Genomic DNA, 57,671 nt, shown 5'->3' with positions numbered 1-57,671 from the left:
ACGCGCCGACAGCCGCCGCGTCAGAGGCCCCGTCCGATGACCCTGCCCCGGCCTGCGCCGACACTGACGCCGAGCAGGCGCTCGCCGACGCGCTGCCGCAGATGCCTCCGCCCTTCCCTCCCGACGACGAAAACATGTCCGACGTGCAGTGGGACACCGAGCACGCCGATCTCGAGGGGTACGACCCGTGCGCCGAGCTGTCGTGGATCACGATCTCGGTCGTCGGAGCCACCGGCTCGTCTCCGTCGCAGGTGGCGCTGTTCCATGCCGGCGAGTTCGTGCAGGCCGCGACCGAGAAGAGCTACGGCTTCTGGCCGCAGGTCACGCGGCTGGCGCCCGACTCGCTCGAGGTCGTCTACTTCTGGCCGAAGCCCGGAGAAAGCAACGCCGAGCGCAGCGGAGAGTCGCCCATGCGCTTCACATGGGACGACGAGAGCGGATCCGTGCTCGTCAAGGGCGACCCGCCGAACTACCTCTGAAGACGGACGCGGCGCGGGCGATGACCGCATAGCGTAGAGCGCGTGTTCCGCTCCATCGGCAAGGTGCGCCTCGGCATCGACATCGCGATCGCGATCGTGTTCTTCGCCGTGTCCGCCCGATCCCAGTTCTACTTCACCGACAGCCCGGCGCTCGTCCCGCTGATCGCCGGAATCATGGCCGCGGCGCTCGCGGTCAGGCGGCTCTCGCCCGCGCTCTCGCTCGCGATCGCCTGGCTCGGCGCGATCGTGCAGATGGCGCTCCTCCTGGCCCCGCTGCCGTCGAACCTCGCGGTCCTCGGCGTGCTGTACGTGACGGCGGCATACGGATCCCGCCTCGTGCTGTGGCTGGGTGCGGCGTCGGTCGTCGTCGGTTCGGTCACGGTCGCGGGCTACCTCTTCATCATCGGCATCAGCACGACCAACGGCGGCCTCGCGACGGCGGCGACCGAGGCAAGCGTCACGACCATCGCCGTGCTGCTCGGCTTCGCCCTCGCGTGGACGGCCGGCGCCCTCGTGCGCACGATGTTCCGCGCCCGCGAGATCCAGGACGCGAAGCGAATCGCCGACGCGGTCGCGCAGGCCGAGCAAGAACGGGCGCGCATCGCCCGCGACATGCACGACGTCGTCGCGCACTCCCTCGCGGTCGTCGTCGCGCAGGCGAACGGCGCGCGCTACGCGGGCAGGGCGGATCCGCAGATTGCCCTCGACACGCTCGGCACGATCAGTCAGACGGCCGGATCCGCGCTCGCCGACGTGCGCGTGCTGCTTGCGCAGCTGCGCCACCGCGAGGCCGAGGGGCCGCAGCCGACGATCGCCGACATCGACACGCTGTTCGCGCAGATCCGCCGGGCGGGCATGGATCTCACCGTCGACATCGACCCGGCGCCGCTCGGGGATGTCCCGGCGGCGGTGCAGCTCGCGGTGTACCGGATCCTGCAGGAGGCGCTCACGAACGGGCTCCGCCACGGCGACGGCGAGCCGGTCGCGGTGTCGCTCGCGTGGTTTCCCGGATCCGTGCGGCTGGCCGTGTCGAATCCCGTCGGGGGATCGGCGCGGCAGCCCGTTTCCGACCAGGGACACGGCATCATCGGCATGCGGGAACGCGCGTCGCTGGTGGGCGGATCCCTCGACATCGATCATTCGGCCGATCGCTTCACGGTGCGCGCCGAGATTCCCTGGGAGGCACGATGATCCGCGTCGCACTCGTCGACGATCAGGCGCTGTTCCGCGGTGGCATCCGCATGCTCATCGACTCGCAGCCCGACCTGGAGGTCGCGGGAGAGGCCGGCAACGGGCAGGAGGCGGTCGCGATGGTCGCGCGCACGCAGCCCGACATCGTGCTCATGGACATCCGCATGCCGGTGATGGACGGCATCGCCGCCACCGCCGAGATCCTCCTGATGTCGCAGCCGCCGAAGGTCGTCATGCTCACGACGTTCGACCTCGACGAGGCGGCGGCGCGGGCGATCCGGGGCGGCGCGAGCGGGTTCCTGCTGAAGGACGCCGGCCCCGAGTTCCTGCTCGCGGCGATCCGCGGCGTTCACGCCGGATCGAGCGTGATCGCCGCGAGCCAGACCCGCGACCTGTTCGCCGAGTACGCCCAGTCGAAGGCGCCGCCGGCGGAGTACGAACACCTGACTGCGCGCGAGCGCGAGATCTTCGCCCTCGCCGCGCGCGGGCTCAGCAACGGCGAGATCGCGGCCGGTGAATTCCTCAGCGAGGCGACGGTGAAGACCCACATCAGCCGAATCCTCACGAAACTCGGGCTGCGCGACCGGGTGCAGCTCGTCGTTTTCGCCTACGACCACGGCCTCGCCGGCTGACCGCCCGGTTCTGCTGGAACCTCCAACAGAACCGGGCCCGAACGTCATCCTCGCGGTGTACGCAGATCAACCCGCGGCCCGATGACGCAGGATACGGCCGGAAAATAGCGTCGTAGGTATGGAGATCACCACATCGGACCTGGGCCTCGCCGCCCGCGTCACCCACCTCACCAAGAGCTTCGGCACCGGAGCCGGAACCGTCACCGCGCTCGACGACATCAGCGTCGGAATCCGCCGTGGCGAGTTCACCGCCATCATGGGTCCCTCGGGCTCGGGCAAGTCGACGCTCATGCACATCATGGCCGGGCTCGACGCCCCGACCAGCGGCACGGCCTGGATCGGCGACACCGACATCACGGCCCTGAACGATCGCGACCTCACGCTGCTGCGCCGCCGCAAGGCCGGCTTCATCTTCCAGGCCTTCAACCTCGTGCCGACCCTCGACGTCAAGGCGAACATCCTGCTGCCCTTCGACCTCGATGGGCGAAAGCCCACCACACCTGAGCAGCACCGCATCCAGGATCTCGTCTACGATCTCGGTCTCGAGAAGCGGCTCACCCACCGCCCGCACGAGCTGTCGGGCGGCCAGCAGCAGCGCGTCGCGATCGCGCGCGCCCTCGCCACCGAGCCGGATCTCGTCTTCGCCGACGAACCGACCGGCAACCTCGACTCCCGCACGGGCCGCGAAGTGCTGCGGATCCTGCAGGGCGCGAGCGCGAACGGCCAGAGCATCGCGATGGTCACGCACGACCCGATCGCGGCGAGCTTCGCCGACCGCGTGCTGTTCCTCGGCGACGGCCGGATCGTCGCCGACAAGCCGCGCCAGACGCCCGAGGAGATCTCGGCGCACATGCTGCGCACGGAACAGGAGATGGCGGCATGAGCTTCCTGCGCGAACGCGGCATGGGCGCGAGCATCCTCGTCGCGGCCCTGTCGTCGTCCTTCGGCGTGACCCTGCTCGCGACCACCAAATACCTCGGCTTCCTCGCGGGGGAGACCCTCGGCGAGACCGGCACGGTCACACTGATGGTCGGCATCCTCAGCGTCATCTTCATCGTCATCGCGATGTACGTCGGCGCGATCGTCACGGCCAACACGTTCTCGACGATCGTCGCGGGCCGCACGCGCCAGATCGCGCTCCTGCGGCTCATCGGATCCACCGCGCGCGCCGAGCGACGGAAGGTCGCGGGGCAGGGGCTGGTCGTCGGGCTCATCGGATCCGCGATCGGCCTCGCGATCGGCATCGTCATCGCGCTCGCCGGCACGTCGATCGCGGGCCGGATCCTCGACGCGCCCGCCCCGGACGACACGTTCTCGGCATGGATGGCGCTGCCGTCGATCGCCGTCATCATCACCACGTGGCTCGCGGCGTGGGGCGGATCCCGGCGCGTGCTGAGCGTCACGCCGCTCGCCGCGCTCGGCGGATCCGTCGTGCGATCGCAGGACGAGGCCCGCGGCGGGCGCGCGAAGAACGGGTTCGCGATCGTCATCGGCCTGCTCGGCGTGCTGCTGCTGATCGGCGGCCTGATTCTGGGGCTGCTGACGCCGGCCGCGGTCGTCGTGTCGTTCGTCGGCGGTCTGCTGTCGTTCACCGCGCTGGTGATGGGATCCGCGGCCGTCATGCCGCCCGTGCTGCGGCTCGTGGGGCGGGCGTTCGGCGGATCCGCGACGAGCCGGTTGGCCGCAGAGAACGCGCTGCGGTACCCCGAGCGATCGAGCCGCATGTCGATCGGCGTCGTCGTCGGCGTCACCCTCGTGGTGATGTTCGCCGTCGCGACCGAGACGTTCGAGCAGGTGCTGCTGCAGGGGGTGCCGGCCGAAGAAGCCGACGCGAGCGGGATCAGTGCCTTCCTCGACCTCTTCTCCGGGGTCATGATGGGGCTCGTCGGGTTCTCCGCGATCATCGCTGCGGTCGGGCTCGTGAACCTCTTGACGATCGGCGTCGTGCAGCGCCGCACCGAGCTGGGGCTGCTGCGCGCGCTGGGCCTGTCGAGCGGACAGATCCGCGTGATGGTGCTGCTCGAGGCGGCCCACATCACGATCGCGTCGACGCTGCTCGGCCTGGTGCTCGGCGTCGCCTACGGCTGGATCGGCGCGCAGTCGACGATCGGGTACTACCCGGACGGCGGGCTGCTCGTCGCACCGGCGATTCCGTGGGTGCCGGTGGCCATCGTGATCGGGGCCATGGCGCTGCTCACGCTGGTGGCAGCGGTCACCCCGACGCGCCTCGCCACCCGCATCTCGCCGGTGGAGGCCCTCGCGGCCGCGTAGCCCGATCAGCGCCGCCCCGCCGCCTCGCCGAACGCCCTCCCCAGCGCCTCGCGCACCGCGCGCACCCCGACCGACGCCGCGGACGACTCGCGCGCCGAGGTGAACAGCTCCCGCGTCGGGGATCCGGGCAGGTCGATCAGGCGCACGGGGGTCGCGTCTCCCGAGAGCAGCTGCTCCGGCAGCAGCCCGACCGCGTGCCCCGCCGAGATCAGGCGCACCTGCGCCAGCAGGTCGGCCGCCTCGAAGCGAACGTCGGGCTCGAATCCCGCGGCCCGGCACTGCTGCACCGACCAGGTGCGCACGGCGGTGCCGACCGGCTCCATGATCCAGGCCTCGCCGCGGGCATCGCCCACCGACTGCACGGGCGACTCCGGTGCTGCCGCGAGACGGATCGGGTCGTGTCCGAGCGTCACCCGGTCGAGCCCCGCGCGCAGCTCGCGCGTGTGACCCGGGTACTGCTCGGCGATCACGAGGTCGAACTCGCGCGCCTCCGCCTCGAACAATCCCTCCTCGGGCGGAACGACCGACACCTCGACCCGCATGCCGGGATGCGACTCGGCGAGCATCGTCAGCGCGCGGGGGAGCAGCGCCCGCGCCGAGGTCTGCAGCGCCGCGATGCGCACGGGCGCCGGGGTGCCGACCTCGAGCGACGCGCGGGTGCGCTCCTCGAGGGCGAGCAGTTCCGAGGCGTGCACGGCCAGCCGTTCGCCCTGCGGCGTCAGCCGAACCCGGCGTCCGTCCGCCCGCAGGAGCGGGGCGCCGACCTCCCGCTCGAGCTGCGCGAGCTGCTGCGACACCGTCGACGACGCGTAGTTCAGGGCCTCGGCGACAGCCGAGATCGTGCCGCGCAGCTGCAGTTCGCGCAGCAGCATCAACCGGTGCGAGCTCCAGACGGCGGTCATGATGCGAGCGTAGCGATTATTCGAGAACTTCGAATGAATCCCTTCGAAACTGTGAGCTTTACGCGACAGATTACGAGGAGCACGATGGTGATACGGCAAGGAGGCTCACTATGAACACCGTCAAGGATATCGACATCGCCCTCGCGGATCAGGCGATCGCGCAGGTGCGCACGTGGCTCGAACAGGCGCGCGACGAGAAGGTCGACGCAGCCGGGCGCAACCTCGCCGGCGTGCTCAGCGACCCCAAGGGTCTCGATTTCGCCACCGGATTCGTCGACGGCGTCGTGCGTCCGGAGGATCTCCGCGTCGCCGCCCGCAACTTCCGCGCGGTCGCCCGCGACGTCCCGTCCTTCTTGCCGGCGTACCTGCGCGCGCTGGTCCGTCTCGGCGGATCCGTCGCGGCGCTCGTCCCGCCGATCGTCGTTCCCATCGCGCGCCGCGTGCTGCGCCAGATGGTGCGCCATCTGATCGTCGACGCGAGCGACCGTCGCCTCGGCCCGGCCCTGGCACGCATCGGCGGCCCGGGCACGCGTCTCAACGTCAACCTGCTCGGCGAGGCGATCCTCGGCCAGCGCGAGGCCGACCGCCGCGTCGCCGGCACGATCCGTCTCATCGAGCGCTCAGACGTCGACTACATCTCGATCAAGGTCTCCTCGACCGTCGCCCCGCACAGCCAGTGGGCGCACGACCAGGCGGTGTCGGAGGCGGTCGACGCCCTCGTGCCGGTGTACCGCGCGGCGGTCGCGAACGACACGTTCCTGAACCTCGATATGGAGGAGTACAAGGACCTCGACGTCACGCTCGACGTGTTCCAGCGCATCCTCGACCGCGAGGAGTTCCAGTCGGTCCGCGCGGGCATCGTGCTGCAGGCGTACCTGCCCGACTGCCTCGCGGCGATGGTGCGCCTCCAGGAGTGGGCGGCCGAGCGCGTCGCGTCCGGCGGATCCCCCGTGAAGGTGCGCATCGTCAAGGGCGCGAACCTGCCGATGGAGGAAGTCGACGCCGACACGCACGGCTGGCCGCTCGCGACCTGGCCGTCGAAGCAGCACACCGACGCGGGCTACAAGCAGGTGCTCGAGTACGCGCTGCACCCCGACCGCATCCGGAACGTGCACCTCGGCATCGCGGGCCACAACCTCTTCGACGTCGCCCTCGCGAAGCTGCTCGCCGAGACGCGCGGCATCACCGAGGGCATCGAGTTCGAGATGCTGCTCGGCATGGCGACACAGCAGGCGGCCGTCGTGCGCCGCGACGTCGGCGAGCTGCTGCTGTACACGCCCGTCGTGCACCCGCAGGAGTTCGACGTGGCGATCGCGTACCTGATCCGCCGCCTCGAGGAGGGCGCGAGCCCCGAGAACTTCATGTCGGCCGTGTTCGATCTCGACAGCGACGAGCGCCTGTTCCAGCGCGAGAAGGCGCGGTTCCTCGCGTCGATCGACATGATCCCGGGAGACATCCCCGAGCCGAACCGCACGATGGACCGTCGCGAGAGCCAGCCCCCGTACGAAGAGGGGCCGCGCGGCGCGACCGGATCCGCGTTCCGCAACACCCCCGACACGGATCCGTCCCTCGAAGCGAACCGCGAATGGGCGGCGGGGATCCGCGCGCGCATGCAGCACTCGCGCCTCGGCATCGACACGATCGAGGCCGCCGAGATCGACTCGCCCGAGGCGCTCGATGACGCGATCTCAGGGGCCGTCGACGCGGGCTGGCGCGACCTTCCGCTCGCGGAGCGCGTGGCGATCCTGCACCGCGCGGGCGACATCCTGCAGCGTCGCCGCGGCGATCTCCTCGAGGTGATGGGATCCGAGTGTGGCAAGGTGATCGAGCAGGGCGATCCCGAGGTGAGCGAGGCGATCGACTTCGCGCACTACTACGCGCTGAGCGCCGAGCGGCTCGAGGAGGTCGACGGCGCGAGCTTCACGCCCGCGCGCGTGACGGCCGTGATCCCGCCCTGGAACTTCCCCGCCGCGATCCCCGCGGGCGGTGTGCTCGCCGCGCTCGCCGCGGGATCCTCCGTGATCTTCAAGCCGGCCCGCCAGGCCTCGCGAACGGGCGCCGTCATCGCGGAATCGCTCTGGGAAGCGGGCGTGCCGCGCGAGGCGCTGCGGCTCGTGCGCATCAGCGGCGAGCTCGGATCCCGGCTGCTGTCGGATCCGCGCGTCGAGCGCGCGATCCTCACGGGCGCGTACGAGACGGCCGAGCTGTTCCGCTCGTTCCGCCGCGACCTGCCGCTGCTCGCCGAGACGAGCGGGAAGAACGCGATCATCGTCACGCCGAGCGCCGATTTCGACCTCGCCGCGAAGGACATCGCGTACTCGGCCTTCGGCCACGCCGGCCAGAAGTGCTCGGCGGCGTCGCTGATCGTCGTCGTCGGATCCGTCGCCACGAGCGAGCGCTTCCGCCGTCAGCTGCTCGACGCGATCGACGGCTACGAGGTCGGCTACCCCTGGCAGGAGGGCGCGCAGATCGGACCGGTCATCGCGCCGGCCGAGGGCAAGCTGCTGCGCGGCCTGACGACCCTCGAACAGGGGCAGCGCTGGCTGATCGAGCCGCGGCGCCAGGACGACTCGGGCGCGCTCTGGTCGCCCGGCATCCGCGTGGGCGTCGAGCCCGGCAGCGAGTTCCACCTGACCGAGTACTTCGGCCCCGTCGCCGGCATCATCGAGGCCGCGACGCTCGAGGACGCGATCGAGATCGTGAACGAGGTCGAGTACGGGCTGACGAGCGGGCTGCACTCGCTCGATCCCGACGAGATCCAGACCTGGCTCGGATCCATCCAGGCCGGAAACGCCTACATCAACCGCGTGATCACGGGCGCGATCGTCGAGCGCCAGTCGTTCGGCGGATGGAAGAAGTCGGCCGTCGGCCCCGGCACGAAGGCGGGCGGCCCGAGCTACCTGTACGCGCTCGGCGACTGGGCCGACGCGCCCGGCTCGGCGGGCGAACGCGCAGATGCCGCGTCGCGGCGCGCGGCCAAGGCCGTGGATCCGGAGGACAGGGAGCGCCTCGAGGCGGCCCTCGCGACCGACATCGCGGCGTTCGAGGCCGAGTTCGGCGCGTCGCGCGATGTGCAGGGCCTGTCGCTCGAGCAGAACGTGCTGCGGTACGTGCCGACGGCCGTCACGGTGCGCTTCGAGGGATCCCGCACGGTCGAGCTCGTGCGCGTGATCGCCGCCGGTGCCCGCATCGGAGCGCCCATCGAGGTGTCGAGCCTCGAGCGCCTGCCCGAGCCGGTGCGCGCGTACCTGGCCGACGTCGGTGCGGTGCACCGCGTCGAGGACGCCGAGGCGTGGTCGCGCCGCGCGGCGGGGTTCGTGAGCACGGGCGGGCGGATCCGTCTGGTCGACGCGTCGGCGGATCCGATTCTTGAGGCGACCGATGGGTCCCCGAACGTCGCGCTGTACGCGGCGCCCGTCACGACGGCGGGCCGCGTCGAGATGCTGCCGTTCGTGCGCGAGCAGGCCGTGTCGATCACGGCGCACCGCTTCGGCAACCCGCGCCGCTACGAGGTGCCGGTGGTGACGGGAGGCGCGTCGGACCTCGTCGCGCAGTGATCGAGGCGGTCAGCCCCGACAGTACCTCGAGACGAGGCCGGTGAAGCGGTCGACGTCGGCGGCGGTCGAGTCCCACGAGGTGAGCCAGCGCACCTCGCCGGTCGCGGCGTTCCAGTCGTAGAACGGCACGTGCGCGCGCACCTTGTCGGCGACGCCCTCGGGCAGGATCGCGAACACGCCGTTGACGTCGGTCGCCTGCGTGAACCGCACGCCGGGGAGCCCCTCGACGCCCTTGCGCAGTCGGGCGGCCATGGCGTTGGCCTGGGCCGCGGCGCGGATCCAGAGGTCGTCGTCGAGCAGCGCGAGCAGCTGCGCTGAGACGAAGCGCATCTTGCTCGCGAGCTGCATCGTGTTCTTGCGCAGGAAGTCGATCCCGGTCACGGCGTCGGGGTTGAGGACGACGACGGCCTCCGCGCCGATCGCGCCGATCTTGGTGCCGCCGAAGCTCAGCACGTCGACGCCGCGCAGCATGTCGGCGAGGGGCACATCCAGCGCGGCGGCCGCGTTCGCGATGCGGGCGCCGTCGACGTGCACCGCGAGGCCGAGCTCATGGGCGGCGTCGGTGACCGCGCGGATCTCCTCGACCGAGTACAGCGTGCCGAGCTCGGTCGACTGCGTGATCGAGACCGCCTGCGGCACGATGGTGTGCACTCCGCGGGATCCGGCGTGCGCGCGGACCAGCTCGGGCGTGAGCTTCGCGTCGTCGGTCGGCACCGGGATGATCTTGAACCCGCCGACCTTCTCGGGCGCCCCGCCCTCGTCGGTGTTGACGTGCGCGATCGCGGGGGCGATGACTCCGCCCCACCGGGTCAGCAGGCTCTGCAGGGCGACGACGTTCGCGCCCGTGCCGCCCCAGACCGGATACACCTCGGCCTGTTCGCCCAGCATCTCCCGGAAGCGCGCGCGGAGGGCGGCGGTGTACGGATCCTCGCCGTACGCTGGAGCGTGGCCCCCGTTGGCCGCTGCCAGCGCCGCGAGCACCTCGGGGTGGGTTCCGGCATAGTTGTCCGACGCGAATCCGCGCCACTCGGTGTCATGCAGCTGTTCCACACCCCCAGGCTATGCCCGGGAGGCGGAGTGTGACGGCCGAGGTGCGGCCGGGGGCGAGCAGTCGTAGCCTGGAGGCATGACGGATCCGCGCTCTCAGTCCACGTACCAGGTCCGCCTCGGATGGGGCGAAAACGCCCTCACGGGGCTCGCGAAGGCCGGAATCGTGGTCGTGATCGACGTGCTCGGGTCCTCCGACGAACTCGCAGCCGATGCCGCGGCGCTGCCGCACGGGCCGACCGTCTTCCTCGGCAGCCTGCGCAACGCGTCGGCGACGGCGCAGGCGGTGTACGACGAGCAGATCGCCTGCGGCGGTCGCACCGCGATCAACCTCGTGCTGGCCGGCGACGACGGCGCGTTCGCGGTGGAGGACTACCTCGCGGCCGGCGCCATCGGCGATGGTCTCTCGGCCCGCGGCCTCGACCACTCGGCCCCCGACGTCGCCGTGGCGACGGAGGGTTTCCGCCCGCTGACCCGGGCCCTCAAGCACCTGCTCTCGGCCAGCGCCTCGGGCCTCGCGCTCGCCGAGGAGGGCCGCCGCGACGACATCAAGGCCGCGGCCGCGCTCGACGCCGATCCGGACCCGATCCGCGTCGACACCGCACCCGAGGGCTGAGCCCCGCCGCATAACTACGGCAGGCCGACGCCGCACCCGCGGCAACCGCAGCCGCCGGCGCGGCCCACGCCCCAACGTGCCGTAGTTGTGCGCGCGGCCGCGCCGCCCGCGGCGACCGCAGCCCCCGGATCAGCGCGGCGTCTGTGCGGCGAGCCGGTCGGCGCGGGTGATCTCCCGCCGCCGCCAGGCGAACACGAAGCGCCGGTCGAAGCCGCCCGCGCACTTCACACACGACGAGGGCCGGGACGGGCGCCGGTGGCGGTACACGATGTGCCCGTTCGGGCAGGTGCCGACCCAGGGGGCGAGCTCGTTCGCGGTCTCGAGGTTGTGGGTGGCGTTGCCGACGTAGCCGAGCTCGCGCGCGATGCGCTTCCACGCCGGTCCGTGCCCCGCGGCAGGCCCCGCCAGCGCGTGGGCGACCTCGTGCAGCAGTGTCTGGTGCACGTCGTCGTCGCTGAACCTGGCGGCGAGGTATTTCGACACCGAGATGCGCTGCGCCGTGAAGTTGCACAGCCCGGCACGCCGCTTGGCGTTGTCGAACGCGAACGTCCACGACGGATCGAGATGCATGCGGATGAGCGCGTTCGCCCACACCGTCACCCGCGTCAGATCTGCCATGCCCCCACCGTAGGAGCAACCCCCGACATCAGAACCTCGAGCGTCGTCGCTCGGCCGCCTCGATGTAGGTCATGACCTGCTCGAGCTGTTCGTCGTCGGCGCCGAGCTCCTGCCGCAGGAACAGCTCGCGCTTGAAGTCGGACCGCGCCCCGGAGTAGTCGCCCGCGTCGTAACGGGTCTTGCCGCGGTGCGAGTGCGCGAGCGCGCTGATGCGCTGCCAGCCCTGCCCCTCGGCCTCCTCGATGCACGACGACAGCTCGCCCTCGGCGCGCGAGAACGCCCCGAGCTGCTGGTTGACCGAGGCGTGCAGGATCCGCGCGTGCAGCAGATCCTTGCGGGTGCCCGACATGCGCGCGAGGCGCACGGCGTGCTCGGCGACGCGCTTCGACTCGTCGACGTCGCCGAGAACCTTCAGCAGCCAGACGAGTTCGAGCTGGGCCGGGAAGCTGCGCTGCGGGCGCACCTCCTCGAGCCGTTCTTGCACGCCGGCGCGGTCGACGATCTCCTGCAGGGTGTCCGAGTCGTATCCCTGAATGAAGCCCACGCCGAACCCCTTCCTCCTGGCCGCACAGTGCAGGCTTCCATCCTGCCCGGCCGCGCCTGGGTATCCGGTCCGGCGCGCGGATCACGACCCAAGATCGCGCCCGTCACCGGCGAAGAATCACCGCTCGAACAGTGACAGAGACGGCTTCGGCGATGCGGTCGCGGCCCCGTCGACCGCCGGCAGCGCCCCGCCGATGAACCGATCGACCTCGGCGCCCTCCGCGATCTTCGCGGGGTGCGGCCCGGCGGCCATCAGCCGGGGCAGCCACTCGGTCGGCATCCGCGACCCCGACGCGGCGAACACGAGATTTCCGAACCGCCGGCCCTTGAGCACCTGCACCTCGGCGAGGATCGCGAGGTGCGGCAGTACCGACTTCACCGTCGCGGCCTGCCGTCGGGCGAAGGCGAGCCCGGCCCCGTCGGCGACGTTCACCAGAAGGATCCCCGTGGCAGTCAGCAGCTCCGCCGCCTCGCGATAAAACTCCGCGGTCGTCAGGTGCGCGGGCGTCTGCGCGCCCGAGTACACGTCGCTCACGACGAGGTCGACGGATCCGCGCAGCGCCGGCGGCATGCGTTTCAGCCCCACGCGCGCATCCCCGTTGCGCACGCGGATCGACGCGCCCGCGGGCAGCGGCAGGTGCTCGCGCACCAGGTCGACGAGCGGCTGCTCGAGCTCGACGACCTGCTGGCGGGATCCGGGGCGCGTGGACGCGATGAACCGCGGGATCGTCATGCCGCCGGCCCCGAGGTGCACGGCCGTGATCGGGCCGTCGGGCAGCTGGTCGATCACGGCGCCCATGCGCGCGACGTACTCGAACGCGAGGTGCGTCGGATCCGCGAGGTCGACGTGCGACTGCGGCGTGCCGTCGACGATGACCTCGAACCCGCTCTCGTACTCGGACGGCCGGATCTCCGCGATGCCATGGCTCAGCCGAGCCTGCGGATACTCGACGTCCTTCGCCCTCTGTCGCCCCATGTCCCGCCTCAGCGCGCGTGCAGGTCGCCCGAGACCGACAGGCGCCCGTCGGCGGCGTCGACCGCGAAGTTCGACACCCGGAAGTCGTCGGTGATGCGCGTCGTCGTGCCCGCCAGCTCCTGCAGATCGGGGCGCAGGGGGAGGAGCATCAGGCGCGACAGCAGTGACTTGCTGGTCGCGGCCGCGCGGTGCACCGTGATCTCGCCGTCGGTCGTCACCGACAGGTCGAAGCCGACGCGCGCCGACAGCGGCAGGAAGAACACGCGCACCTTGCCGCCGATGGTCGCGGTGAACCGCCCCGCGGTCGTCTCCGTCACCGAGATCTTGAGCGCCTTCGCCGCGGCAGCCCAGCGCGCCTTGCCCTTCATGACCTCCTCGGACAGCGAGAGGATCACTGCCGCGATGTCCTCCTGCGCCATCGAGAAGCGGAAGGATCCGCGCAGACGCTTCGCGACGTCGTCGCGCAGCATCACCGTGCCGAGCAGGCCGCCGTCGCGGTTCACGACCACCCAGTCGACCGGCACGTTGGTGAGCGCGACGTCCGCGCGCGCTTCGCGCCCGACGAACGTGACCGGATCCGCGCGCAGCCGCAGCTCGGCGATCTCGCCGGGGGTGCGCGTGTGCACCTCGTCGTGATCCGGATCCGGGATCCACTCGCCCTCTTCGCGCGCGAGGCGGTCGCCGTCGATGCGCACCTCCGCGCCGGTCAGGTCGGCGCTGAGCGATTCGATGTGCGCGCGGCCGGTGAAGGGGGCCGAGCTCACTCGGACCCCCGGGGCGCGGTTCCAACGCACCGTGACGCCGAACTGCGCGGCGCGCGCGATCAGTTGCGCGATGCCGGTCTTCAGGGTGGTCCCCGACGGGGGCCACGACTTCGCGCTCGACAGATGCCAGGGCCAAAGATCCATGTTCCCAGCGTATGCGATGCGCGTTTATACCCGAGAGGTTTATGTGAGTCAACTACCCCGGTAGACATCGCGTGTCCCGTGGGATAACGTGAATAGTTGCGCTCATTGGCTCTTCCGTGCCTTCATATGGTGGTCGGACGGATGGCATCGCGCGATCCCCGCATATTGCGGCGCGGATTGCGACAAATGAGTGCGCCTCACCCTGTCGGCAAGGAATCGAGAGGCCCCTCGCGGGTCCACGGAGGTCAATTCCCTTGGCTGCTTCGCGCAACGCATCCACCCCCACCACCACGACTAATAACGGACGCGACGCTCAGCGTCTGTCGTTCGGAAGAGTGAAAGACGCACTGACGGTCCCAGACCTGTTGGCGCTGCAGAAGGACTCATTCGACTGGCTCGTCGGCAACGACGACTGGAAGACGCAGGTCATCGACCGTAAGGCCGGCGGCAGCACTGACGTCTCCGAGCGCAGCGGACTCGAGGAGATCTTCGAGGAGATCTCGCCCATCGAGGACCTCGCCGAGACGATGCAGCTGTCGTTCGCGAACCCGTACCTCGAGCCCGAGAAGTACTCGATCGAAGAGTGCAAGGACCGCGGCAAGACCTACGCGGCCCCGCTCTACGTCGAGGCCGAGTTCATGAACCACCAGACCGGTGAGATCAAGACTCAGACCGTCTTCATGGGCGACTTCCCGCTGCAGACGCGCGAGGGCACGTTCATCATCAACGGCACCGAGCGCGTCGTGGTGTCGCAGCTCGTCCGTTCGCCCGGCGTGTACTTCGACAAGTCGCCGGACAAGACGAGCGATAAGGATGTCGTTTCGGCCCGCGTGATCCCGAGCCGCGGTGCTTGGCTCGAGTTCGAGATCGACAAGCGCGACCAGGTCGGCGTGCGCATCGACCGCAAGCGCAAGCAGTCGGTCACCGTCTTCCTCAAGGCGCTCGGCATGACCAGCGAGCAGATCCTCGAGGAGTTCGCCGGCTACGCGTCGATGGAGGAGACCCTCGCGAAGGACACCGTCCTCACCCAGGAGGATGCGCTCCGCGACATCTACCGCAAGCTCCGCCCGGGCGAGCAGGTCGCTGCCGAGGCCGCGCGCTCGCTCATCGAGAACTTCTACTTCAACTCCAAGCGCTACGACCTCGCCAAGGTCGGCCGCTTCAAGCTGAACCAGAAGCTCGGCCTCGACCGTCCGCTGAGCGACTCGGTCCTGACGACCGAGGACATCGTCGCGACGATCAAGTACATGGTGCGCCTGCACCGCGGCGACGCGACGTTCGAGGGCGTTGCCAAGGGCGGCGAGATCGTCGAGAAGCGCATTGCGACCGACGACATCGACAACTTCGGCAACCGCCGCATCCGCGCCGTCGGTGAGCTCATCCAGAACCAGGTCCGCACGGGCCTGAGCCGCATGGAGCGCGTTGTGCGCGAGCGCATGACGACGCAGGACATCGAAGCGATCACGCCGCAGACCCTGATCAACGTGCGCCCCGTCGTGGCCGCGATCAAGGAGTTCTTCGGCACCAGCCAGCTGTCGCAGTTCATGGATCAGAACAACCCCCTCGCGGGCATCACCCACAAGCGCACGCTGTCGGCGCTCGGCCCGGGTGGCCTGTCGCGCGAGCGTGCGGGCGTCGAGGTCCGCGACGTTCACCCGTCGCACTACGGCCGCATGTGCCCGATCGAGACGCCGGAAGGCCCGAACATCGGCCTGATCGGTCGCCTCGCGACCTACGGCCGGATCAACTCGTTCGGCTTCATCGAGACGCCCTACCGTCGCGTTGTCGACGGCAAGGTCACCGAGCAGATCGACTACCTGTCGGCGTCCGAGGAGTCGGCGTTCAACGTGGCCCCCGCGAACACGCGCCTGAACGACGACGGTACGTTCGTCGACGACCGCGTGCTCGCCCGCGAGCACGGCGACGAGGTCGACCTGATCCCGTCCGACGAGGTCGGCTACATGGACGTCTCGCCGCGCCAGATGGTGTCGGTCGGAACCGCGCTGATCCCGTTCCTCGAGCACGACGACGCGAACCGCGCGCTCATGGGCGCGAACATGCAGCGTCAGGCGGTGCCGCTCCTCGAGCCCGAGGCGCCCATCGTCGGAACCGGCATGGAGAAGTTCGCCGCCATCGACTCGGGCGACTCGATCATCGCCGACAAGCCGGGTGTCGTCACCGACGTCACCGCTGACTACGTCACGCTGCAGCTCGACGAGGGCGGCACGCAGGACTTCTTCCTGCGCAAGTTCGACCGCTCGAACCAGGGCAACACGTACAACCAGCAGACGGCCGTGCGCGTCGGCGACCGCATCGAGGTCGGAGAGGTCATCGCAGATGGCCCGTCGACGTCGAACGGCGAGCTGGCGCTCGGCAAGAACCTGCTCATCGGCTTCATGTCGTGGGAGGGCTACAACTTCGAGGATGCGATCATCCTCAACCAGCGCCTCGTGAAGGAAGACTCGCTCACCTCGATCCACATCGAGGAGTACGAGCTCGACTCGCGCGACACCAAGCTCGGCAAGGAGGAGATCACCCGTGACCTCCCCAACGTCAGCCCGGAGCTGCTGAAGGATCTCGACGAGCGCGGCATCATCCGCATCGGCGCCGAGGTTCGCCCCGGCGACATCCTCGTCGGCAAGGTCACGCCCAAGGGCGAGACCGAGCTGTCGGCCGAGGAGCGCCTTCTCCGCGCGATCTTCAACGAGAAGAGCCGCGAGGTTCGCGACACGTCGCTGAAGGTGCCCCACGGCGAGCAGGGAACCGTCATCGCGGTCAAGGAGTTCGACGCGGAAGAGGGCGACGACGAGCTCGGCTCGGGCGTCAACCGCCGCGTCGTGGTCTACATCGCTCAGAAGCGCAAGATCACCGAGGGCGACAAGCTCGCGGGCCGCCACGGCAACAAGGGCGTCATCGCGCGCATCCTGCCCGAGGAGGACATGCCCTTCCTCGAGGACGGCACGCCGCTCGATGTGGTCCTCAACCCGATGGGTATTCCGGGCCGCATGAACTTCGGTCAGGTTCTCGAGGTGCACCTCGGCTGGATCGCCCAGCAGGGCTGGAAGATCGAGGGCAACCCCGAGTGGGCCGTCGACATTCCCGAGGAGTACCGCGATGTCGAGGCCGGCACGCCGGTCGCGACGCCCGTGTTCGACGGTGCCGAGGAGATCGAGGTCCGCGGACTTCTCGAGTCGACGAAGCCCCGCCGCGACGGCCAGACCCTGGTCGACGGATCCGGCAAGGCGAAGCTCATCGACGGACGCACCGGCGAGCCGTACCCGTACCCGATCGCGGTCGGTTACATGTACATCCTGAAGCTGCACCACCTCGTCGACGACAAGATCCACGCGCGTTCGACGGGTCCGTACTCGATGATCACCCAGCAGCCGCTCGGTGGTAAGGCGCAGTTCGGTGGTCAGCGCTTCGGCGAGATGGAGGTCTGGGCCCTCGAGGCTTACGGCGCTGCATACGCCCTGCAGGAGCTGCTCACGGTCAAGTCCGACGACATCCTGGGCCGCGTCAAGGTCTACGAGTCGATCGTCAAGGGTGAGAACATCCCGGAGCCCGGCATCCCCGAGTCCTTCAAGGTGCTCATGAAGGAGATGCAGTCGCTCTGCCTGAACGTCGAGGTGCTCGGAGCAGACGGCGAAGCCGTCAGCCTCCGCGACACCGACGACGAGGCCTTCCGCGCAGCGGAAGAGCTCGGTATCAACATCTCTTCGCGATTCGAGTCCGCCTCGATCGACGAGATCTGATCCGCCCGGCCGATACACAGATTTTTCACACAGGAGAGTCAATTGCTCGACGCAACAACTTTCGATGAGCTTCGCATCGGTCTGGCCACTGCCGACGACATCCGTCGCTGGTCATTCGGTGAGGTCAAGAAGCCCGAGACGATCAACTACCGCACGCTCAAGCCCGAGAAGGACGGCCTCTTCGGAGAGCAGATCTTCGGCCCGAGCCGCGACTGGGAGTGCGCCTGCGGTAAGTACAAGCGCGTGCGCTTCAAGGGCATCATCTGCGAGCGCTGCGGGGTAGAGGTCACCAAGAGCTCGGTCCGCCGCGACCGCATGGGCCACCTCGAGCTCGCCGCGCCCGTCACGCACATCTGGTACTTCAAGGGCGTTCCTTCGCGCCTCGGGTACCTGCTCGACATGGCGCCGAAGGACCTCGAGAAGGTCATCTACTTCGCTGCCTACATGGTCATCTCGGTCGACGCCGACGCGCGTCACCGCGACCTGCCCACCCACGAGAGCAACCTGCGCCTCGAGATCAAGGCGGTCTCCGACCGTCGTGACGCTCGCGTCGCGGAGCGCCTCCAGAAGCTGGAGGACGAGCTCGCCGCCCTCGAGGCGGAGGGTGCCAAGGCCGACCAGAAGAAGAAGGTCAAGGACGCCGCCGAGAAGGAGATGGCCACGATCCGCAAGCGCGCGGACGAGCAGGTCTCCAAGCTCGAGCGCATGTGGGAGGAGTTCCGCACGCTCGAGGTCGGTCAGCTGAAGCCGGAGGACGACGTCTTCCAGGAGCTCCAGGACCGCTTCGGCCAGTACTTCGACGCCCGCATGGGTGCCGAGGCGCTGCAGGTGCGCCTCGCGGAGTTCGACCTCGAGACCGAGGCCGTTCTGCTCCGCGAGCAGATCTCCGAGGGCAAGGGCCAGCGCAAGATCCGTGCGATCAAGCGCCTCAAGGTCGTCAGCTCGTTCCTCGCGACGGGCATGAGCCCGGCCGCGATGGTGCTCGACGTCGTTCCGGTCATCCCGCCCGAGCTGCGCCCGATGGTGCAGCTCGACGGTGGTCGGTTCGCGACGAGCGACCTGAACGACCTGTACCGCCGCGTGATCAACCGCAACAACCGTCTGCGCCGCCTGCTCGATCTCAGCGCCCCTGAGATCATCGTCAACAACGAGAAGCGCATGCTGCAGGAGGCCGTCGACGCGCTGTTCGACAACGGTCGCCGCGGCCGCCCCGTGACGGGTACCGGCAACCGCGCCCTGAAGTCCCTCAGCGACATGCTGAAGGGCAAGCAGGGTCGTTTCCGCCAGAACCTGCTCGGCAAGCGCGTCGACTACTCGGGCCGTTCGGTCATCGTGGTGGGCCCGCAGCTGAAGCTGCACCAGTGCGGTCTTCCGAAGCAGATGGCGCTCGAGCTGTTCAAGCCGTTCGTCATCAAGCGCCTGATCGACCTCGGTCACTCGCAGAACATCAAGGCCGCCAAGCGCGCGGTCGAGCGCACCCGTCCCGAGGTCTGGGACGTGCTCGATGAGGTCATCCGCGAGCGCCCGGTTCTGCTGAACCGCGCGCCCACGCTGCACCGCCTCGGCATCCAGGCGTTCGAGCCGCAGCTCGTGGAGGGCAAGGCGATCCAGCTGCACCCGCTCGTCTGCGCGGCGTTCAACGCCGACTTCGACGGCGACCAGATGGCCGTGCACCTTCCCCTCTCGGTGGAGGCGCAGGCCGAGGCCCGCACGCTGATGCTCGCCTCGAACAACATCCTGAAGCCGTCGGACGGCCGCCCGGTGACCCTGCCCTCGCAGGACATGATCATCGGTCTGCACCACATCACGACGGTCAACGAGGGTGCGACCGGCGAGGGTCGCGTGTTCGGATCCGTCGAAGAGGCCCAGATGGCCTTCGAGGAGGGCACGCTTCACCTTCAGGCGAAGGCGAGCATCTTCCAGCCGGGCCTCGCGTTCCTCGAGGGCGATGCCCCTGAGGGATACGAGTCGCACGGTCGCGTCGACGCCTCGCTCGGTCAGATGATCTTCAACGGTCAGCTGCCGAAGGGCTACCCGTTCGTGCGCGAGCAGGCCGACAAGGGCAAGCTCTCGCAGATCGTGAACAAGCTGGCCGAGGAGTACCCGAAGGTCGTCACGGCGGAGACGCTGGACAACATCAAGGACGCCGGCTTCTACTGGGCCACGCGCTCGGGTGTCACGGTCGCGCTCAGCGACATCGTCTCGCCGGTGCGCAAGGGCGAGATCATCGCGGACTACGAGAAGAAGGCCGCGAAGATCACCGCTCAGTACGAGAAGGGTCTGACGACCGACTCGGAGCGCCGCCAGGAGCTCACCACGCTGTGGACCGAGGCGACCGACGTTCTCCAGCAGGAGATGAAGGAGTCCTTCCCGAAGGACAACAGCATCTACCGCATGGTCTCGTCGGGTGCCCGCGGTAACTGGCTGCAGATCCGTAACATCGCGGCCATCCGTGGTCTCGTGAACAACCCGAAGGGCGAGATCATCCCCCGCCCGATCCTGTCGTCGTTCCGTGAGGGTCTGACGGTCGCCGAGTACTTCATCGCCACCCACGGTGCGCGTAAGGGTCTCGCCGACACGGCTCTTCGTACCGCCGACTCGGGCTACCTCACGCGTCGTCTCGTGGACGTCTCGCAGGATGTCATCATCCGCGAGGAGGACTGCGGCACGTCGAAGGGCCTGACGTACCCGATCGCGGCACCCGACGCCAACGGCGTGCTCGTTCCGGACAGCAACGTCGAGAACTCGGTGTTCGCCCGCAACCTCGCGGTCGACGTCGTGGCCGAAGACGGCACTGTGCTGGCGCAGCCCGGCCAGGACGTCGGCGACCCGATGATCGAGAAGCTCGTCGCGGGCGGCATCACCGAGATCAAGGTGCGCTCCGTGCTCACCTGTGACTCGGCGGTCGGCGTCTGTGCACGCTGCTACGGCCGTTCGCTGGCGACGGGCAACCTCGTCGACATCGGTGAGGCCGTCGGCATCATCGCCGCGCAGTCCATCGGCGAGCCCGGCACGCAGCTCACGATGCGTACGTTCCACACGGGTGGATCCGCTTCGGCAGACGACATCACGCAGGGTCTGCCCCGCGTGCAGGAGCTGTTCGAGGCGCGCACGCCGAAGGGCGCATCGCCGATCTCGGAGTCGGCCGGTCGTGTCACGATCGAAGACTCCGACAAGGGCAAGAAGGTCATCGTCACGCCCGACAACGGCGACGAGCCGCACGTCTACCCGGTGCTGAAGCGCGCGACGCTTCTCGTCGAGGACGGGCAGCACGTCGAGGTCGGCGAGGCGCTTCAGGTCGGAACGCTCGACCCGAAGGAGATCATGCGCGTGCAGGGCGCCCGCGAGGTGCAGAAGTACCTCGTGGACGGCGTGCAGGGCGTCTACCGCTCGCAGGGTGTGCCGATTCACGACAAGCACATCGAGGTCATCGTGCGGCAGATGCTGCGCAAGGTCACCGTGGTCGACCACGGCGAGACCGACCTCCTGCCGGGCGAAATGGTCGACATGCGTCGCTACCAGGACGTCAACCGTGCAACGGTCGGCGAGGGCAAGCGCCCCGCGTCAGGCCGCCCGGAGCTGATGGGTATCACGAAGGCGTCGCTCGCGACCGAATCGTGGCTCTCGGCCGCGTCCTTCCAGGAGACCACCCGCGTCCTCACGGAGGCGGCGCTCCAGGGCAAGCGCGACCCGCTGATCGGTCTCAAGGAGAACGTCATCATCGGTAAGCTCATCCCGGCCGGTACGGGCCTTGCCAAGTACCGCGACGTCGAGGTGGAGGCCACGGAAGAGGCGAAGGCGGAGCGGTACCCGAACCGCATCTTCGCATCCGACGGTGCGTTCGCAGACGGCGACTACAGCTACGTCGACTTCGACGCGTTCTCGACGGACGACTTCACGCCGGGTACGTATAACTGACCTGATGTGAGCTGACTTCGGCCTCCATGATCTTCGGATCGTGGGGGCCGATTTCGTCATGCGGCGACCCGGAGCGCGGGCCGGTTTCAGAAGATTGATAGCCTCTCCGAGTCGGTTTGATATACAGGGGGAGAGTCGATGAGCGATCAGTCGCGTCCGAATGAGGGCGGACCGGGTCCGAATCCGGGTGAGGATGCGGCTGCGACGCCGCCGATTCCGCCGCAGTATCCCGGTGCGCCGGTGCCGCCGCAGGCGCCCGCCGCCGCTCCGCAGCATCCGTATGCGCCGCAGGGCGCGCCCGTTCCGGGGCAGGGGCAGAACGCGCAGCAGGCGTTCGCGGGCGCGGTCGCAACGGCCCGTGAGAAGGTGCCCGCTCCGTTGGCCGCGAAGGATCCGTGGATCGCGGCGCTCATCACCTCGGGCTTCGCGCTCGCGGGGGCGCTTGCGGCGAGCATCCTGATCACGCTGCTCGGATTGTTCGGCGGCCGGTTGTTCCTCGGCGATCGCGGCGGATCCGAGTTCTTCGAGCTCCTGGCTCCGCACTGGTTCGCGGTCATCGCGCAGCTGCTCGGCGCCGGATTCGGCGGATCGCTGGGGGCGTCGACGTCCGTGGCCGGTGCGGCGTCGTTCAGCGTCTCCGCGCTGTTCATCCCGGTGCTGGTACCGATCGCCGCCCTGGTGTCGCTGCGTCTGTTCGCCCGGCGCGCGGTCCCGCGCACCGACCTGACGGCCGGCCTGCGCCTCGTCGTCGCGGCGGCCGCGGGTGCCGCCTTCGCGCTCGTGGCGGTGATCCTGCAGCTCGTCGCGCCCCTCTCGATCGCGCTGCCGGGGGCACCGGGCAGCTTCACCACTCGGGCGATCTCCTTCTGGAGCATCATCGCCGGGATCGCGCTGGTCGGGGCCGCGGCCTTCTTCGTGCTTTCGCCCGTGCGTACGGCACGCAGCCGCGCCCGCACGGCGCTCGTGCAGGCCCTCGAGCACATCGGCGGGCTGGGCGCGCTCATCGCTCTCGCGCTCATCGCCGTCGTTGCGTTCGATGCGAACGGCGCGGGGGAGATCATCGGACTGGTGCTGCTCGCGCCCGTGCTGCTGCCGTTCCTCGCAGCCGACGGGGGTGCGATCGCATCGCTCGCGACCGTGGGCGCGTCGGTCACGGGCGGGGCGACGAATGAGCTGATCGGCGACTTCAGCGGCCTCGGCGACCTGGCGGAGGACCTGCCCAGCGTCTGGATGTTCTCAGACGTCTTCCCCGTGTGGATCCGCATCGTGCTGCCCCTGGTCGCCGTGCTCGCGCTCGCGATCGTGAGCGTGCGGTGGCGGCTGCGCACCGGTGTGGCGCGCGATGGTGCATCCTGGGCACTGCTTCCTGTCGCGTACGCGGTCGTCGGCGTGCTCGTGACGCTCGCCGGTCGCGTGTCCGTGTCGGCATCGGTGTCGACGTCGGGCGACCTCAGTGCGCTGCTCGAGGGCGGGCTCGGCGGCACCGCACGCGTCGCCTTCGGCCCCGCCGTGTGGACCTTCCTGCTGTTCGCCGTCATCGGCGCCGTGGTCGAGGTGCTCGCACGCTTCGTCGTGCCCGCATTCGTGGCAGCCGTGCCCGGCGGTGTCGTGAGAACGATCGCGGTCGGCGCGACAGTCGGATCCGCCGCCGCGGCGCAGTCTGCCGCCGCAGCGACCGCGCCGGCGTCTTCCGCGTCTCCCGCGGTCGGCGCGTCGTACGCTCCGGCGGATCCGAACGCCGCCGCGGCGGCTCCCGCGCCCGGCACGCCATACGCTCCCGCGGATCCGAACGCGCCCGCTGCGCCGCACGCTCCCACGGAACCGAGCGCGCCGCCTGCCCCATATGCTCCGGTGGCTCCGAACGCCGCCGCGCCGCATGGTCCCGCCGACCACGACGCGCCGACGACGCCGCCCGCCGCGGCACCGGAGCCCGAGGGGATCCCCGCGCGACCGGCGGATCCGTCTGCGCCGGGCGCGCAGGGCCTCGAGGATCCGGCGGCGCTGCCCGCGGGCCACGAGGTCCCGCCCGTGCCCGCGGAACCGGCTCTGCTCGCCGCCCATGGCTCGCCCGCCGCGCCTCCCGCGCCGGCGCAGCCGTACGCGACCGCGCCCGTGGACCCCGTCGTCGCGATGCTCTCCGACGGCGCCCGCGAGCGCACGCCGGTGTCGAGGAAGGCGAAGATCGGTTGGCTCATCGGCGGATCCGCCGTCGTCGTGCTCGTGGCCGCGCTCGTGGTGGGCGTGTTCATCAAGAACCACCTGGCGGCGACGACGTACTCGGCGCAGGCCCGCGCGGAGGAGTACCTGTCGGCCGTCGTCGACGGCGACGCGGGTCGTGCGCTCGAGCTCTGGGCGCCGAACGTCACCTCCGCCGAGCGCGTGCTGCTGGCGTCCGAGATCTACGCCGCGGCGGACGACCGCCCCACCGCATATGAGATCACCGATGTCGACGAGTACGACGGCGTCGTGGATGTTGCGGCGCAGCTGACGGTCGACAGCAAGAACTACGACGTGCTGATGCGGCTGCAGAAGCACGGCACGCAAGCGGTGCTGTTCGACGACTGGCGCATCGAGGAGGGCCCGGGGCAGACGCTCGTCGTGGGCGATGTGTCGCAGGTGACGCGGGTCAACGGCGTCGAGGTCGACCTCAGCGGCTTCGCCGATGCGGAGGGTGCCACGGCCCTGCCCGTGCTGCCCGGCACCTACACCTTCGAGGCGCCGACGTCGGATGACCGCCCGTTCACCTACGGCGACGACATCGCCGTCACAGTGCTGCCGAACGCCGGCGGAAGCGAGGGCGACGACGCGCTGACCTTCGTCCCGACGTGGACCGACGACGCGCAGCAGCAGGCGATCGCGGTGGTGCAGGAGCGCATCGACCTCTGCATGACGAGCGACAAGTTCCAGCCGAGCGACTGCTCCGTCGTGCTCGGATGGCGCGAGCCGTCGTACGCGGTGACGGGCATCAAGCGCTCGTGGACCCAGGAGCCGGAGCTCACCTTCGTCGACGACGAAGACGGGGCCTACGTGCTCGTCGACGGCGGCAGGATGCACATCGATTACCAGCAGCGCTGGGACGAGGACGACGATTGGGAGGACGACGACACCGAGGTGAGCGCGCCGTTCAACTACGGAACGGTCGTTCCCGTATCCGTCGGCGACGACGGCGAGGTCTCGGTGGACCTGTCGGAGTTCTGACCCGCTGCGTGAGATCGCGGCCGGAGCGGATCTGTCCAGGGGGTCGGCCCCGCGAGGGATCCTTGTTACCCTCCTGACTCAACGAGACACAACGGGGGCTCCGATTATGAGCGATCAACCTGGTCCGCACGACGACATTCACGAGCCGGATCCCTCGAACGCCGACGCGCTCGAGGATCCGGCCGGGCCGCAGGCGGACCCATCGTCTCCGCCGCTGCCCGCCGACCCGACCGAGCTGGCCGAGCACGGCGCAACGGTTGTTCCGCCCGCGCCCGCGCCGCCGTACGGGTCGGCGTCCACCGATCCGGCGGTGGCGATGCTCGCGGGCGGACCCCGCCGGCACGACCGGCTGTCGAGGCGGGCGAAGATCGGCTGGATCGTCGCGGGCTGCGCCGTGGTCGTCATCGCGGCGGTCATGGTCGGCGCCGTCGCGATGGACTGGATCTGAGCCGATCGATTCTCGTCAGGTTGAGCGTCCGCGGGCAATCGACTCGATGACGCACGTAGCTGCACCGCGCGCCCAATCGTCGAACACATGCGGACGCAGCACGATCTCGCAGTTCTGTGCGGCACCGAAAGCGTGCCGGGCGAACGCGTCGCGAACACAGCGTTCGTAGAGCCCGTATTCCGTGACGTTCTCGCCGGAAATCACAATCAGTTCTGGGCCAAACAGATTAGCGAGCGTTGCGAGCGCTGACCCGATGACCTCGCCGGCGCGCTCAAACGCCGACCTGGCAATTGGATCTTCGGCGTGGGCCAGACGGAACGCGTCGGCGCTCGTCAGATTCTCATCATCGTGACCGGCACGAATCCGTGAGAGCACTGCGTCAGTACTTGCGACCGCCTCTACACAGCCAGTGCGCCCGCAGCTGCAGAGAGTGTCGTCATCGGCCAAAGGGATGTGCCCGAGTTCCCCGGACACGCCATGCGCGCCTGTCAATATCGTTTCGCCGAACGAGAGGCCACAACCGATGCCAGCGCCGATGGTGACGAGGGCGAAAGACGTTGCATTGCGTCCGGCTCCGAACATCTGCTCAGTGACGGTCAGAGCACGCACGTCGTTCTCGACCTCGGCTGCCAGGCCGGTCGCGTTCTCAATCAGGTCGGCAAGTGCGATGTCATGCCATCTGAGCAGAGGAGAGTCGCGCACGACTCCGCCGATGCGGTCGACATCACCGGACACGGCCACACCCACACCTTCGACCGGCGTTGGGGAGGAGTCACGTAGCTCATCGACGACGGCCGTCACGGCAGCGACGACCTCGGTTACGTTCGAACTCGACAGCGCCCGTTCGGCTCGTGCGACGATGCGCGCATCGAGTCCTGTGAGTACGCCGTAGGTATGATCGGACGTTACTTTCACACCGATCACGTGTGCCCGACCTGCTGCGACGCTCAGTGGGCTGATCGGGCGGCCGACGGCCTGCGCGGCAGCTTCGCCGGCGACGACGAATCCCGCGTCGAGGAGGGGCGTCACCGCCTTCGTTACGGCCGCTTGTGACAGGCCCGTGGCGCGGGCGATGTCAACGCGACCGGTCGGGCCATGGCTGAGGATGCGGCGGAACACGGCGTGCGACGCAGGAGACGTGAGCGGCAGTTGGCGCATGCTCTATCCTTTCAGGCCGCTCGACGCTATGCCTGCGAAGAACTGTCGTTGCAGCAGGATGAAGATGACGATCAGCGGAAGCGAGGCGATGAACGAACCCGCCATGAGAGCCGGATAATCAGTGCCATGGATGCCCTGCAAGTTCGCGAGCCCGACAGGAAGCGTCATCATCTCTGGCGATGCGGTCACGATCAGCGGCCAGAGCAGGTCGTTCCAAGAGTACAAGGACGTCAGCACGACCAGCGCTGCAACTGTAGGTGTGACCATTGGCAGCATCACGCGCCAGAAGATCTGGAACGCGTTCGCCCCATCCAGACGCGCGGCTTCCTCGTACTCCTTCGGTAACGACATGAATGCCTGACGCATGAGAAAGGTGCCGAATGCGGAGAATATGCCGGGGATCGCGATCGCCGGCAAAGTGTCGAGCAGGTGCAACATCTGCATCAGGTCGAACTGAGCGATAAGGAATAGCTGTGGCGGCGCCATCAGCATGACGAGGAACAGGAGAAACAGAACGTTGCGCCCAATGAAGTGGAAGCGTGCGAACCCGTATGCAGCGAGAGTGCAGACGATCACCTGCCCGGCGACGCGTAGCAGGAGGGAGCCCACCGACATGCCGAGCATGTCGGTGAAGGGCACCGTCGCGAAGAATGTGGCGATCCCCTTGAAATCGATCACATCGGGCCAGAACACCGGGGGCACTGCGCGCGATTCCGGGAGAGTCTTGAACGCCGTGATCAGCTGCCAGATGAACGGGAAGACCATCACGAGCGCGCCGAGGCCGAGGATCGTGTGGATGAGCCACTGGGATCGTCCGCTGCGACCCGCCCGGCGTGCCGATCGGTCGAGCCGGCGGGGAGCGCGCGTGGTGACGAGCGCGGTCGTCGAGTCATCCATAGAAGACCGCTTTCCGCTGCAGCTGGAACTGCAGTCCAGTGAGGATCATGATGATCGCGAGCAGGACGACCGCGATCGCGGCGCCGTACCCGCGGTTGAACTGCACGAACGTCTGATCGAAGAAGAAGTAGACCATCGTCTGTGCGGAGGTCGCGGCCTCCGAGCCGCGCTGCAGCATGACGTAGATCAAGTCGAACATCTGGAAGGACGAGATGACCGAGAGTACTGAGACGAAGAAGATGCTCGGCGACAGCAGAGGCAGCGTCACTGCGAAGAACTGGCGTACGGGTCCTGCCCCATCGAGCGAGGATGCCTCGAGAAGCGCAGGAGGGATGCCGGTCAGACCCGCACCGAGAATGATGATCGCCGTGCCGAGATTCATCCAGATGCCCACGACGGCGACCGCGTAGATGGCGATCGATGGGTCGGCGACCCAGCTCGGGCCGTCGATACCGATGACGGAGAGCGCTTGATTCAGCAGGCCGAACTCACCGTTCAGAATGTATCTCCAGACCATGCCAACGGCGACGGGGAGTGTGACGATGGGAAGGAAATAGAGTACGCGATAGACGGCCTTGCCTCGTCGCACATGATGGATGAGGGTTGCCGTGACGATCGCGATAGGGATGCCGATGAGCACGATTCCCGTATAGATGGCGCTGTTGCCCAGCGACGACCAGAACTGCGGGTCCGAGAAGAGCGCGGCGTAGTTGTCGAGCCCCGTGAAGGCGGCGCCGCCGAACGGCTGCGTCTCGGTGAAGCTGAGGAAGATCGTCGTGAGAAGCGGCACGATGTAGAGTCCGACGAGCCCGACGAGGGCTGGAGCGATGAACCCCAGCCCTGGCAGATTGACGCGCGCACGCGCCGCGCGACTCATCATTCTTTGGCGAGTGCGTCGTTCATGGCTGCGGCGAGTTCGTCGGCGACCTCCGAGACGGGCTTCGCGCCGTTCCACGCATCAGGCAGCATCTCGTCCTCGAGCGCGTTCCAGGCGGCCGTGTTCGCGGAGACGGGGTAAACCACGCCGTCGGGAACCTGGTCGATGAAAGCCTGCAGATTGAACTCCGGCATAGCGTCGACCCATGCCTGCTGGGTGCCCTCATATGCGGGGATGACGGCGCCCGTCTCCGCTTGGATCGCCGCGGCTTCCTCGCTGCCGAGGAAGACGAGGAACTTCTCCAGCTCCTCCGTGTGCTCGGAGCCGGCATAACCGACGTTCTGGATCCCGTTGATGACCGTCGCCCGCTCGTCGCCTGCCGGCAGGACAGCGACGTCGATCTTGTCGCGGAGCTCAGCATTGTCGTAGAAGCGCTGGGCGTAGAACGACCCTCCGTAGTACATCGCGACGGATCCGTTCTCGAACTGCGCAACCGCCTCGGTATCGGCGAACTCCTGCAGCGTCGGTGAGTATCCATCGGCGATGAAGTCGGTCCAGAACGCTATTCCGGCCTGGGTCTTCTGGTCGTCGTAGCCGGACGCTTCTCCGTCGATGATGTGGCCGCCGGCTTGCGCCACCGTGTTGTAGAAACCTTCTTGACGATTCAGCGGTGCGGCGATGCCGTACACGCTTTCGTCAGGCGAGGTGAGTTCCTCCGCAGCTTTGCGCACGTCGGCCCAGGTCCAGTCGGACGTCGGATAATCGACACTTTGAGCGTCGAAGAGCTCCTTGTTGTACCAGAGCCCCACAGTGTCGAAATCCTTCGGAAGGCCGTAGAGCTCGTCGTCGTAGGTGAACAAGTCGACGAGCGCCTCCGGATACACGCTCGTGTCGACGCCCGCGTCGGAGATCGCGTCGCTGAGCGGCAACAGCTGGTCGTTTGACGCGTACACCTGGAACTTGTCGCCGAGCATCCAGAACGCGTCGGGTGCGGTGCCGCCCTGGGCAGCGACTTGAAGCTTCGTCCAGAACTCGTTCCATGGGCTGACCTGAAGCTCGACGTGGATGCCTGGGTTGTCGGCTTCGAAAGTGTCGATGAGCTCCTGCATCGTCTCGTCCTGGCTCCACACACCGTAGGTCAGCGTCACGTCACCCCCTCCGGCGTCCGATCCGTTCGAGCATCCGGCGAGCAATCCGACTCCTGCAAGGGCGGCAGTCGCCCCCATCATCCACTTGCGCATATTGCCTCTCCTCATTTTCGCTCCGGCGTCGATGCCGGATCAGGTGTCCAGTCGCAGTGCGAGCCAGTCGACGTGGGCCTCGGGGGCTTTCGACGGCTTGGTTCGAAGAGTGACGACGGTGGTGGAGGACACGTCGATATCGAAGGATGTCGGCGGAGCTCCTCCCGTGGTCTGTTCGCGCCACACGATGATCCCGTCGGCGAGGATCTCGCAGACGGCCGACGCGTCGGGCGTCTCGTCGTCGACGGCAGCGCTGCCGGTGAGGCGCACGGCCCCGGACGTGACGAAGCTCACCGCAGAGTCCTGCGACACGCCGAGGCCGTTGGCGAACGTCTCTCCGCCGACGCTCAACGGCTGGCCGTCTCGGGGATCTGGGCCGCCGTTGGCGAGTCCGCGTTCGACAGGGCCGACCGCGTTGTGCGCCGAGAGGAAGGGGAGCAGGGAGACGTCCTTCGGTATCGAATGCGGAACGGCGATTCGTGCATGGCTCACCGCTGGAACACCGTCGTAACCCGCGCTCTCGAGTGTTACAACGACGAGGTCGCCCGAGGTCGGAGCCGTGTCGGGGCGAAGCTCCCACCCGCCGGAGCAGCGCGCCGCGGACCAGCCGGGCGGCGTACGGACAGCGCCCGCATCCGTGTTGATCCTGACGCTGGCATCAGTCAGGAGAACCAGAGGCGACCCCACGGACGGCGCGGCGACTACTTCTTGCGCGGTGGCGCGGCGCAACGGCGCACCCGCAGCGGCCAAGATGGCGACGAAGCCGCCGCGAGGGGCGAGCTCGATCGTGATGACGTCTGCTTCTCCTGCTCGGATTGTCTCACCCAGAGCGCCATCGGCATCGTGCACGATCCACGCGTCAGTCGGGCCGTGGGCGAGCGCCGCGAGGTCGATGTCCACCGTTCGTGCGGCGGCGTCGGCGCTGATGCCGCCGACGAACCAACGGTCACCATAGCGTCGGGCGATCACCGCGTGCGTGTCGGGGTGGCCGCCGAGCAGACGCGTCTCCTGCCAGGACGCAGGAAGCTCGGCCAGCATCTGCGCGGCAAGTGGTCGGGCCCGGTACTCATCAGGGTCGTCGGCGAAGTGGGTGATGCCGCTCTCGTAGACGACACTGAGCGCGAGTTCATGTCCGTCGCTGGTCTCGCGCTCGGGAGCGCTGAATGTGACGGGGGTGTAGTCCATAGATCCGACGACGTTGCGAGTGAACGGCTGGATCACGTTGTGCGCTGCGGTGAGCGGATGACCGTAGAAGACGTAATACTCAGCACCGCGAATGCCCTCGTAGCTGATGACATGAGGGTGCGTGCGCGCCCAACCGCGCGGAATCACCGATCCGTGGAAGTTGACGGCCAGTCCGACGCGAGCCGTTTCGGCGATGATCGCGTCGTACCAGCGGTACCTGACCTGCGACTCCGACTCCATGAAGTCGACCTTGATCCCGGCAACGCCCCAGGATCGCCAGAGACCGAGTTTCTTGAGGTTCTCTTCGCCGTCGAGATCGTCCCACGAGCTCCACACATGCACCTGGACGCCGCGGACGGACGCATAGGACACCAGCTCAGGCACCCACGCCGCGTCCCAACCACAGTCCACGAGAACGTGTTCCCAACCCTGTTCGGCGGCGAAGTCGGTGAAGCGCTTCTGCACCTCAAGATACGCGCCGGAGAACTGACTCGACCACCACGACCAGGCAGCGCGCCCCGGACGAGGCACGAAGGCATCGTGCGCGCATGCAGGGGCGAGGTCATCGACGAGGTTCGAGGCCACGACCTCCGAAAGCTCGCCGGAGATGACGGCGCGCCACGGCGTGCGGTGGCCGGCATCGACCGTGAGCGGAGAGTCGGCCGCCACGATGCGAAACGCCCTGCCGTCGAACTCAGCGTGTGCGCCCGAATGACGTCCGTCGATGTCGGACTCCGTCAGGAGCAGGAACGAGCGCGGGGCGACCTCGACCAGCAGGGGGAATCCGTAGTCGCCCGGGGCGAGGTCGCGGAGATCGTGGCCCTCCCGCATCGTCTCGTACCAGGTCGAGTACTCGAGGACCCACGCGCGTGAGTCGCGCGCAACATGAACTCGGGTCGCTTCGGCTCCGAGGGCTCCGGCTGTGTCGGGCAGCGCATAGCGGAAAGCGAACCCGTCATCGGAGACTCGGACGATGACGGCCCAGTCGACCTCCGCTGTGCGCAGGGAGACAGTGAGCTCGTCATGGTCCACGCGGTGGGTACCCGCGGCCTTGCCGAACGCGGCGGTGTACTGCTCCTCCACGGTTCGGCTGGTCGAATCGATGACTGTTGCACCGGACCCGAGCTCGATGTTCTCGAAGGTCACACCGAGCGCGATCGTGGCGACCTCCTCGCCGGAGGACACCAGCCGCAGCGCGAGGGCATCGTCGGATGAGGAGATCGAGGCCTGGCGATGGCCGCGAATGATCTGTGCGGCAGGGGCGAGGGACGGATGCCTGTCGATGGGTTGCTCCATTGCGGGTCTGGGGTGCGGCTTGCGTTGCAGGTCGAGGATAAGCAGACTTAGTTCATGACGTCAACTATAAAAATTCACGATGAGCAAAAACGTGGCGGGGCAGCAAGTGCTCCCCTCGACCCCATCCACCTCCGTCGAGCTGGCGTGAGCGTGGTGATCGCGCAAGGCACCTTCGACGTGCCCGACATCGTGCACTGGGGGGCTGCGTTGCGCGACGCCGATGTCGCAGGAATGGTCGCGTCGGCTCGGCCGGCGATCCTGAACAGTTCTGTCGACGTGCCGCGATCGTTTCCGGTCATCGCCAGTCGGGCGTTCGGCTGGTCCGGAACGCCAGCGCTCGACGCGCGCACCGAGGACGGCGCCCGAATCGAATCGCTTCATCTGACTGCGGTGGAGAGCGAGGGTGCCGCAGCGACGCTGCGATTCAGTACCGCGAGCACGGCCGAGGTGGAGGTCGCCTACCGTCTCGACGAAGCGGGCGTGCTGCACGCGAGCTCGAGCGTGCTCAACACCAGCCTCGATCGGGTCATCGATGTCACTGCCGTTCGCGTGCTGCTGCCGATCCCGGCGCGCGCCGCCGAAATAGTGGATCACACGGGGAGGTGGACTCGCGAGTTCCAGCCGCAGCGGGCTTCCATCCGTGACGGATCGTGGGTTCGCACGTCGCGTCGAGGCCGGCCAGGGCACGACACGTCGCTGATCACCATCGTCGGAACACCGGGTTTCGCGTATCGGACCGGCGAGGTCTGGGCGAGCCACATCGCGTGGAGCGGGAACTCCGAGACCATCGTCGAGAGACTCCCCGAGGGTGCAGGTGCGCATAGCTCAGTTCTGGGAGCCGGCGAACTTCTCGACGCCGGAGAAGTGAAGCTTCAGCCCGGTGAGGAGTATCGATCTCCTGGCGTCGTGCTCGCCTGGAGTGACAGCGGCATCGATGGCGTGACCGAACGTTTCCACCGGTCGGTCCGCGCGCGGACGGTGCACCCCACCCGTCCGCGCCCGCTGTTGCTGAATACGTGGGAAGCCGTGTATTTCGACCACGACTTCGACACACTCGCCGAACTCGCGGATGCGGCGGCCGACGTCGGCGTCGAGCGCTTCGTACTCGACGACGGCTGGTTCCGAGGTCGCCGCGGCGACACGGCCGGGCTCGGAGACTGGTTCGTCGACGCGGGGCCATGGCCTGAGGGCCTCCGCCCGCTGTCCGACCGTGTGCACGGTCGCGGCATGCAGTTCGGGTTGTGGGTCGAGCCGGAGATGGTCAACCTCGACTCCGATCTCGCGCGCGCACATCCGGACTGGGTGCTGCGCGAGGCTGGCGAGCTGAAGTGGCGTCACCAGTTCGCGCTCGATTTCTCGCGAGACGACGTGGTCGAGCACATCCTTGAGCGCCTCGATCGTGTGATCATCGAGGCCGCCGTGGACTTCGTGAAGTGGGACCACAATCGCGACCTGCATGCAGCAATGGGAGCAGACGGCGCGCGGCGCATGCACGCGCAGACCCTCGGGCTGTATCGAATGCTCGCCGAGCTGCGTCGACGACATCCGCAGCTCGAGATCGAGACGTGTGCTTCGGGGGGAGGCCGAGCTGACCTCGGAATCCTCGAGCACACCGACCGTGTCTGGGCTTCGGACTGCAACGACCCGACGGAGCGGCAGCGAATTCAACGAGGACTATCGACCCTGCTTCCGCCCGAGCTCGTCGGCACACACATCGGACCGGAGGAGTCGCACACCACGCACCGCCAAGCGGACTTCTCGTTCCGTGCGGCGACCGCGCTGTTCGGGCACGCAGGAATTGAGTGGGATCTGAGTGCGTGCTCGAACGAGGAGTTCGATGCCGTCTCGGCCTGGGCCCGGATGTATCGGGAGCTCCGTGGCGTGTTGCATTCGGGCGTGACGGTGCGAGCCGATCACGTCGATGATGGCACGCTGTTGCATGGAATCGTCACCGACGATCGCCGCGAGGCTGTGTACGCATGGGTGCGTCTCGACACGAGCAGTGCGGCGCATACACCGCGCGTACCCATGCCCGGACTGGACCCGGAGCAAAGCTACCGAGTGCGTGCGCGTGAGGAGGTCGGCCCGGTGAGCCGTCATCAGATCGGCGATCCTTCGTGGCTCGCTGCCGAGGCAGGCTTCGTGTGCTCAGGCGCCGTGCTCGAGCAGGGTCTGCCTCTTCCCCTCCTCAATCCCGGCCAAGCCCTAGTGCTGCACGTGACCGCGGTGGAATGAGCCGCGCGGCACGAAGGGGGCGATCCGTTGCGGATCGCCCCCTTCGCCGTGGCCGCTGGTGTTACTGACGCACGGTCAACGCATCCACCATCACCGCACCGCCCTGCGAGACCGCGGTGATCGTGTTCGCCCCCTCGGCGAGGTCCAGGAAGACCGTCTGTGTGCCGATGGTGCCTCCGGTGGACGGCAGAGGAACAGTGACACGTTCGGCGTCGACGAGCATCTCGACCTCGGTGGCGTTCTCGGCGGAGTAACGCACCTGCACCGTGGTCGATCCGGCGCGTGTCGCTTCGACGCCCGTGAACGAGAGCCGAGACCGTCCGTCCGACATGCTCACTTGCGATCCCGTACAGCCTTCGACCTCGCATGGGGTTATGCGCGTGTTGCCGGTGCGGCGATTCTCCGGGGATTCGGCCTCGTATGTCGTCTCGACGATGACGCGGTCGATGTCGGGCACGTAGTCACCGCCGCCGAACCGGATCGAGTTCGCACCGTCCTCGAGGGCCACGGGAACCTCCACATCGCGAACGATGTCCCAGCCGCTCGGGTTATCGGCGTTGCCCCCGCCCGATCGCGGCGGGTAGACGCTCTGCTCAGGTCCGCCGTTGACGGAGATCGTGAACTCGCGCGGGTCCGCGGACAGATAACCGACGCGAAGGGTGTGCGAGCCGGTCTGCGATGCGGTGATGTTCTGGAACTCGACGGCGGCATCATGTCCGAGGTTTCCGATCTTGGCGCCGCCGGAGCAGCCGGGGCAATCGGCCAGGCTCGCGCTGCCGGTGAGTACGGCGTCCTCCGCCTCGAGCACGCGGTCGCTCGCACCGTTCATCGGGAGAGGCGTTCTGGAGATGTGCACGGCGTATCCGCCGTTCTCGCGAACAGGCATTGTGAGCACAGTCGATGCCGAGACTTCGCGAGTAGTCTCGGCGATCTGACGGTCGCTGTCATCATCAGCGAACACTGTTGCGGTGTACGTGCCTTCCTCGAGGAAATCGAGGGGCACCGTGGATGTGCGAGCGTCGCTCGAGACGGATCCGACGAACCAATCCTCCCCGGAGCGCCGAGCGAGCGTGGCGTGCGCACCGGGGTATCCCTCGACCACGTGGCTCTCGTCCCACACGGTCGGGACTGCACTGAGCAGGTGGCGCCCGATCCATGTTTCGTAGGCGGCGGCAGCGTCAGCGAAGTGCTGCATCGCGGATGCGAACACGACGCTCTGACCGATCTGATGGCCGTGCGTGGTCAGCAGCTCCTTGTTCGAGAAGATGACGGGAGTCATATCCATGCCGCCGACGGGGTTCCGCGTGAACGGGTAGGTCGCGCTGTCGGTTGCGGTCGGCGGCCGCCCGTACTTGTACTGTTCGCTGCCGAGCACCGCTTCGGACGTGATCAGGTTCGGGTACGTCCTGTTCTCTCCGGCGGGTTTCGTGCTGCCGTGGAAGTTCACGAGCACCTCCGCTTCCAGCCCGGCTTTCGAGATGCGGTCGTACAGCGCGATCGTCTCCAGCCGATCGGACTGCATGAAGTCGATCTTCACCCCCGCGACTCCGCGGTCTGCGATCCCACGCATGACGTCATCGACCTGTGCTTGCGAGTAGTAAGTGCCGTTGTCATTCTGGAAGTCGCCCTTGTTCATCCAGATGAAGATTCCCATGTCGCGATCGCGCGCATAGTCGGCCAGGTACTCGACGGATCCATCCGTGTCGTCGTAACAGCAGTCGACCGTCACATATTGCATGCCGAGCCGTTCTGCTTCGTCGAGGTACTCGACCTGCGACTGCTGCATGTCGTCGCCCTCCGACTCCTTCTCCTCGTTCGACCACCATGACCAGAGGGCTTTGCCGGGGCGGATCCAGTCGGTGTTCAGGTCCGCGGCGGGAGCCGGGGCGAGATCCGTGAACAGGCTGGTGTTCGCGATGTCGTCCAACGAGCCGACCGCGATTGCGCGCCATGGCGTCCGGAAATCGTTATCAGCGGGGACCTCGGTCGCGGCGACCGACGTATTGAAGACATCCTCGTCCGGTCCCGGCAGCGCGGTTGTCAGGGTTCGGTCGCCGTTTCCGCGTGCATCCAAGCGAACGGCAGGATAGGTCGGGTCGACAGCGACGGCCGACTCGGAGATCAGCGCCCACGTTGACTCGTCGGCGAGGCCCGCAAGCGTCGGCATGGCGAAGTGGCGTTCTCCCATCTCGTCCGCGCGAACTCGGGGATAGGAGTCTTCGTAGTCGCGTGCCTCCCGATAGTCGCTCGCCCAGACATTCGTGCCGTCCGGGAGCGCGAATTCGGTGTCCTCTCCGGTGATCGTCGTTGCGCCGACGCCCGAGACCTCGTAGCGGAAAGCAACGCCGTCGTCGTGTGCTTGCAGGACGACGTCGAGCTGCGCGCCATCGCGCTCGTAGGTCAGGGTCAGCTCATTTGCCGACGACGAGACGGCCCCGTTGAACTCTTCGACGAGGGTGTATTCCTGGTCGACACGATCGCGCGATTCTGTGATGAACGTCAGACCTGTCGACAGATCGACCGCCGCGGTCTCCAGCCCCATTGCTGAATCCTCGATGACCATTGCGCCGTCTCGTTCGACGGTGTAGCTCACCGACCCGCCGGGTCCGTCGGTGATGAGAATCGACGTGCTGCCGTCCGGAGAGTCCACGCGATGCTCGACATCCTCCGCGGCAGCGGATCCGCTCGAAAGCGTTCCCGTCGCTAGGGCCGCAGCCGTGAGCGTGACCAGTGTGATGCGTTTGCTTGTCACCATGCTGACTCCTTACGTCGCCGCACGGTGCGACGACGCGGCAATCTTGACAGCATTAAGTAACATCGTCAAGAAAGTATTTGCGCATGGCGAACAACGTCGTGACGAGTGCGCGCCTTATCCTGGCGGCATGGCGATCGGAGGACGCAGCAGGATCGCGACCGCGATCGGCACGGTGATCGTGCTCGCCGTCATCGCGCTGCTGGTGTGGGCGGCGCTGCCGTTCTTCCCGGCGGTGGGCGATTGGCTGGACGGGATCTTCTTCGGATTCTTCGACTGGCTGCGCTCCGGCTCCGCTGAATAGGCGCCGTGCCACGCGCGTGGCGCACGTGCGTGACATGCATCCCGCGTTAGTCTGCCGCGGGAGGGGAGATCCCCCGCCGTGAGGAGCGCCCGCGATGAGCGACGAACTGGGTTCGAAGAAGGACACGAACGACACAGTCGGCGAGCACGTCGACGACGCCGAGCAGGCCGCTTCTGCGGACCTCTCGACGGCTGACGAGACCCGTGCAGCGGACTCGCCGGCCTACGACGAAGGATCCGTCGACGCTGAGACTTCTCAGCCAGCGGAAGAGATCACCCGCAGCGGCGCCGCGCCCGACACGACCGAGTTCCGCGCTGCCGGTTCCGAGCCGGATGTCATCGCGCCCGAGAGCGCTGCGACCGATGACACCCCGGCGTTCCGCGCCGCGGCCGTCGAGCACGAAGAGGCGGCTGTCGAGCCCGATGCGGCCGCTTCGGGCGCGGAGGCTCCCGAGTCCCGCGGCACCGCCACGCCGGATGAGCCGACCGAGGAGCCCGACTACGAGGCCCTCGCCGCCGAGCTCGACCGCCTCGAGGCCGACACGGCCTCCGCCGCTCCCGTCGCCCCCGGCGCGCGCGAGCCGGAACCGGCCGACAAGGCGGCGGATCCGTGGTTCGAGCCCGCCAAGACCGAGACGTTCACGGCGTCCGAGCCCGCACGCGCCGAGCCGGCCGTGGTCGAGGAACCGCGCGAGGCGCCGAACGCGCACGCCGCGGCGGCGCCCGGCCCGATCTTCGTGCAGGCTCCTGAGCCGCCCCGTGCCCGCGGCAACCGCGGCGCGGCCGGCCTGATCGGCCTGCTCGCGGCGGTCGTGTTCGGCGTGCTGTACGCCGCGGTCGCGTACCTCTGGCAGATCTTCGTCGCGGCCGTGCCGGCGATGGGCACCGAGGCGGTGCTGGATCCGCTGGCGTTCGCGACCGACGTGCTGCTGCAGCCGTCGTTCTGGGTCACGGTCGTGGCGTTCTGGCTGTCGTTCTGGCTGCTCGGCGTGTTCGTGAACCGCGCCCGCTGGTGGTCGTGGGTGGTGCTCGGCCTGATCGTCGCGCTGCTGACCTACGTCGGCCACATCCTCGGGGCGTTCCTCGCAGCGCCCTTCTGGAACATCACCGCGAGCGAGGGCGCCGACCTGCTGCTCAACGTCGTGTTCACGCCGATGGCGCTCGCGGCGATCATCATCGCCCGCGAGGTGACGATCTGGTTCGGTGCCTGGGTGTCGCGCCGCGGCGCCCGCGTCACGGTGCAGAACCAGGTCGAGCGCGACGAGTACGAGCGGCTGATGTCCGAGGGCCCCAAGGCCCCGTAACCTGCCCCCTCGATACGACGAATGCCCGCTGGAGAGATCCGGCGGGCATTCGTCGATTCCGGGGGAGGATAGGGGCATGGCCTCCTCCGCTCAGGTTCCGACTCCGGCGCTCGTGTCGTTCGCGAGCGTCGCCTATCTCGCGCTCGTCGTGGCCGGGCTCGGGTTCGGCAGCCTCATCATCGACGATGACGTGATCACGACGACGGGCGTGAGCCTCATCGCCGCATATGTCGCGGCGGGCATATCGATCCTTGCGTTCGCCGGCTTCCTGGTCGGCCCGGCGCGGCGCGAGCGCCCGAGCTACTGGTTCGCCGGATCCACGGCGATCGGCACGGCCGCGATCCACGCGCTCACGCTGGGGCTCGCGGCGCTGTTCTCGACGGGGAACCTGGGGATCGTCGGGGGCGTGCTCAGCGAGATCCTCACCGGGTGGGTGTCGCCGATGATCCTCGTCGCGGCGCTCATCTCGTCCTGGGCCGCGCTCGCGGTGCGCCGCACGGCGGCGGGCCGCCCCCGCTGGCCGTGGGAGGACGAGTGACGGGTGTCAGGATCCGAGGTCGCGGGGGTCGAACGGGGCATCGAGCGATGTGGTCAGCTCGCGCAGCATCTGATCGATCTGCGGATCGACGAACGTGGTGATTGCCGTGCGGATCCGCACGCGGTGGTCGCTCAGCAGTCGGCAGATCTCGCGGCCCGCCTCGTTCGCGAACTCGTCCGCCAGTGCGACCTCGCGGCGCAGCGCGACTTTCGCCTCGTCGGTGAGGGGCGGCAGGGGAGGCGTTTCGGCCGCGGCCTGCTCCTCGAAGCCGGAGATCGTGAACAGGAACGGCGCGCCGGGCTCGGGCTCGGGATCGAGCGGCAGCCCATCGAACTCGGGCCCCAGGTGCTCGCGCGGCCGGTAGCTGCGCGCCCGGTTGCGCGCGGCCTGCTGATCGAGCTCGGCCTGCAGCATCGGCAGGTTGTTCGACGTGTACTCGGCGACCAGCTGGTCGACGATCGCCTTGATGCGCGTCGACAGCCCGTGCTGCACCCCGTGCGGCGTGTCGTCGGCGAGTCCCGCGGCGGTCAGCACGGGGGATCCGAAGCAGCGCGGGCACGGTGACCGCCGCCCGCGGTGCGTCGCCGGCTCCCATCGCGGCAGCCAGCGGAGCCAGGCGTCGACCGCCTGCGCGACGCGTGTGCTGAGAGACCGCTCCATACACTCAGAGTAGTGATCCATCAGCGTTTGCGGCGCGCGTGTCGCAAGCGTATGATGGATCAGTCTGCGTGTGTGCCCTCGGCATGCGCGCGAATGGGTCAAGACCTGCGAACAGGTTCACCCCCACGGCATATCCGTCACCAACATCCTGACATTCGTTCGGATGGGCGGATCCACGTGAAAAATCACGACTTGCTGTCACCGTGCAGCAATGAAACTAGGAGAGACGTGCCAACTATTCAGCAGTTGGTTCGCAAGGGCCGCCAGTCGAAGAAGAAGTCTTCGAACTCGCCGGCACTGAAGGCGAACCCGCAGCAGGCCGGTGTCTGCACCCGCGTGTACACCACCACGCCCAAGAAGCCGAACTCGGCGATGCGCAAGGTCGCTCGTGTGAAGCTCCGCAACGGCAACGAGGTCACGGCCTACATCCCCGGTGAGGGCCACAACCTCCAGGAGCACTCGCTGGTGCTCGTCCGCGGCGGTCGTGTGAAGGACCTCCCGGGTGTGCGTTACCGCATCGTCCGCGGCGCCCTCGACACGCAGGCCGTCAAGAACCGCAAGCAGGCGCGCAGCGTCTACGGCGCGAAGAAGGGTTGAGTTAGATGCCTCGTAAGGGTCCCGCCCCCAAGCGTCCCGTCGTCAACGACCCGGTATACGGCGCTCCGATCGTCACGCAGCTCGTGAACAAGATTCTTGTTCACGGCAAGAAGGCGCTCGCAGAGAACATCGTGTACGGCGCCCTCTCGGGTGTCGACGCGAAGACCGACGGCGACGCCGTGGCCACGCTGAAGAAGGCGCTCGACAACGTGCGCCCGACGCTCGAGGTCCGCAGCCGCCGCGTCGGTGGCTCGACGTACCAGGTGCCGGTCGAGGTCAAGCCTCACCGCGCCAACACGCTCGCCCTTCGCTGGCTCGTGAGCTACGCCAAGGGTCGCCGCGAGAAGACGATGACCGAGCGTCTCATGAACGAGATCCTCGACGCGTCGAACGGTCTGGGCGCCGCTGTGAAGCGTCGCGAGGACACGCACAAGATGGCCGAGTCGAACCGGGCCTTCGCGCACTACCGCTGGTAAGTCACAGCGCCTTACGTCGGCCCCGGATCGCTCGTCCGGGCGCATCTGGGGCCGACGTTCCCGTTTCATCCCTTTTCTCACGTAAGGAACCCGAAGTGGCACAAGACGTGCTCACCGACCTCAAGAAGGTCCGCAACATCGGCATCATGGCCCACATTGATGCCGGTAAGACCACGACGACCGAGCGCATCCTGTTCTACACGGGCGTCAACCACAAGATCGGCGAAACGCACGACGGTGGCGCGACGACGGACTGGATGGAGCAGGAGCAGGAGCGTGGCATCACGATCACCTCCGCTGCCGTGACCAGTTTCTGGGGCGGCACCCAGGTCAACATCATCGACACCCCCGGCCACGTCGACTTCACGGTCGAGGTCGAGCGCTCGCTTCGCGTGCTCGACGGCGCGGTCGCCGTCTTCGACGGCAAGGAGGGCGTCGAGCCCCAGTCGGAGACCGTCTGGCGCCAGGCCGACAAGTACAACGTTCCGCGGATCTGCTTCGTCAACAAGATGGACAAGCTGGGCGCCGACTTCTACTACACGGTCGACACGATCATCAACCGCCTCAAGGCGAAGCCGATCGTCATGCAGCTTCCGATCGGTTCGGAGCACGAGTTCGTCGGCGTCGTCGACCTCATCACCATGAAGTCGCAGGTCTGGCCCGGCGACTCCAAGGGTGACGTCACGATGGGCGCGACCTACGAGACCGGCGAGATCCCCGCCGACCTTCAGGAGAAGGCCGAGGAGTACCGCGAGAAGCTCGTCGAGGCGGCCGCTGAGGCCGACGACGCACTGCTCGAGAAGTACTTCGCGGGCGAGGCGCTGACCAACGACGAGATCAAGTCCGGCATCCGCAAGCTCACGGTCAACGGCGACGCCTTCCCCGTGTTCTGCGGTTCGGCGTTCAAGAACCGCGGTGTGCAGCCGATGCTCGACGCGGTCGTGGACTACCTCCCGTCGCCGCTCGACGTGCCCGCCATCGAGGCGCACGACCCGAAGGACGAGTCGATCGTCATCGAGCGTCACGCCGACGCCGAGGAGCCCTTCACGGCCCTCGCGTTCAAGGTCGTCACGCACCCGTTCTTCGGTCGCCTGACCTACATCCGCGTGTACTCGGGTCACCTCGACTCGGGCTCGCAGATCGTCAACTCGACCAAGGGCAAGAAGGAGCGCATCGGGAAGATCTTCCAGATGCACGCCAACAAGGAGCAGCCGGTCGACTCGGTCACCGCTGGCCACATCTACGCGGTCATCGGCCTCAAGGACACCACGACGGGCGACACGCTGTCCGACCCGGGCAAGCAGGTCGTTCTCGAGTCGATGACGTTCCCCGAGCCTGTCATCGAGGTTGCGATCGAGCCGAAGACGAAGGCCGACCAGGAGAAGCTGGGTCTCGCGATCCAGAAGCTCGCTGAGGAGGACCCGACCTTCCGCGTCGAGAACAACGCCGAGACCGGTCAGACGATCGTCAAGGGCATGGGCGAGCTCCACCTCGACATCCTCGTCGACCGCATGAAGCGCGAGTTCAAGGTTGAGGCGAACGTCGGCAAGCCGCAGGTCGCCTACCGCGAGACGATCCGTCGCGCGGTCGAGCGCCACGACTTCACCCACAAGAAGCAGACGGGTGGATCGGGTCAGTTCGCGAAGATCCAGTTCAAGCTCGAGCCGCTCGAGGTCGAGGGCGACAAGATCTACGAGTTCGTCAACGCCGTCACCGGTGGTCGCATCCCGCGCGAGTACATCCCGTCGGTCGACGCCGGTTTCCAGGACGCGATGAACGTCGGCGTGCTCGCCGGCTACCCGATGGTGGGCGTGAAGGCGACCCTCACAGACGGTGCCTCGCACGACGTCGACTCCTCGGAGATGGCGTTCAAGATCGCCGGTTCGATGGGCTTCAAGGAGGCCATCCAGAAGGCGGGCCCCGTGCTGCTCGAGCCGCTCATGAGCGTCGAGGTGCGTACGCCCGAGGAGTACATGGGCGACGTCATCGGCGACCTGAACTCGCGTCGTGGCCAGGTGCAGTCGATGGAGGATGCTCAGGGCGTCAAGGTCGTCCAGGCTCTCGTGCCGCTGTCGAGCATGTTCGGTTACATCGGTGACCTGCGGTCGAAGACCTCGGGACGCGCCGTGTACTCGATGACGTTCAACAGCTACGCTGAGGTGCCCAAGGCGGTCGCTGACGAGATCATCCAGAAGGGCAAGGGCGAGTAACACTCGCCAGCCCCGATGGCTCTCGGATGGGGTCGGTGAGACTCCGGCCCCATCCACCACGTACAACTTCACACAGACTTGTCTCTATTAGACTGAAACAAACCCCGGAGTGAACCGGTCGCAATCCAGCGCCCGTATCCCTCCACGAACGTCCTGAGGAGGACCCAGTGGCTAAGGCCAAGTTCGAGCGCAACAAGCCGCACGTCAACATCGGTACCATCGGTCACGTTGACCACGGTAAGACGACCCTGACCGCCGCCATCTCCAAGGTGCTCGCGGAAAAGTACCCGTCTGACGTGAACGTCATGCGCGACTTCAACACGATCGACTCGGCTCCGGAGGAGCGCGATCGCGGTATCACGATCAACGTGTCGCACGTCGAGTACGAGACGCCCAAGCGTCACTACGCTCACGTCGACGCCCCTGGTCACGCTGACTACGTCAAGAACATGATCACCGGTGCCGCCCAGATGGACGGCGCGATCCTCGTGGTCGCCGCGACCGACGGTCCCATGGCGCAGACGCGCGAGCACGTGCTGCTCGCCAAGCAGGTCGGCGTGCCGTACCTGCTCGTCGCGCTCAACAAGTGCGACATGGTCGACGACGAGGAGATCCTGGAGCTCGTCGAGCTCGAGGTTCGCGAGCTGCTGTCGTCGCAGGGCTTCGACGGTGACAACGCTCCCGTCGTGCAGGTGTCCGGCTACCAGGCGCTCCAGGGCGACGAGAAGTGGACGCAGCGCATCGTCGAGCTCATGGAGGCCGTCGACGAGTCGATCCCGGAGCCCGTCCGCGACCGCGACAAGCCCTTCCTGATGCCCGTTGAGGACGTCTTCACGATCACCGGTCGTGGCACGGTCGTTACGGGTCGCGCCGAGCGCGGCACCCTCGCGATCAACTCCGAGGTCGAGATCGTCGGCATCCGCGACACCCAGAAGACCACGGTCACGGGTATCGAGATGTTCCACAAGCAGCTCGACGAGGCATGGGCCGGCGAGAACTGTGGCCTCCTGCTTCGCGGTCTGAAGCGTGAGGACGTCGAGCGCGGCCAGGTCGTCGTGAAGCCGGGTTCGGTTACGCCGCACACCAACTTCGAGGGCACCGCCTACATCCTCTCGAAGGACGAGGGTGGCCGTCACAACCCGTTCTACACGAACTACCGCCCGCAGTTCTACTTCCGTACCACGGACGTGACCGGCGTCATCTCGCTGCCCGAGGGCACCGAGATGGTCATGCCCGGTGACACCACGGACATGACGGTGGAGCTCATCCAGCCCATCGCCATGGAAGACGGACTCGGCTTCGCGATCCGTGAGGGTGGCCGCACGGTCGGCGCCGGCACGGTGACCAAGGTCATCAAGTAAGACCTTCGGTCTCGCTGAACAAGCGGGGTGGATCCTTCGGGAACCACCCCGCTTTTTCGTCCCCTCACAGGCGCATGCGACTACCCTCGCCATATGACGTACGCCGACGATCGCAAGCCAGCCCGCAGCCGCCTGCGCGTGGGCCTCGCCACCGTGCTGTTCATCATCTACCTCGCGTTCGTGATGTGGGTGACGCTTTCGCCGACGCTCGATGGGATCGGCGTCAACTCGATCGCGGAGCGCGTGCTCAACGGGCTGCACCGCATCGGTGTGCCCGACAGTTTCGGATACATGGAGCTCGAGTTCGTCGCCAACATCGGCATGTTCATCCCGCTCGGGTTCCTGCTGGGGCTCGCGCTGCCGGGGTGGGGATGGTGGCTCGCGCTGCTGATCCTGCCCGCTTACTCAGGCCTGATCGAGTGGACGCAGGGCGAGTTCCTCGGCGACCGCGTGAGCGACATCCGCGACGTCGTGTCGAACTCGATCGGCGCCTGGATCGGAACGATCATCGCCGCGTTCATCCGCGCGATGGTGCACGCGCGCGACCGCCGCGTGCTCGCGCGGGCGCGCTGGGACGATGAGCACCGCGGATCCCGTGCCCGGCGACGCGACCCCGACCCTACGGCCGTGATCGACAACTACAGCGCGCAGAACGGCACTCCCACGGCCCCCACCCGCACTTTCCCGTACTGAGCCCCCTGAACCTGCCGCCGACTGCTCTGAAACCGGCCGGCGGTTGGAACCTCTTGGGGAAGGTCGAGGGGGCCCGGCGACCTACTCGCCGCAGGCGGCGACGGTGCCCGTTGTCGCGTTGACCATCGGGGTCGACCAGAGCGCGGCCGGGCCGAAATCGCCGTCTCCCGAGAACGTCGCGTTGACGGTCGCGAGCTCGGTTGGCGCGAGGTATGTCCAGACAAACGCCACGGGGCGACCGAGGTCGTCGATATCCTGACTCTTGATCTCGACCTCGCGGCCCTCCACTGTGACCTCATCGAGTGTTGTGCCGGGAGGACCATAGACGTACACGGCTGTGCGGAACCGCGACGATCCCCACCCAGGGGTGCCGCTCTTGACGTAGTCGGGCAGCGCATCCGCGACGCCCTGGTCGATGTCGAGGTGCAACGTCGTCGCGACGTCGAATGAGGTGCTGCCGTCGGTGCACGTCTGCGTCACGTCGATGTTCGAGCGCATGTAGTAGTCGATCTTCGACGCCGACTCGTCGCGGAAGTACACGCCGACCGTGCTCGTCTCTTCGTTGTCGGTCGGCAGGATGCCCGAGACGCGCTCGTCGGCGATGAAGTCCTGCGTCTCATCGTCGAAGCTGTGGAACAGGATCGACCCCTGGTCAATGCCGCGGCCTAGCGAGGAGACCATGCCCATCATGTTGAAGTCGGCCGTCGCGATCTTGTCGAAGACCTGCGCCGCGACGCCGGCGAAGAACGCATCGACGAGTTCGGGCGCTTCGTAGGAGTTCCATCGCGCGTATACTTCGCTCAGCAGGAGCTGCACGGCGTTATCGCTCGTCAGAGTGTCGACGGTTCCATCGGGAGATGTGATGGTGATGGGCCCGGTTGCGTCGAGAATGTAACTGAGTGCAATCGGGTCCAAGGCCACGACGCCGTCGATCTGCTGGTCGCCGATGTCGCGGTTCCAGAACGCCTTGTTGAGCGACGCCATCGTCGGGAAATCCGGCCGGCTGGGCGTCGTGTTGACGTGGTCGACGAGGAAGCTCGAGTAGAGGTCGAGCGCGCTCTGCGGCACCTCGACGTCGACGGGGCCGCCTTCCTCGTTGAACTCCCCGGATCCGGCCTGCGCCGTGATCTCGAGGTTGCCGTTGTCGACGTGCACGAGGGTCTGCGACGCGGCGGAGCCGGCGAGGCCGACCGACTCGGCGTTGTTCATGAACACGAGCAGGTAGTTCTTCTCGCCCTCGGCGCCGAGCAGGCCCGGCGCGACGCCGATCGCGGGAGCTGCCGACTGCATGATGCCGTTGACCAGGTCGACGCCGGAGCGCACAGGGCCGATGAGCGAGCCCGACTGCGCAACACCATCGAGGCCCTCCGCGAGCTTCTCGACGCGCGGCTGCGCATCTTCGAGCACGGGCAGGATCTTCTGCAGAACGGATTCATCTCCGCCGCTGTCCATCGCATCGAATGCGGGCACCGCGAGGTCGTTGACGGCGACGTCGAGCGATTCGGACGCGAGGCGTACGCCCTTGAGGTTCGCGCCCGCCCACGGGATGATCTCGGCGACGCGCCACACAGGATCCCACCGGACGCTCGCTGCGGATCCGGCGTAGTCGCCGAGCACGGGCATCGCTCCGCGAAGACTGTCGGGCTCTTCCTGCACGTGGGTGACGATGCGCTGGGCGGCCTCGAGGTCGCCCTTGACCATCAGTGCGCGGATGCCGAGCCACAGACCGCACAGCACGAGCACAATGATCGCGATGACGATCGTGCGCTTGGTGTGCCGCTTGGTCCAGCGCTTCTTCGGCTGATCTCCATCCGAACCGCTGCCGCTGTGCGACGCCGGCGGACCCTGCGGGGGCACGGCCGGCCCGGAAGCCTGCGCCGGAACGCCCATCGCGGGCGTGGGGGCGTCGTCGGCGATGGGCAGCGCCGTGGTCGGCGCGTCATCCTGGCCGTCGCCTGACGAGCGCAGCTCTCGGATCTGCTTGCGCGTGAGGCCCGCCGTGGGATCGTTTTCGTTCATCACTTACTTTTCCTCGATGAAGACGGGGGATGCGCCCACCGCGACCTCGACCTTTCCGTCCTTGGGCTCGACGGTCATCGTCGGACCCCACATGCTGGTCACGACCACGGGGCCGGAGGCCTCGATGCTCGCCGTGCGGTCTCCGTCGTACGACCACGCGGCGGTGACCGCGTCGTTACCTTCGCCGAAGACCGAGGTCTGCACGCCGTCGCCGGCGTCGGCGTGGCCTGTTGCCTCGCGTCCGCCGATCTCGTTGATCAGCAGCGCCTGCGCGAACGCGGCGGGGCGCGGCGGCTGAGCGGCCACGCCGTCGCGGCGCTGCTCGAACATGCCGAAGTTGCCCTCGTGGTTGTTCGGATCGGTGCTGTCGTTGATGAGGTCGTACCAGAAGTACTTCTCGGCGCCCGAGGCGAACGCGGTCAGCTCGGCGCGCGCCAGGCGCTCGCCCTGCACCGTGAGCGAGACCTGCTGGCCGAGCTCGGCGCCCGTCGTCCATCCGAACTCGGTGATCCAGATCGGCAGCTTCGAGCCGGCGATCGACTGCATGTCGTCGTTCGACTCGCTGATGACGCCCGCGAGGCTCTCGGGAGTGTCGTAGATCCACTTGTTGTACGGGTGGAAGCTCATGGCGTCGGCGTTCTCGATGACGCCCGTGGCCCAGAGGCCGCGGAACCAGTCGCCGTCGTAGTTCGCCGTGGATCCGGCGACGATCGGGATCTCGGGGTCGACCTCGGCGACGTACTTCTCGGTCGCCTTCACCAGCGGCGGGTAGCACTCGGGGGCGGAACCGCAGGATCCGGTCTGGAACCGGTCGTGGTTGAACTCGTTGAACACCTCGAGGCCCGCGACGTCGAAGTTCTTCGCGATCTCGGCGGCGTAGCGGCCGAACGCGTCGACGGCCTCGGGGGAGGCGGGGGTGTTTCCGCCGTCGTACAGCGGGTTGCCGTAGTTCACGATGCCGAGCAGGTCGATGCCGTGCGAGGAGAACTTGCCGAACTCTTCAGTGTAGTGCGACGAGAACGAGTACTGACCGGGGGAGGTCTCGTTCTGATCCCACAGCACGTCGTTGCGGGCGAGGCCGATGCCGGTCGCGCGGATCGCATCAGCGGCATCGGTGTACCAGCTCTGGTCGGCGTGCGTGGCGACGCCGAACCGCTGGTCGGCCGTGATGTTCGTGCCGTCGTAGTCGACGACACCGAACGGTGTGGTCACCTGGCGGCCACCGGCATCGGTGACCGAGAACGTGTAGAAGCCCTGCGTAACGTCGTCGAGTGAGATACGGGCGAAGCCGCTCTCGACGGCCTCGGTGCCGCTCGCGACCTCGTCGCCCGAGGGCGAGGTGACCGACCACGACGCGTCGCCGTCGTCGAGCGAGACGGCCATGGCCGCGCCCGTCTCGCGCAGGAGGAGGTCGCTGTTGAGGATGCCCCAATCGCCCGAGATGTCTTCGAACGAGGAGTTCGGCACGATGTTGTCGCCGCCTGACGCGGGACGGATCTCGAGGTCGTCGATGCCGAGCGCCGTCACCTTGTCGGACAGGCGCACGGCGAGCGTCGCCGTCTCGGATCCCTCGGGCGCCGTGAATTCGCCCTCGACCTCGGTCCACGCCGCATTGACCTCACCGAGCGGGATCTCGGTGTCGCCGACCGTGATCGACGCCGCGACCTCGTGCGGGCTGTGCGTGCCCTGGCGCACGTGTGCCGTGACGACATACTCTTCGCCGGCGGTGACCGGCACGTCGGCGCTCAGCGCCGCGACCGGCTCCTTGATGCGCGGCGCGTCGATGTACGCCGAGGTGCGACCCGTCACGGCCTCGCCGATCTGGGGCGAGACATCGGCGACCGTCTGCGTGCCGGCGCCGGTCCAGCCGTTGAGCACGGCCTGCATCACGGTCGAGTTCGGCATCTCCGCGGGCTCGGGCGTCGGCGTCGGTGTGGGGGTCGGCGTCGGAGTCGGCGTGGGGGTGGGCGTCGGCGTCTGCGTCTGCGCGACCGGCTCGGGCTCATTGCCGCCCGACACGACGGCGTAGGCGATCACACCGGCGGACAGCACGACGACGAGCACACCGGCGATGGTCAGGGTCACATTGCGGGTACGTCGGGCCATGGCCATATTGAAGAATCCTCCCGTGGCGAACGAGGTTCATCCTCCCACGAACCCCCGACATTCCGCCGAACGCGCGCGGGTGCGCGAGACACCAGCGGCAGATGACGCGGCGAATAGGATGGGTCCCATGCCCGACACCGACACCGACCAGGTCACGATCGACGCCGTCGTGCCGGTCTACGGCGGGTGGCAGCACGTCGAGCCGTGCCTGAAGGCGCTCGCCTCGCAGACCTACCCTGTGAATGTCATCGTCATCGACGACTGCGGCCCCGATGACACCGCGGATCGTGTGGCCGCGGCCTTCCCCGAGCTCACCCTGCTGCGAAACGAGACCAACCGCGGGTTCGCGGCGACGTGCAATCGCGGCATTCGCGAGGGATCCGCCGACGTCGTCGTGCTCGTCAACAGCGACGTCATCGCCGAGGCGACCCTCATGGCCGATATCGCGGCCGCGTTCGAGGCCGCGCCCGCGGACGTGGCGAGCGTCTGCCCGCTGCTCACGACGCCCGCCGGGCTGGTCGATTCGCAGGGGATCACCGCGGATCCCACCTGCGCGGGCTTCGTGCGCTTCCACGGCGCACCGCTTTCGCGGCAGAACCCCGCGGATCCGATCGTCCTCGGCCCGTACGGCGCCGTCGCCGCGTATCGTCGGCGCGCGCTCGACGAGGTCGGCCTGCTCGACGAGGGCATCTTCATGTACGGCGAGGAGCTCGATCTCGCGCTGCGCTTGCGCGCGGGCGGTTACGGCACGCTCGCGCTCGATCAGCCGGGCGGCGTGCACATCGGCGGCGCGTCGGCGGGCGAGGGCACGCCCCGGCAGATCCGGCTTGCGGGCTTCGGCCGCGGCTACCTGCTGCGCGCGTGGGGCGTTCTCGGCACGCGGCACGGCGCGATGGCGCTGGCGATCGAGGCGATCGTGGTGCTGCGGCGGCTGATCCTGAAGCGCGACGCGTCGGCGCTCGTGGGGCGCATCCAGGGGTGGCGCGCGGCGAAGGGCGTCGAGCGTCCGCAGATCCCTGCCGAAGGCATCGACCGGTCGATCGGGTTCCGCCAGTCGATCGGCATGCGCTCGGCCGGTTACTGGTCGAGCTGATGTCGCTCACCCGTCGCCTGCTCAGCTTCTCGACGATTCCGGCGTTCTCGGCGCTGATCCCGTTTCTCGTGCTGCCGGTGCTGGCGCGGGCCGCGGGCGTCGACGCCTGGGTGGCGATCGCGGTCGGGCAGTCAGTCGGCGGATTCCTTGCGCTCGCCGTTGCCCTCGGTCTGAACGTGCAGGGGCCGACTCTGGTCGCGCTCGCACCGGCCGAGAAGCGCGCGGAGCTGTTCGCCCGAGGCACCCGTGCGCGGATCCTGATCCTGCTGCCGGCGCTCGTGATCGGCGCGGTGGCGGCGTGGCTGCTCGCGCCGGACGGATCCGAGATCGACGCGGCGCTCATGGCGGTCGCGATCACGCTCGGCGGGCTGACGTCGAGTTGGTACCTGATCGGGCTCGGCACGCCGCTGCCGCTGATCGGGTTCGAGCTGCTGCCGCGCGCGGTCGCGACGGGCCTCGGCGGCATCGCGGTGGTGCTGGGCGGATCCGCGCTCGTCTGGACGTATCCCGTGCTGCTGATCGTTGCGATCCTCGGGGGCGTTGTCGGATACGCCCGCCGCGTCGTGCCGCTGGGGGCTCTGCTCACCGGATGGCGGGACGCGATGCGCTTCGGCCGGCGGCAGCTGTCTGCGGCGGGCACCGAGGTCGTGAGCGGTGCCTACACTGCGCTCGCGGTGTCGATCGTGACGCTCGGCGCGTCGACGGCGCAGGCGGGCGTGTATGTGTCGGGCGACAAGCTGTGGCGCATGGGGCAGACCGTTGTCGGGGCGCAGGGCAACGCGCTGCAGGGGTGGGTGGTCGAGGACGACCGGGCCCATTTCGGGGCCAGGGTGCGCCGGGCGCTCGTGCTGCACGCGGGGCTCGGGATCCTCGGATTCGCCGGGTTCGCGCTGCTCGGGCCGTGGCTGACGACGGCGCTGTTCGGGGTCGGCATCGATCGCATGACGGCGCTGCTGTTCGGAGTCGCGACGTTCTGCCTATCGATGTCGACGGCGACGGGCCGCCACGTGCTGATCGCGTGGGGGCTGCCGCGGCGGGTGTTCGCGAGCGTCGTGGTGGGGGCCGTGGTGGGCGTGCCGACGTCGCTGCTGCTCGCGGGCCAGCTCGGTGCCGTCGGCGGCGCGGCGGGGCTGGCAGCGGCCGAGGGGTCGGTGCTGGTGGTGCAGGCCGTGATGATCCTGCTCTCACGCGGCACACGGATGAATCGTCAGGAGGCGCAGACATGAATCGCACGCTCGTGGTGGTGCTCAACTGGAACGGGATCGACGACACGCTCGAGTGCCTCGACGCCCTCGAGGCGCAGACGCACGACGCGTTCGACGTGCTCGTGATCGACAACGGATCCGCCGGTGACGACGTCGCCCGCCTCCGTGCGCGGGGCGGATCCTTCGTCCTGCACACCGAGCCGACGAACCTCGGGTTCGCCGGCGGAGTGAACGTGGGGATCCGCCGCGCGCTCGCCGAGGGATACGAGGCGATCGCGCTGCTCAACAACGACGCGACCCCGGATCCGACCTGGCTCGAATCCCTCGACGCCGCCCTCGAGCGCACGGGCGCGTCGATCGCGACGGGGCTGATGGTGCGGCGCAGCGAGGATCCGGACCTCGACGGCACCATCGACACCGCCGGCGACGCGGTCTCGACCTGGGGCATGCCGTTCCCGCGCTTCCGCGGGCTCGCCGCCCACGACGCCCCCGAGCAGGGCCCGGTGTTCTCGGCCTCGGGCGGGGCATCGCTGTTCCGCGCTGATCTCTTCCGCGACATCGGCCTGTTCGACGAGAGGTTCTTCGCCTACTTCGAAGACATCGACATCGGATTCCGCGCGCGGCTGCGCGGCCACGCGATCGTCTACGACCCCGCGGCCGTCGCGCACCACAGGATCGGGGCGACGAGCGGGCGGATCCCCGGATTCACCGTGCGGCAGAACTTCCAGAACCTGCCGATCCTCGTGACGAAGAACGTCCCGAAGGGCCTGCGCAGAATGATCGTGCCGAGGTTCATCCTGCTGTACGGCGCGATGCTGGCGAAGGCGACGCTCACCGGATCTGCGAGGCCCGCCTGGTCAGGTCTGCGCCGCGGCGTGCGCCTCGCGGCCACGCACGGGCGCGAAGAGCGTCGGCGCATCCAGGGATCCCGCACCGCGCACGCCCGCGACATCGACGCGATGCTGACGCACGACCTCCCGCCCGAGCAGCGCGGTATGCGCAAGCTGCGACGCGTGATCCGAAAGCACTGACCCGGATCTTCGGAGATGGGCCACACCTTCGGACCAGCTCACCGATCCGCCCCGCGTATCTGACTCATCTCCGTAGTTGTGGCTCGTCGCCGAGCGCCGAGCTACCGAACTACCCGGCGAAACGGCGAGCAGATGGTGGTGAAACGGCGAATGACGGGTGGTGAAACGGCGAGATTTGTGTGGTGAAACGGCGAAGACGGCGATAGGGTGGCCTGATGAATGCGTCATCCCTTGTCGAGCGGCTCGTGTTCCCACGACTTATCGAGGCTCTCGCCGATACGCGGATCGTCGTGCTCCAAGGGGCGCGACAAGTCGGCAAATCCACGCTTTCGCGTCAGGCGCTCATCGATCGACCGGGGTTGTCGGTGACATTGGACGATCCCCCGTCGCTGGACTTCGCACGTGCGGATCCGACCGGATTCGTCGAACAGGCGCCCGATAGGCTGCTCATCATCGACGAGTTGCAGAGGGCGCCCGAACTCGTGATCGCGCTCAAAGCCGCAGTCGATCGGGATCACCGGCCCGGCCGCTTCCTCGTCACGGGGTCGGCGAACCTCCTCGAGCTCTCCTCGACACATGAGTCGCTGGCTGGGCGCGCTCAGCACATCAGCCTGCATCCCTTCAGCCAGCGAGAAATCGAGTCGGTTCCCGAGTCGTTCGTCGACCTCGCGTTCTCTGAAGGTGCGTTGTCGACTCACCACAGCGCGTTGACTCGTGAAGACTACGTCGAGCGGGCATGCGCGGGCGGCTATCCGGAGGCGTTGGGACGACAATCTGCTCAGCGTCGACAAGACTGGTACGAGGCGTACGTGTCGCAGATCGTGCGGCGTGATGCTGTTGACATCTCGGGTCTGCAGCGTATGTCAGACCTGCCGCGTTTACTTCGCCTTATCGCCGCCCGGATGGGAAGCACGATGGTCTGGTCTGCGCTGGCGACCGATGCCGGCATGCCCCGACGAACGCTTGACCCGTACGCGGCCCTTCTGGAGACGCTCTTTCTGACTCACACGTTGCCGGCTTGGGCGGTGAACCTGACGTCTCGTGAAGTGAAGCAGCCGAAAATCTTCCCGGTTGACTCAGGGCTCGCCGCCGCTCTGCTCGGGGCTGTACCCGAAGGGTTGGGGCCGACCACACCTCTGACAGGCGCTCTGCTCGAGTGCTTCGTCGTCGGGGAATTGCGACGGCAGCAGACGTGGGCGTCGACGCGCACCACGCTGCATCATTACCGTGACAGTCGAGGCGTCGAAGTGGACGCGATCCTGGAGACGCCGGATGGTCGCGTCGTCGGCATCGAGGTGAAGTCGGCGGCTACGGTGCGATCAAAGGACGCTGCTGGCCTCGGCATGCTGCGGGACCAGTTGGGTGATCGGTTCATCGCCGGATACGTCCTACACACCGGATCCGAGACGCGAGCGGTCGGAGAGCGGATCTCCGCGGTGCCGATGGATGCCCTTTGGGCCGCTCATACGTGAGGAATGGCGCCACCGAAGTTCGAACAAACCAAAGCTGATGCTTCAGAAGGAGACTTCGCCGTGAAGATCCGGATCCGCGATGCGCGCGGCATCTGGCGCGAGTCTCCTTCGGAAGCGCTCGCGTTCACCCTAAGACGATGTTCATTAAGGATGAACGTCACTCAAGAGTGAACACTCCAGTCGATACTGTGTCTCTGTGAGCCCAACCGACCCTCTGCCCGACCAGCCCGCCCCGGACAACCCGCAGGGCAAGCTCGTGCTGTTGCGGCATGGCGAGACCGAGTGGTCGAGGACGGGAAGGCACACCGGGCTCACGGACATCCCGCTGACCGCGCACGGCGAGGATCTGGCGCGAGCCGCGGGCGAACTGGTGCGCGACTACGACTTCCGGCTCGTGCTCAGCTCTCCGCTCGAACGCGCCCGCCGCACGGCCGAGCTCGCGGGGCTGCAGGCCGACGTCGATCCGCTGCTGATCGAGTGGGACTACGGCGGGTACGAGGGCCGCACCACGAAGGACATCCGGGCCGAGCTCGGCTATAACTGGTCGGCCTTCCGGCACGGCGTCATCCGCGGCGAGACTCCCGGCGAGACGGTCGAAGAGGTCGCCGCCCGCGCGTCGCGCGTGCTCACGCGGGTGCTGCCGGCGATGGTGCACGGCGATGTCGCCCTCGTCGCGCACGGCCACTACCTGCGGATCCTGGCCGCCGTGTTCCTCCGGCAGGCCCCGCGGTTCGGTGCGTCGATCACCTTCGGCGCCGGATCCGTCTCCGTGCTCGGATACGACCGCGAGCAGCCTGCGATCCTGGCCTGGAATCACGGCCCCCAGCTTCCGATGGAGCCGCCGAAGTCGTGACGCTTCGGGAGGAAAAAGCCCCTTCGGGCGGACGAGAATCCGGATCTGATCCGTGGTTAGGGCTCATCTCCGTCCGGAGGGATCGCCGGCCTCCTCGAAGTCGCTATCGCGAAACTCCTCCCGAACGACACCTACGCCGCCGGCACAGCCCCGTCGTCTCCTTCGAGCCCCTCCACGAACACGCGCCGCACCTCAGCGTCGAAGACGTCGCGCTCGCGGGGAATGCGGGCGCGGTAGTCGGCCTGGGCCGCAAGTGCGGCGGTGGGATCCGCGAACACCTGATCGAGCGCGCGCTTCGCGTTCTGCACGATGTCGGGGCCGACATCGATTTTGTGGGCGGGCGGGATCGGCACGTCGACGCCGTTCGCCGCGGCGCCGCGGTTCGCGACGAGCACGACGGAGCCCATGGCCGCAGCCTCGCGCGGCATGCGGTCTTTGCCCGGGTGCGCTCCGAGATCGAGGTAGACGAGCGAGGTCGCGAGGGCCGAAGCGACCTCCTCGCCCGTCATGTTCTCGAGCGGCAGCAGCTCGATGCCGGGCCAGCGCCGAGCGAACTCGGCCATGATGGGCCGAGACTTCGCCGGGTTGTACGCGACGCGAGGGATGCGCCCCGCGATCGTCACGGCATCGAGCGGGGCGACCGGTGTGTAGTCGCTCAGGATCGACCCGACCCGACCGATGTGCGCGAACACGTGGTTCCACGCGTAGTGCGACTGAGCCAGGTGCCCGGATCCGCGCAGCACGCGATCCTCGCCCGTCACGAGCCCGCGCAGCGCGCGCTTGGCGGCCCGCACCTGCAGCAGCGGGAACCGCGTGTTGCGAGTGCGCTCGATGGGCAGCAGGGAGGTGCGATCGCGCTCGATCACGAAACGGGGGGCATAGTCGATCGACAGCCACCACACGTATCCGCGGGCTTTGCGCAATGGCTTCAGCAGCAGCGCCTGCGTCTCGGGCACGACGACGATATCGCCGGGCGTATCGCCCGCGGCCGAGGCCTCCGGGGCATCGTATTGGTCGTAACGCTCGGCGCGAGGTGCCGACTCGGTGCCCGGAATCGGCACGAGGAACGCCGGCTGATTCTGGCGCCTCAGCGAATCGACGAGCTGGTGCAGGGCCTCGGGGCCACCCGTCGCGAGGCCGCGCGGATAGTAGACATAGACCGTCATGACTTGAGCTTAGAAGACGGGGTCAGCGCGACCGCCGACAGCAGCGCCACGAAAGGCAGCGTGTGGTTGTCGCCCGCGAAGAACGTCGTGTCGGCCATGCCGTGCAGCAGCACCCACGCGAGCGCGACGAACACGATGCCGGTGCCGATCGAACGCCCGCCGAAGAGCGGATCCCGGCGCGCCTCGCCGATGCGGCGCACGGATCCGATGAGCGGCAGTGCGACGATCGCCAGCGTCAGGATCAGCGCGACGATGCCCGCATCGACCCACGCCTGCAGCACGAGGTTGTGCGGCGGCCAGATCTGGGTGGCGACGCCGGGGAAGTAGGAGGTCCACTCGTCGACGATGTGGTCGCGCCAGTTTCCGAATCCGAAGCCGAGCAGCCAGTGCTCCGGGAACGAATCGGACACGATGCGCCACAGCGTGAACCGGTCGCTCAGGGTGCCGGAACTGACGAGGCTCGGCTTGATCGTGAGCACGGCGATGACGCCGGCGACGCCCGCGGCGATGATCGCGGATCCGGTGATCGCCCCCGCGCGCGGGCGGCGCACCGCGAACGCGATCAGCAGCGCGAGCAGCGGCAGGCCGACGAGCAGCAGCAGTGCGGTCTTCGAGCCGGTGGCGACGATCGCCGCGATCGCCGAGACGGCGGTGATCGCGTGCAGCACGCGCAGACGTCCGTGCACCATGGCCCACGCCGACACGCATGCGACGACTGCGAAGAACAGAGACGCCGTATTGCCGTTGAGGAATACACCGCCGGCCTTCGTCGGGTCGAGCACGTTCTGGAAGTTCGTCAGGGTCGTCGAATCGAACAGGCCCGCGAGCAGGCCCCCCGCTGCGCCCGGCGGGCGCGCGACATCGGAGAAGACGCCGAGGGATCCGAGCGGATCCAGCGCGATATCGATCTCGCTGCGCGTCACGAGCGCGACGTCGGGCTCGGAGAACAGTCGGGCGACGGGGGAGAGCAGGTACGACGCCTCGAGCGTGGGCGAGATGCGGAAGACGATGACGAGAAGTGCCGACACGATCACGAAGGGCGAGGCCGCGGCGATCGCGGCGGGGATCCCCTGGGCGTCGCGTTCGACAACGTCTCGCGCGAGCAGGTAGGCCGTCAGCAGCGCGACGCTGAAGATCACGCCGTAGCCCGCCGCGCCGACCTTGGCCGACCACAGCACCGAGACGACCTGCCACGCCGCGAGAGCCGCGAGCAGTAACGCCCAGATCGTCGCGGGGGATCGCAGGTTGCGCAGATCCTCGCGCCGTCGCCAGAACGCGACCGGCAGCAGCGTGCAGGTGACCAGCAGTGCTGCCGACGTGAAGCCGAACGGGCCGAACAGTTGCACGACGCCGAGAACGAGAGTCGCGGCGAGCAGCCAGCGTGAGCGGATCCGGAAAGCGACCGCCGCGACCACCAGCGCGCCGATGGCGACGCCGCCGAGGATCAGCGCGATTTCGAGGGTCGTATGGGAGTCGAGGAACGACGGGTCGGATTCCAGCTTCAGCACACATCTCCCCAGGGTTGCTGACTGCGAAGACTCAATCAGGCTCTTCTCGAACGAGGGTGTAGTCCGTTGAGCGCGTCGCTGTCCGTGTAGGAGTCGAGGTCTCCCTGAAGATGGAAGTTCCTACACTGCCCACCCGGAAGACCTCGACATGTCCCACCCTACTTTTGATGCGCCCTGCCTGACCACGTTCTGCCGCCTCGACGAGCTCGGTCTCCAAGCCGTCGGACAACACCTGGAACCCGACCGAGCGATGCTCCAATGCCGAGTCGTTGAACCAGACCAGTGGTGCCAGCACTGCGGATGTGAGGGGACGCCACGGGACACGGTGGTGCGCAGGCTCGCGCACGAACCCTTCGGACACCGACCCACGACGCTG

The 57,671-nt window shown here is 67.9% G+C and carries 42 protein-coding genes and 1 pseudogene (1 of these 43 running past the window's edge); 26 read left to right on the top strand and 17 right to left on the bottom strand.

Features of this window, described 5'->3' with window-relative positions:
- The 5 genes from G510_RS17505 to G510_RS0106920 all read left to right on the top strand — a co-directional run.
- Positions 1 to 479, top strand: partial view of an LppP/LprE family lipoprotein gene (locus G510_RS17505; protein WP_051216548.1) — the 3' portion only. 106 nt of this gene lie to the left of the window's left edge; only the last 479 of its 585 coding nucleotides appear in the window; its start codon lies off the left edge, out of view; the stop codon is at positions 477 to 479.
- 42 nt (positions 480 to 521) lie between these two features.
- Positions 522 to 1,670, top strand: coding sequence for a histidine kinase (locus tag G510_RS0106935; RefSeq protein ID WP_029153043.1), 1,149 nt, complete (start codon positions 522 to 524; stop codon positions 1,668 to 1,670).
- Positions 1,667 to 2,302: a response regulator transcription factor gene (locus G510_RS0106930; protein ID WP_029153042.1), complete on the top strand. Its 636-nt coding sequence runs from the start codon at positions 1,667 to 1,669 to the stop codon at positions 2,300 to 2,302. Before G510_RS0106935 ends, G510_RS0106930 begins: the two co-directional genes overlap by 4 nt.
- Positions 2,303 to 2,420: 118 nt before the next feature.
- Positions 2,421 to 3,185, top strand: a complete 765-nt coding sequence (locus tag G510_RS0106925) for an ABC transporter ATP-binding protein (RefSeq protein WP_029153041.1) — start codon at positions 2,421 to 2,423, stop codon at positions 3,183 to 3,185.
- Positions 3,182 to 4,573, top strand: a complete 1,392-nt coding sequence (locus G510_RS0106920) for an ABC transporter permease (RefSeq protein WP_029153040.1) — start codon at positions 3,182 to 3,184, stop codon at positions 4,571 to 4,573. The genes G510_RS0106925 and G510_RS0106920 overlap by 4 nt, the downstream gene beginning before the upstream one ends.
- Positions 4,574 to 4,578: 5 nt before the next feature.
- Here the strand turns inward: G510_RS0106920 and G510_RS0106915 are convergent, their stop codons facing one another.
- On the bottom strand, positions 4,579 to 5,475 hold the full coding sequence (locus G510_RS0106915) for a LysR substrate-binding domain-containing protein (protein ID WP_036322300.1): 897 nt from the start codon (positions 5,473 to 5,475) through the stop codon (positions 4,579 to 4,581).
- Between the two features lie 110 nt (positions 5,476 to 5,585).
- On the opposite strand from G510_RS0106915, the gene G510_RS15785 reads away from it, so the two are divergent.
- Positions 5,586 to 9,032 carry a bifunctional proline dehydrogenase/L-glutamate gamma-semialdehyde dehydrogenase gene (locus G510_RS15785; protein WP_051216546.1) on the top strand — a complete coding sequence of 1,149 codons (3,447 nt, stop codon included), beginning with the start codon at positions 5,586 to 5,588 and terminating at the stop codon, positions 9,030 to 9,032.
- Positions 9,033 to 9,041: 9 nt separating this feature from the next.
- Here G510_RS15785 and G510_RS0106905 read toward each other — a convergent pair whose 3' ends face one another.
- Positions 9,042 to 10,082, bottom strand: coding sequence for a threonine aldolase family protein (locus G510_RS0106905; RefSeq protein ID WP_029153038.1), 1,041 nt, complete (start codon positions 10,080 to 10,082; stop codon positions 9,042 to 9,044).
- A 76-nt stretch (positions 10,083 to 10,158) separates the two neighbouring features.
- On the opposite strand from G510_RS0106905, the gene G510_RS15780 reads away from it, so the two are divergent.
- The gene (locus tag G510_RS15780) at positions 10,159 to 10,695 is read left to right on the top strand and encodes a 2-phosphosulfolactate phosphatase (RefSeq protein ID WP_051216544.1); all 537 of its coding nucleotides are present in this window, start codon (positions 10,159 to 10,161) and stop codon (positions 10,693 to 10,695) included.
- Between the two features lie 129 nt (positions 10,696 to 10,824).
- Here the strand turns inward: G510_RS15780 and G510_RS0106895 are convergent, their stop codons facing one another.
- The 4 genes from G510_RS0106895 to G510_RS0106880 all read right to left on the bottom strand — a co-directional run bounded on the left by G510_RS0106895 (position 10,825) and on the right by G510_RS0106880 (position 13,740).
- On the bottom strand, positions 10,825 to 11,313 hold the full coding sequence (locus G510_RS0106895; protein ID WP_029153037.1) for a SprT-like domain-containing protein: 489 nt from the start codon (positions 11,311 to 11,313) through the stop codon (positions 10,825 to 10,827).
- Positions 11,314 to 11,341: 28 nt separating this feature from the next.
- On the bottom strand, positions 11,342 to 11,857 hold the full coding sequence (locus tag G510_RS0106890) for an SH3 domain-containing protein (protein ID WP_029153036.1): 516 nt from the start codon (positions 11,855 to 11,857) through the stop codon (positions 11,342 to 11,344).
- A gap of 117 nt (positions 11,858 to 11,974) precedes the next feature.
- Entirely contained in the window at positions 11,975 to 12,832 is an 858-nt protein-coding gene (locus tag G510_RS0106885) for a spermidine synthase (protein ID WP_029153035.1), read from the bottom strand.
- Between the two features lie 8 nt (positions 12,833 to 12,840).
- Complete coding sequence (locus tag G510_RS0106880; RefSeq protein WP_029153034.1) at positions 12,841 to 13,740, bottom strand: hypothetical protein; 900 nt, start codon at positions 13,738 to 13,740, stop codon at positions 12,841 to 12,843.
- Between the two features lie 254 nt (positions 13,741 to 13,994).
- Here G510_RS0106880 and rpoB point away from each other — a divergent pair, with 254 nt between their 5' ends.
- The 4 genes from rpoB to G510_RS0106860 all read left to right on the top strand — a co-directional run bounded on the left by rpoB (position 13,995) and on the right by G510_RS0106860 (position 25,059).
- Positions 13,995 to 17,495: a DNA-directed RNA polymerase subunit beta gene (gene rpoB / locus G510_RS0106875; RefSeq protein WP_029153033.1), complete on the top strand. Its 3,501-nt coding sequence runs from the start codon at positions 13,995 to 13,997 to the stop codon at positions 17,493 to 17,495.
- Positions 17,496 to 17,537: 42 nt separating this feature from the next.
- A complete protein-coding gene (gene rpoC, locus G510_RS0106870; RefSeq protein ID WP_029153032.1) occupies positions 17,538 to 21,413 on the top strand; it encodes a DNA-directed RNA polymerase subunit beta' in 3,876 nt (1,291 codons plus the stop codon).
- A gap of 138 nt (positions 21,414 to 21,551) precedes the next feature.
- Positions 21,552 to 24,611, top strand: a complete 3,060-nt coding sequence (locus G510_RS0106865; RefSeq protein WP_029153031.1) for a hypothetical protein — start codon at positions 21,552 to 21,554, stop codon at positions 24,609 to 24,611.
- 106 nt (positions 24,612 to 24,717) lie between these two features.
- The gene (locus tag G510_RS0106860) at positions 24,718 to 25,059 is read left to right on the top strand and encodes a hypothetical protein (RefSeq protein WP_029153030.1); all 342 of its coding nucleotides are present in this window, start codon (positions 24,718 to 24,720) and stop codon (positions 25,057 to 25,059) included.
- Between the two features lie 15 nt (positions 25,060 to 25,074).
- On the opposite strand, the gene G510_RS0106855 is transcribed toward G510_RS0106860, so the two are convergent.
- From G510_RS0106855 to G510_RS17500, 5 genes are all read right to left on the bottom strand, one after another.
- Positions 25,075 to 26,217, bottom strand: a complete 1,143-nt coding sequence (locus tag G510_RS0106855; RefSeq protein ID WP_029153029.1) for an ROK family transcriptional regulator — start codon at positions 26,215 to 26,217, stop codon at positions 25,075 to 25,077.
- 3 nt (positions 26,218 to 26,220) lie between these two features.
- The gene (locus G510_RS0106850; RefSeq protein ID WP_245563248.1) at positions 26,221 to 26,982 is read right to left on the bottom strand and encodes a carbohydrate ABC transporter permease; all 762 of its coding nucleotides are present in this window, start codon (positions 26,980 to 26,982) and stop codon (positions 26,221 to 26,223) included.
- Positions 26,983 to 27,106: 124 nt separating this feature from the next.
- On the bottom strand, positions 27,107 to 27,991 hold the full coding sequence (locus G510_RS0106845) for a carbohydrate ABC transporter permease (protein WP_036322297.1): 885 nt from the start codon (positions 27,989 to 27,991) through the stop codon (positions 27,107 to 27,109).
- A complete protein-coding gene (locus tag G510_RS0106840; protein ID WP_029153026.1) occupies positions 27,991 to 29,232 on the bottom strand; it encodes an ABC transporter substrate-binding protein in 1,242 nt (413 codons plus the stop codon). Before G510_RS0106840 ends, G510_RS0106845 begins: the two co-directional genes overlap by 1 nt.
- A 39-nt stretch (positions 29,233 to 29,271) precedes the next feature.
- Complete coding sequence (locus tag G510_RS17500; protein WP_051216538.1) at positions 29,272 to 31,713, bottom strand: glycoside hydrolase family 97 catalytic domain-containing protein; 2,442 nt, start codon at positions 31,711 to 31,713, stop codon at positions 29,272 to 29,274.
- Between the two features lie 144 nt (positions 31,714 to 31,857).
- Here G510_RS17500 and G510_RS0106830 point away from each other — a divergent pair, with 144 nt between their 5' ends.
- Positions 31,858 to 33,948, top strand: coding sequence for an alpha-galactosidase (locus G510_RS0106830; protein ID WP_245563247.1), 2,091 nt, complete (start codon positions 31,858 to 31,860; stop codon positions 33,946 to 33,948).
- Positions 33,949 to 34,009: 61 nt separating this feature from the next.
- Here the strand turns inward: G510_RS0106830 and G510_RS0106825 are convergent, their stop codons facing one another.
- Positions 34,010 to 36,703, bottom strand: a complete 2,694-nt coding sequence (locus G510_RS0106825) for a glycoside hydrolase family 97 N-terminal domain-containing protein (RefSeq protein WP_029153024.1) — start codon at positions 36,701 to 36,703, stop codon at positions 34,010 to 34,012.
- Positions 36,704 to 36,830: 127 nt separating this feature from the next.
- On the opposite strand from G510_RS0106825, the gene G510_RS18220 reads away from it, so the two are divergent.
- From G510_RS18220 to G510_RS0106810, 3 genes are all read left to right on the top strand, one after another.
- Positions 36,831 to 37,004 carry a hypothetical protein gene (locus G510_RS18220; protein ID WP_157560460.1) on the top strand — a complete coding sequence of 58 codons (174 nt, stop codon included), beginning with the start codon at positions 36,831 to 36,833 and terminating at the stop codon, positions 37,002 to 37,004.
- A gap of 94 nt (positions 37,005 to 37,098) precedes the next feature.
- Entirely contained in the window at positions 37,099 to 38,307 is a 1,209-nt protein-coding gene (locus tag G510_RS17495) for an ABC transporter permease (protein WP_051216536.1), read from the top strand.
- A gap of 76 nt (positions 38,308 to 38,383) precedes the next feature.
- Positions 38,384 to 38,845 carry a hypothetical protein gene (locus tag G510_RS0106810; protein ID WP_029153023.1) on the top strand — a complete coding sequence of 154 codons (462 nt, stop codon included), beginning with the start codon at positions 38,384 to 38,386 and terminating at the stop codon, positions 38,843 to 38,845.
- A 6-nt stretch (positions 38,846 to 38,851) separates the two neighbouring features.
- On the opposite strand, the gene G510_RS0106805 is transcribed toward G510_RS0106810, so the two are convergent.
- Complete coding sequence (locus G510_RS0106805) at positions 38,852 to 39,505, bottom strand: hypothetical protein (protein ID WP_029153022.1); 654 nt, start codon at positions 39,503 to 39,505, stop codon at positions 38,852 to 38,854.
- A 228-nt stretch (positions 39,506 to 39,733) separates the two neighbouring features.
- Here G510_RS0106805 and rpsL point away from each other — a divergent pair, with 228 nt between their 5' ends.
- The 5 genes from rpsL (at position 39,734) to G510_RS17490 (ending at position 44,842) form a co-directional block, all read left to right on the top strand.
- Positions 39,734 to 40,102 carry a 30S ribosomal protein S12 gene (rpsL, locus tag G510_RS0106800; RefSeq protein WP_029153021.1) on the top strand — a complete coding sequence of 123 codons (369 nt, stop codon included), beginning with the start codon at positions 39,734 to 39,736 and terminating at the stop codon, positions 40,100 to 40,102.
- A 5-nt stretch (positions 40,103 to 40,107) separates the two neighbouring features.
- Entirely contained in the window at positions 40,108 to 40,578 is a 471-nt protein-coding gene (gene rpsG, locus G510_RS0106795) for a 30S ribosomal protein S7 (RefSeq protein ID WP_029153020.1), read from the top strand.
- A 95-nt stretch (positions 40,579 to 40,673) separates the two neighbouring features.
- Entirely contained in the window at positions 40,674 to 42,788 is a 2,115-nt protein-coding gene (gene fusA, locus G510_RS0106790; RefSeq protein WP_029153019.1) for an elongation factor G, read from the top strand.
- A 167-nt stretch (positions 42,789 to 42,955) separates the two neighbouring features.
- Positions 42,956 to 44,149 (top strand): elongation factor Tu, encoded by a 1,194-nt coding sequence (gene tuf / locus G510_RS0106785; RefSeq protein ID WP_029153018.1) that lies wholly within the window; start codon positions 42,956 to 42,958, stop codon positions 44,147 to 44,149.
- Between the two features lie 93 nt (positions 44,150 to 44,242).
- The gene (locus tag G510_RS17490) at positions 44,243 to 44,842 is read left to right on the top strand and encodes a VanZ family protein (protein ID WP_051216534.1); all 600 of its coding nucleotides are present in this window, start codon (positions 44,243 to 44,245) and stop codon (positions 44,840 to 44,842) included.
- Positions 44,843 to 44,923: 81 nt separating this feature from the next.
- Here the strand turns inward: G510_RS17490 and G510_RS15760 are convergent, their stop codons facing one another.
- Positions 44,924 to 46,861, bottom strand: a complete 1,938-nt coding sequence (locus G510_RS15760) for a DUF4012 domain-containing protein (protein WP_169562577.1) — start codon at positions 46,859 to 46,861, stop codon at positions 44,924 to 44,926.
- A gap of 3 nt (positions 46,862 to 46,864) precedes the next feature.
- Positions 46,865 to 48,967: a carbohydrate binding domain-containing protein gene (locus G510_RS15755; RefSeq protein ID WP_051216530.1), complete on the bottom strand. Its 2,103-nt coding sequence runs from the start codon at positions 48,965 to 48,967 to the stop codon at positions 46,865 to 46,867.
- Between the two features lie 127 nt (positions 48,968 to 49,094).
- Here G510_RS15755 and G510_RS0106760 point away from each other — a divergent pair, with 127 nt between their 5' ends.
- The 5 genes from G510_RS0106760 to G510_RS0106740 all read left to right on the top strand — a co-directional run bounded on the left by G510_RS0106760 (position 49,095) and on the right by G510_RS0106740 (position 54,621).
- Positions 49,095 to 50,060: a glycosyltransferase family 2 protein gene (locus tag G510_RS0106760; RefSeq protein ID WP_029153017.1), complete on the top strand. Its 966-nt coding sequence runs from the start codon at positions 49,095 to 49,097 to the stop codon at positions 50,058 to 50,060.
- Positions 50,060 to 51,286, top strand: coding sequence for a polysaccharide biosynthesis protein (locus G510_RS18520; protein ID WP_051216529.1), 1,227 nt, complete (start codon positions 50,060 to 50,062; stop codon positions 51,284 to 51,286). Before G510_RS0106760 ends, G510_RS18520 begins: the two co-directional genes overlap by 1 nt.
- Positions 51,283 to 52,296, top strand: a complete 1,014-nt coding sequence (locus G510_RS18515; protein ID WP_029153016.1) for a glycosyltransferase family 2 protein — start codon at positions 51,283 to 51,285, stop codon at positions 52,294 to 52,296. The genes G510_RS18520 and G510_RS18515 overlap by 4 nt, the downstream gene beginning before the upstream one ends.
- 215 nt (positions 52,297 to 52,511) lie before the next feature.
- Positions 52,512 to 53,768: an ATP-binding protein gene (locus G510_RS0106745; protein ID WP_029153015.1), complete on the top strand. Its 1,257-nt coding sequence runs from the start codon at positions 52,512 to 52,514 to the stop codon at positions 53,766 to 53,768.
- 196 nt (positions 53,769 to 53,964) lie between these two features.
- Entirely contained in the window at positions 53,965 to 54,621 is a 657-nt protein-coding gene (locus tag G510_RS0106740; protein WP_245563246.1) for a histidine phosphatase family protein, read from the top strand.
- A 131-nt stretch (positions 54,622 to 54,752) separates the two neighbouring features.
- Here the strand turns inward: G510_RS0106740 and G510_RS0106735 are convergent, their stop codons facing one another.
- On the bottom strand, positions 54,753 to 55,787 hold the full coding sequence (locus G510_RS0106735) for a hypothetical protein (RefSeq protein WP_029153013.1): 1,035 nt from the start codon (positions 55,785 to 55,787) through the stop codon (positions 54,753 to 54,755).
- Positions 55,784 to 57,295, bottom strand: a complete 1,512-nt coding sequence (locus tag G510_RS0106730; RefSeq protein ID WP_029153012.1) for an O-antigen ligase family protein — start codon at positions 57,293 to 57,295, stop codon at positions 55,784 to 55,786. The genes G510_RS0106735 and G510_RS0106730 overlap by 4 nt, the downstream gene beginning before the upstream one ends.
- 148 nt (positions 57,296 to 57,443) lie before the next feature.
- On the opposite strand from G510_RS0106730, the pseudogene G510_RS17845 reads away from it, so the two are divergent.
- A pseudogene (locus G510_RS17845) lies at positions 57,444 to 57,671 on the top strand (ISL3 family transposase); the annotation flags it as partial.

This window comes from Microbacterium gubbeenense DSM 15944 (assembly GCF_000422745.1).
Classification (GTDB): domain Bacteria; phylum Actinomycetota; class Actinomycetes; order Actinomycetales; family Microbacteriaceae; genus Microbacterium; species Microbacterium gubbeenense.
The sequence above is the reverse complement of the archived record's forward strand: the minus strand, read 5'-3'. Positions and strand labels throughout refer to the sequence as shown.

What these genes read in the sequence shown, in the direction of transcription:
- G510_RS15755 (WP_051216530.1), bottom strand. Translation starts at nt 48,967, where the DNA reads ATGGCCCGACGTACCCGCAATGTGACCCTGACCATCGCCGGTGTGCTC.
- G510_RS0106760 (WP_029153017.1), top strand. Translation starts at nt 49,095, where the DNA reads ATGCCCGACACCGACACCGACCAGGTCACGATCGACGCCGTCGTGCCG.
- G510_RS0106930 (WP_029153042.1), top strand. Translation starts at nt 1,667, where the DNA reads ATGATCCGCGTCGCACTCGTCGACGATCAGGCGCTGTTCCGCGGTGGC.
- G510_RS0106805 (WP_029153022.1), bottom strand. Translation starts at nt 39,505, where the DNA reads ATGGAGCGGTCTCTCAGCACACGCGTCGCGCAGGCGGTCGACGCCTGG.
- G510_RS0106915 (WP_036322300.1), bottom strand. Translation starts at nt 5,475, where the DNA reads ATGACCGCCGTCTGGAGCTCGCACCGGTTGATGCTGCTGCGCGAACTG.
- G510_RS0106885 (WP_029153035.1), bottom strand. Translation starts at nt 12,832, where the DNA reads ATGGGGCGACAGAGGGCGAAGGACGTCGAGTATCCGCAGGCTCGGCTG.
- G510_RS18220 (WP_157560460.1), top strand. Translation starts at nt 36,831, where the DNA reads ATGGCGATCGGAGGACGCAGCAGGATCGCGACCGCGATCGGCACGGTG.
- G510_RS0106920 (WP_029153040.1), top strand. Translation starts at nt 3,182, where the DNA reads ATGAGCTTCCTGCGCGAACGCGGCATGGGCGCGAGCATCCTCGTCGCG.
- G510_RS0106850 (WP_245563248.1), bottom strand. Translation starts at nt 26,982, where the DNA reads ATGGTCTTCCCGTTCATCTGGCAGCTGATCACGGCGTTCAAGACTCTC.
- G510_RS0106880 (WP_029153034.1), bottom strand. Translation starts at nt 13,740, where the DNA reads ATGGATCTTTGGCCCTGGCATCTGTCGAGCGCGAAGTCGTGGCCCCCG.
- G510_RS0106840 (WP_029153026.1), bottom strand. Translation starts at nt 29,232, where the DNA reads ATGCGCAAGTGGATGATGGGGGCGACTGCCGCCCTTGCAGGAGTCGGA.
- G510_RS0106860 (WP_029153030.1), top strand. Translation starts at nt 24,718, where the DNA reads ATGAGCGATCAACCTGGTCCGCACGACGACATTCACGAGCCGGATCCC.
- G510_RS17490 (WP_051216534.1), top strand. Translation starts at nt 44,243, where the DNA reads ATGACGTACGCCGACGATCGCAAGCCAGCCCGCAGCCGCCTGCGCGTG.
- G510_RS0106735 (WP_029153013.1), bottom strand. Translation starts at nt 55,787, where the DNA reads ATGACGGTCTATGTCTACTATCCGCGCGGCCTCGCGACGGGTGGCCCC.
- G510_RS0106895 (WP_029153037.1), bottom strand. Translation starts at nt 11,313, where the DNA reads ATGGCAGATCTGACGCGGGTGACGGTGTGGGCGAACGCGCTCATCCGC.
- G510_RS18515 (WP_029153016.1), top strand. Translation starts at nt 51,283, where the DNA reads ATGAATCGCACGCTCGTGGTGGTGCTCAACTGGAACGGGATCGACGAC.
- G510_RS15780 (WP_051216544.1), top strand. Translation starts at nt 10,159, where the DNA reads ATGACGGATCCGCGCTCTCAGTCCACGTACCAGGTCCGCCTCGGATGG.
- G510_RS17495 (WP_051216536.1), top strand. Translation starts at nt 37,099, where the DNA reads ATGAGCGACGAACTGGGTTCGAAGAAGGACACGAACGACACAGTCGGC.
- G510_RS15785 (WP_051216546.1), top strand. Translation starts at nt 5,586, where the DNA reads ATGAACACCGTCAAGGATATCGACATCGCCCTCGCGGATCAGGCGATC.
- rpsG (WP_029153020.1), top strand. Translation starts at nt 40,108, where the DNA reads ATGCCTCGTAAGGGTCCCGCCCCCAAGCGTCCCGTCGTCAACGACCCG.
- G510_RS0106825 (WP_029153024.1), bottom strand. Translation starts at nt 36,703, where the DNA reads ATGGTGACAAGCAAACGCATCACACTGGTCACGCTCACGGCTGCGGCC.
- G510_RS0106845 (WP_036322297.1), bottom strand. Translation starts at nt 27,991, where the DNA reads ATGAGTCGCGCGGCGCGTGCGCGCGTCAATCTGCCAGGGCTGGGGTTC.
- G510_RS0106865 (WP_029153031.1), top strand. Translation starts at nt 21,552, where the DNA reads ATGAGCGATCAGTCGCGTCCGAATGAGGGCGGACCGGGTCCGAATCCG.
- G510_RS0106745 (WP_029153015.1), top strand. Translation starts at nt 52,512, where the DNA reads ATGAATGCGTCATCCCTTGTCGAGCGGCTCGTGTTCCCACGACTTATC.
- G510_RS0106810 (WP_029153023.1), top strand. Translation starts at nt 38,384, where the DNA reads ATGGCCTCCTCCGCTCAGGTTCCGACTCCGGCGCTCGTGTCGTTCGCG.
- G510_RS0106855 (WP_029153029.1), bottom strand. Translation starts at nt 26,217, where the DNA reads ATGCGCCAACTGCCGCTCACGTCTCCTGCGTCGCACGCCGTGTTCCGC.
- G510_RS18520 (WP_051216529.1), top strand. Translation starts at nt 50,060, where the DNA reads ATGTCGCTCACCCGTCGCCTGCTCAGCTTCTCGACGATTCCGGCGTTC.
- G510_RS17500 (WP_051216538.1), bottom strand. Translation starts at nt 31,713, where the DNA reads ATGGAGCAACCCATCGACAGGCATCCGTCCCTCGCCCCTGCCGCACAG.
- G510_RS15760 (WP_169562577.1), bottom strand. Translation starts at nt 46,861, where the DNA reads ATGAACGAAAACGATCCCACGGCGGGCCTCACGCGCAAGCAGATCCGA.
- G510_RS0106925 (WP_029153041.1), top strand. Translation starts at nt 2,421, where the DNA reads ATGGAGATCACCACATCGGACCTGGGCCTCGCCGCCCGCGTCACCCAC.